Here is a 57,671-nt window from a genome sequence, read left to right as displayed (position 1 = left end):
TATGCTAAAAGCGATGCAGATAAAACTAACATTTGGGCTATAAATGGCTTTGGCAATGCCGATGCTGATGTAGAAAGTTTAGAAAAGGTTTACGAATATAATCCGAAGAGTTTATTAAATGGTTCGCTTTTAGTGCGTGAGGTAAATAAACTAGAAAAAAATTTAATTGAAAATAGTGATATCGCTAAAATCGGTTATAACTACTATTTTTCGGGTTACGGAAACGGTGGCAAATATAAAGACAGCATTCGTAATGTTAATTTGAAGCACCTAAATCAAATTAAAAATTTTTCGGTAAAAATGGCAACCGAAAAGAAATACCCTCAACCAGCTTTAGGCACTTTAACCGCTGCTTATTTATCGTGGATGGAAAACCAAGACGCTCATGCTTTAAATTACTTAGGTACGCTAAATGCAGATAAATTACCAGAAAGATTACGTGATCAGTATAGGATTATCGACCTTTTAATTAAATCTAAGGGAATTAAAAAAGGAAATCCATTTAATGAAAATGATTTATTACCAGCCTTAAAATGGTTAGATGAGAAAAGATTTGAAGAAAATAGGGAGCAAGAAAAAAATCAAAATTATTCATACGATCGGACTGGTAATGGTGGCAGTCGTTTTACCCTAACCACACGAAATTTTTATCAACAAATTTTAGCACCTGCTTATTTAAAAATGGGTGATACAGCGAAGGCTGCATTGGCGATGGTTAAAGGTGACTTAATATATAAAACGGTAAGTGATAACTCCCTTTTTAAAAATATGAGCTATCAAACCACTTCGTTTTGGCAAAAATACTTGAGTCCTAAAAGTATGCAGAACTTAGCCAATCTAAAAAATGCACCAGCTTCAAACAATGTTATAAGTTTGCTTTCAAAAGCTTTAAATCAACTTAAAAATGATGATTTCTACGAACTTTACGGAACTACCTATTTACGCACTCATAATTATGCAAAAGCGATAGAAATGTTCAATAAAGTATCGCCAAATTATAATTACTTCGCTCCCGAAAACTGGTATGCCAGTGAAAGTGAAACTAAACTTTACGCCAATCCATTTATTGAAACTGTAAATGATTATCCAAAACAATATGTAGCTGCAAAAGCATCAATTACCAAAAAAGCATTTGCAGCAGAGATGCTTCGTTTGCAAAAATTAACTGTAAGTGATAAGAAAAATGCTGCTTTGTATTACTACAAAATGGCGAATGCGGTATATCAAACAGGTTATTTTGGCAACAGTTGGTTTTTAATCAGCTACGATTGGTCGTCGGATGATAATTATAATCCAGCCAAATACGTTTACGATGCCGATTACAAGAAAGCGCAAACTGCAAAAAACTGGTATTTAAAAGCAAGAGCTTTAAGTACTAATGCCGATTTTAAAGCAAAATGCACTTTTATGTTAGCGAAATGCGCTCAAAAACAAATCATAATGAATTACAATAATGTTTCGTTAAGTTATTACGATACAAAAGATGTAAAGTATAAGGATTTTTTAAAGGCGAACTACAATAACCCTTATTTTAAAGAGCTGAAGTTAAAATATGCTAAAACTCAATTTTATGCGGTTGCCGAAAGTGAATGCAGCTATATGAAAGATTTTATTTCGCCTCGTATTAACAAAGGTGAATAGATTTTAAATCAAAATTGGGCAGGAATTTTGCCCAATTTTGATTCGAGTGTTTTGAAGATTATCTTTTAGCTTTCGCGTTAATGCCTTGTATCGTTACCGTGATAAATGCTTAAATAACTTTCATATCTTGAGATCGCAATTTCATCGTTATTTACGGCTTCAATTACTGCACAACCAGGCTCATTAACGTGCTTGCAGTTATTAAAGCGGCAATTGTGCGAAGTTTTAAAAATCTCTCGGAAGAAATGCCCCAATTCTTCTTTTTCGATATCGATAACACCAAGCTCTCTAATTCCAGGCGTATCTACAATAAAACCACCCTGTGGCAACTCGAACATTTCGGCAAAAGTTGTGGTATGTTGTCCTTTATCACTCCAGTCAGAAACCTCGCCTGTACGCAAATCCCTATCGGGTAAAAGTGCATTAATTAAACTCGATTTACCTACACCCGAGTGACCAGAAATCAAAGTTATTTTATCAGTAATTAGCTCTTGAATAACTGGAATATTAATACCCTTTGTTGCCGAAACCTGATAACATGGATAGCCAATATTTTCGTAAATATTTTTAAACTCTTGTAGAATTTCCAAGCCCTCTTTACTAAACAAATCAAGTTTATTAAATACCAAAACAGCAGGAACATCGTATGCCTCGGCAGTAACTAAAAACCTATCGATAAAGCCTAAGGAAGTTCTTGGCGATGCAAGTGTAACCACTAAAATAGCCATATCTAAGTTAGCTGCAAGAATTTGAGCCTGTTTACTTAAATTAATCGACTTACGAATAATATAGTTTTTTCTCGGTAGCAATTCATTAATTAATCCCTGATTACTATCTTTTTCGAGGTCGAACTTAACCCGATCGCCAACCGCAATCGGATTGGTTGTTTTAATTCCTTTAATTCTGAATTTACCTACAATACGGCAATTGTAGCGTTCGCCATCATCGGCTAAAACACTATACCAACTTCCAGTAGATTTAATAACTAAGCCATGCATATTTGCAGTAAAGGTAATAATAAGCGATGGTAAAATGGAGGATGTAAAATGTAAAGTCGTTTTTTGATTAGAAAATAGATCGACGGCAAAAGCCTTATTCGGAAAGTTTTTAAATGAATTCTGAAAGCTAAAATAAAACATTTCCCTTTTTAGTAGCTTTACAAAATATTAATTATACGTCTTATCAGTTTTATGTCGAAATCGAAAAATAATGTTGCCCTTTTAGTTCATGCCTGCGACCGTTATGAATTTCTCTATAAAGGTTTCGATTTTTTCTTTTCCAGAAACTGGGATTTCAATATTCCATGTCATTATTACTTCGCTACCGAGATTAAAAATGCGAAGGTTAACGGTTTCACAAATATTAAATCGGGAAAAGGCGAATGGGCTGATCGACTTGCGACTTTACTGAGGAGTATTGATGAAGAATACGTTCTCTATTTTCAAGAAGATATGTGGTTGAGTAAACCTGTTGATAAAAGTTTTTTTAACCAATTATTCGACTTTGCAGATCAAAATGCTTGCAACCAGATAAAACTTCATAGTTCTGATGTTTACACAACTAAACAAACTGAAAATTTTATCGATGGATTTAATATTACAGAAATTGACAACAAGGCATCACATTTTTTAATGTCGCACCAGGTTACACTTTGGAAAAAAGATTTTTTACTAGCTCAGCTTTATAAAAAAGAACATCCCTGGCGAAATGAGCGAAAAGGTACTAAACGATTAAAAACACTAAATCCTTTAATCCAGCATGTAGATTACTTCTCAGAAAACGGTTCGTTAGAAATTAATCAAAATAAAAAGCCAATTAAACGAAGTGAATATTTTGCAGTTTCATTTAACAGCACATTGAATCATAATGCACTTCGCTTTATAGAAATACTAAAATCTGGCACTAAAGCCGAAAAAGATTACGCTAAAGACTTACAAAACCATTTCGAAAACGGATTAACGCATGATGGAAAGCCAAAACCAAAAAAGGTAGATTTATTTAAGAAATTTAAAACCTGGTTTCTGCAAAGAAAGGGTTAATTACTGGTTCTATAATTCAGGTTACTTTTGAACTTTCCAGCCTTCGTCTTTACTTAATTTAAGTTTGTAAGTTTTGGTAATGAAGTTGCTGTTTTCGCTTCCATCTTTATCAAACGGAGCAAAATCGGTATTTACCTTTTTAAGCGAAACGGTAACCTTAGCTGTGCTTGAATTTACCTGAGAAAAATCAACGGGCTTTTCATCGCTAAGCACATACTCAACAACTTTTACAGTTGCTTTATCGTTGTCTTGCTTTAAAACTAAAGGACTAGCCTGTTCGGTTAAAGTAATTTGATAAACAAAGCTACTATCGCTAGATAAGAATTTTTTGTTTGACTCTTTTAATGTTAATGCAACAAGCCCTTTTGCAGCTAAAGCTTTATACTTCACTAAATCAACTTTATCATTTTTGCTGCTGAATTTTATTTCACCGAACCTAAAATGGGTTGTTTTATACTCAGGATTGGCTTTCAGATAATCTGTAATTACCGAACCGGCTTCATCTTGATTAATGGTGGTTTTTGTTTTACATCCAGCAAAGCTGATTACAATAACAGACAAAATATAGATAGTAAGTTTTTTCATAGTAAATGCTTTATGCGTTTTAAAGATATTTATTTTTAGGCTAACCGCAAAGAACGTAAAGTGTTTCACAAATAAAGTTTAGAAATTTGGTTAGACGCGAGGAACACAATTTCTTCAACAACCTCCTTAATTAAATTATGTTTAAAATACCTAAGATACTCTTCGGTGTATTGGGTGGTAAATTAAGATTTTTTCAAAAACTTTAAGTTTGGTAACACCATCGCTGATAAAATTACGGCTACACCAACCCAACGTAAAAACGAAACCTGCTCTTGCAAAACAAAACCAGCCATCATTACTGCCACGGGCAATTCTGCTGCGCTTAAAATAGAGCTTAATGCTGTGCCGATTTTAGGTACACCTTCAGCGTAAAATAAAGGCGGAATTACTGTCCCGAAAATGGCAATTATTAATCCCCACTTTAATAAACTACCACTTAAAGCACCGTTAAATAAAAATACTGGTGGAAAAATAATGAAGATTAAAATACATGCTCCTGTAATCATCAAGGCACTTTTTTTAAGCGGTGGATATTCATTACCGATTTTTCCGCTAAGCATTAAAAATCCTGCATAAGAAATTGCAGCCAGTAAGCCGAAACCAATTCCTGTCAGATTTAAGCTGCCAATGTTTGTTTCAATCATTCCACTTGCCAAAACAGTTCCACCCAAAACTAGTAAAATGGCTAAAAATTGTAATGTAGATGGTTTCTTTTTGAAAATGATAAATTCAAGTAAAATGCTCATCCAAATAAATTGCATCAGCAAAATTATAGCAACCGAATTTGGAACCAGTTTTACGCATTGATAATAAAAAACACTGACAAGTCCTGTACAGGTTCCTGCTAAAACCATTTTCCACCAAGGTGTTATAATTGTAATTTCTTTAGCTTTATATTGCGAAGTTCTGCTTTGAAAGAAGAACAAAATCCATAAAATTACAGCACCAAAAAATGCCTGTGCCCCTGTTACATCGCCTAAAGTGTAACCTTCGTGATAAGCAAGTTTTACAAAAGTAGACAAGATGCCGAAACTACAGGCACCAAAAAAAACAAGGAGAATTCCTTTTAACATTAAAATTATTAATTATAGAGTATCAAGACATAATCATTAGAACTGTAAGGTAAAAAGTTCAATGAGAAAAAGCTTTTGTCTTTTAGCTTTGAACTTATATAAGTTGTTGTAAATATTTTTGAACGGTTGTTTCTAAGCCTAAATAAAGTGCATCGCTAATTAGCGCATGACCAATAGAAACCTCTAATAAGCCAGGAATACTCTGAGCAAAGTAATGCAGATTGTGTAAATCTAAATCATGGCCTGCATTAATTCCTAAACCTAATTTATTGGCATGGTGCGCCGCAGCAATATAATTTACAATCGCCTTTTCGCGATCGGCAAAGTAATTTTGTGCGTAAGCTTCGGTATATAATTCTATTCTATCGGTTCCAGTTTCTACTGCACCTTCAACCATCTCAACAACTGGATCTACAAAAATTGATACACGAATGCTTTCCTTTTGGAAAACGGCAACCATTTCTTTTAAATAATCTTTGTATTTAACAGTATCCCATCCATGGTTCGAAGTAATCTGACCTTCAGCATCTGGCACTAAAGTAACTTGAGCAGGTTTATTTGCTAAAACTAAATCTACAAATTTATCTTCACGGCAATTTCCTTCGATATTAAGTTCTGTTGCAATAACAGCCTTTAAATCGTAAACATCCTGATAACGAATATGGCGTTCATCGGGACGAGGATGCACTGTAATTCCTTGCGCACCGAAACGCTCGCAATCCAATGCAACTTTAACCAAATCAGGATTATTACCTCCACGACTGTTACGAAGTGTTGCAATTTTATTGATGTTAACCGATAACTTTGTCATGCATCAAAGATAATGCTTTGGCTTTGTTAATCGGAAATCTTCAAGAAATTTGACTTTTTTTTGCTCATATTTGTTCAAATCAAGATGAATTTAAAGGATACAACATTATATAAATTCCTAATCGTTTTACTTGTTTTGGCAAGTATCCCCGCATTATTTAGTGGCGTAATGGAACCTGATGGAGCGTTATACGCTTCTATGTCGAAAAACATAATTTTATTTAAAGATTGGTTTAATCTTTATGGCCGTGGAGCAGATTGGCTAGACAAGCCACATTTAACTTTCTGGCTGGCTGCAACATCTTTTAAAATATTCGGAATATCTGCTTTTGCTTATAAATTGCCCTCGTTTCTTTTTGGGTTGCTTGGCACCTGGTATTTATATAAACTAGCCAAAGATATTTACGATGCAAAAACAGGCTTAATATCTGCTGTAATTTTTTTAAGCGCACTCCATATTATCACATCTACGTTTGATGTACGTGCAGAAATTTATATCACCACTTTTACATTAGCTTCAATTTACCATTACTATAAAGCGCACAAAGGCTCGTTTTGGCATGTGGTTGCGGGTTCGTTTTTTGCCGCCTGCGCCATTATGATTAAAGGCATTTTCGTTCTTATACCTGTATTTGCAGGCTTTATTATTTACTGGTTATTTACTAAACAGTATAAACAATTATGGCAACCTAAATGGTGGATAGCAATTCTAGCAATTTTCGTTTTTATTACCCCAGAGCTTTATTCGCTTTACACCCAATTCGATTTACACCCTGAAAAGATTGTATTAGAGAGAACGGGGGTTTCGGGATTAAAATTTTTCTTCTGGGATAGCCAATTTGGTCGTTTCTTTAACAGCGGCCCAATAAAAGGGAAAGGCGATATTTCTTTCTTTTTGCACACCACACTTTGGGCTTTTTTACCATGGTCGATATTATTTTATACGGCAGTTGTAAATTTATTTAAAAGGAAAAACAGGGTTAATTTAGCGCCCGAAAGCATTATGATTTGGGCAAGTGCAGCAGTTACTTTCTTAATTTTCTCCCTTTCGAAATTTCAGTTACCCCATTATATTTTAATTATTTTCCCTCAATTTTCGATTATCACGGCTTTGTATTTAAAGAAATTAGAAGAAAGAGGATTAAAGATTTTCTTTACTGTGCAAAGCATTCTTTTTGTATTGATTATTGCACTACTATCCGCTTTAAGTTTTTTCTATGATTTTGAAAACCCTTATTTAATTGTTGGAATTTTAGTGATCGTTTTAGCAGCTGCATTTTTATTGTTTAAAGGCGTTAAATTAGAAACCATTATTGCCAGAAGCGCATTTGCATCTGTTGGTTTGATGCTTTTCTTATTTATTTTCTTTTACCCTGCCTTAATGAAATATCAATCGGGAAGTGAGGCTGGAGAATGGCTAAAGAAAAATTATCCGACAGCAAAACCTGCGGTTTTAAATTATATTGATGCATTTTCTTTTGATTTTTATGCGCCTGGTGAAGTGAAATATCTTCATAATTATGGCGATTTGGATAAAATTAAAAGCACGCAAGATTTGGTAATCTATGTACCAGAAACTGAATTATTAAAATTAAAAACCGAATACAATGCCGAAGTTTTAAAATCGTTTGAATATTTTCACATTACAAAATTGACTGGAAAATTTTTAAATGCTCAAACTCGTAATCAAGTTTTAGAGCACTTTTATTTGGTTAAACTAAATTAGTATGGATTTAATTTTTCGCATTATAAAATTTGGATTGACTGGCCTTTTAGGCATGGCAATAGATTTTGGTGCGACATGGCTTTGTAAAGAGAAATTAAAAATTAATAAATACATTTCCAATGCAATTGGTTTTACATTAGCTGTAACTAATAATTACTTAATAAATCGCGTTTGGACTTTCCAAAGTACCAACGCTCATTGGGGAACTGAGTTTAGTAAATTTTTAATAGTAAGTTTAATTGGCTTAGGCTTAAATACATTTATAATTTACCTTTTTCATCAACGTAAAAACGGAACAAATTTTTATGTAGCTAAATGTTTTGCAATTTTAATTGTATTTGTATGGAATTTTTTGGCGAATATGTTATTTACGTTTAAGTAACGTTTTTGCCAATAAAGTAGAATACAACAAGCCAAACCAAGCCCTTAATTAGGAAGAATAGGAAACCAATTAATCCTACACGTTTAAACCATAATTTTACTTTTTCTTTATTCATTACCTTAATGGTAAAGATAAAGGATTTAAGATAAATTAGAAAGATTTTAAATAAGGAATATGGAATTATCTAAAACGCTGCTCAGCGCAATTTCTTTGATATGCTTATGCTCAGGTAATCTTTTTGCACAGAATTTCGATGCTATTAAACGTTATAAAGTAAACTACTCATTAGCGGCCAAAGGAGATGAAAAGCTATTAGCCATTCGAAGTTTTATAAATAATAATCAGAAATATTTATTATTGGTTAATACACAAACTTTAAATACTAAGGTTGATTTGGCGGATAACTATTCACTAAACAATTTAGAGTATGGTAACGTGTTAGCGATTTTTAAAAACACAGTATATATAAAATCTTTAGAAGAAGCTGCTGAAAAAGATATTCAACTACAAAATGCAGGGATAGATCATTCTATTCCTAACGAAAAAGGAATTGCTTTAACAATTGATCTCTGTCCCTCTCATAAAGATTTAGATCGGATTATTTTTCAATCGGTTTTTGATGAATTTAAAAAGATAGAGCAGCCAGCTCCACTCGCTGTTTCAGTTTCTGGTAAGTGGATTTTAAAACACCAAAATGATTTAAGCTGGTTGAAAAATTTGGTGGAGAAGAAAGAATTGAACATTACTTGGGTAAATCACTCTTATAATCATGAAGTAAATAATCTGCCGTTAGCAGAGAACTTTCTTTTAGCATCTGGAACGAATTTAGATATTGAAGTTTTAGAAAACGAGAAGCTGATGCTTAAGAATGGTTTAGTTCCTTCGGTTTTTTTTCGTTTCCCTGGTTTGGTATCGGATAAAACAATAGTTCAGAAAATAGAACAGTATGGATTAATTCCTATTGGAAGTGATGCATGGTTAGCTAAAGGTCAGCAACCAAATGCTGGCAGCATTGTACTTATTCATGGCAATGGTAACGAAGAAATTGGTGTAAAAGATTTTATTCAATTATTAAAAAATAAGCAGGCTGATGTTCAAAACAAACAATGGCTTTTGTTTGATTTAAGACAGGGTTTAGAAAAGGAGTTTTAGCTTATCTATTATAAGAATATATAAAACTCATGCTGGGTTTATCCTTCAAAATAAAAAATTTATTTCTTAACAGGTAGCAAAGTAATTGCACTTGCTTTAAAGCGGTTATTTACAATTTCGCCAGTCACTTCTGCTTTGCTTACTGCATTACAAAAACCATGTTCGCCATGTGCATCGCCGAAATCATCGATATTTTTACCATCAACAAAATAAGGTTTACCATCGATTTTGATGGCCAGTTCGCAGTCTTTGCCTTTCATTTTAAATTGGCACTCTCCACAAGCAATATCTACCACCTGTTTCGTTATTACTTTATTTGTTGATGCTTTTTTTTGTGCAGTTTGAGCATTTGCAGCAAAAGCAAATACACTAATAAACATTGCAAAGAATAAGTTTTTCATGAATTTTATTTTTTTATAAATGTAGGTTTTTAGCCAGCAAAATAATTACTGTATTTTGTAAAATAAACTTAGAAATGAAAGCCTTAGCATTCAATGCTGATAATTTAATCATCTTCTAAATCAGCAAATGCTGGGCGATTATTTACAGCGTTTTTAAAAAAAATTTAAACTCGGTGTGGAATTTGCTTTGGATTTACATCATTACAACACACACAAAGAAAAACAGAATTATGAAAAAGTTAATAGCAATTGCACTCGTTGCATTTTTAGGTTTATCAACCGCCATGGCACAACAAGTAGATTTACGCAAGAAAATTAATGTTAGCGGTTCGGCAGAAACCGAAGTTACGCCCGATATTATTTACATTGGAATTTCGCTTAAAGAGTATTTAAATGGAAAGAAAAAAACAGAAATTACCGAGTTAGAAAAACAATTGTATGCAGCTGTTCAAAAAGCAGGAATTGCAAAAGAAAACTTAACAGTAAGTAACCTAAGCAGTTGGAATTATGCTACAGAGAAAAAGAAAAACCCTGATTTTTTAGCAAGCAAACAATACCGTTTGAAAGTTAGTGATCTTAACAAGTTTAATACAATTTTAGAGGCAATCGATGCTAAAGGAATTGCCAGTACAAACATTGAAAGTTATGATTATTCGAAAATTGAAAGCTTAAAAAAAGACTTAAAAATTAAAGCGCTTTTAGCTGCAAAAGAAAAAGCTGTTTATATGGTAGAAGCGCTAGGCGAAAAATTAGGTGGTGTAATTGATATACAAGATGGTGGAGACAATGTAATACAACCTGTTTACAGAAACTATATGATGAAATCGGCAATGGCCGAATCTGCTGATACAGCTCCTGAAATTGATTTTAAAAAAATAAAGTTAAACTTCACTGTTAATGCGGTTTTCGAGATTAAGTAATATTTAACATTTTAATTAACGCTTTTTACAACCTACCAGAACATTTTGGTAGGTTTTTTGTTAAGTTACCATCGAACACTAAAAATTTAAATATTATGAAAAAATTCATTTACACTTTAGCCCTTATTTTCACTTTAGGCATTAGTTTTAATTCTGCTCAAGCAGCAAACAAACCAGCTAAAAACCCAACAGAATTAACAGCAGAAGAAACTGTAAAATTAGAGAAAATAAAAACGCGTGTTGAGGAAATTAGAGAGATGGATAAATCTAACTTAACTAAGGCTGAGCGTAAAGCTTTGCGTAGCGAGTTAAAAGAATTAAAAAACCAAGCTCGTGCAGTTTCTGGAGGCGTTTACCTTTCAGTAGGTGCTATCATCATCATCATTTTATTATTGATTTTGATTTTATAATCAAGAACACATCACATCTATCTATATATAAACGAAAAAGCTTTGCATTGCTGCAAAGCTTTTTTTTTGGGGTTATAATTTTTTCTATGAGGACACACATTAAGGCTAAATTTCCGTCATTGCGAGGTACGAAGCAATCCTAAAGCAAAAAAAAGCTACTTTTTTAAGATTGCTTCGTACCTCGCAATGACGAGATCGATAAATGTTCTTAATCAATAATATCGAAACCCGTATATTTCACTAAAGCTTCAGGAATTTTAATTCCGTTTTCTGTTTGATAGTTTTCTAAAATAGAAGCAACTATTCGAGGTAATGCTAAAGCACTTCCATTTAATGAATGCGCCAATTGGGCCTTTCCTTCTTTTCCTTTAAAACGAAGCTTTAAACGGTTTGCCTGATAGGTTTCGAAGTTTGAAACCGAAGACACTTCCAACCAACGTTCTTGTGCTCCGCTCCAAACTTCCATATCGTATGTCATTGCCGAAGTGAAACCCATATCGCCACCACACAAGCGTAAAACACGATAGTGCAAACCTAATTCTTTCAATAGAGATTGAACATATTTGCTCATCTCTTCCAATGTTTCGTAAGATTTATCTGGATGCGTAATTTGTACAACTTCAACTTTATCGAATTGGTGCAGGCGATTTAAACCGCGAACATGAGCGCCATAAGAACCTGCCTCCCTACGGAAACAAGGCGTATAAGCTGTATTCTTAATTGGCAAATCTTCTTCTTTAACGATAACATCGCGGTATAAATTCGTAACTGGAACTTCAGCCGTTGGAATCAAGTATAAATCATCAACAGTTGAATGATACATTTGCCCTTCTTTATCTGGTAACTGACCAGTACCAAAACCCGATGCAGCATTTACTAAATGTGGAACTTGCATTTCTTTATAACCTGCCTCAATAGCATGATCTAAAAAGAAATTAATTAGAGCACGTTGCAACCTCGCTCCTTTTCCCTTGTATACAGGAAAACCTGCTCCAGTTATTTTAACACCGAGTTCGAAATCGATAATATCATATTTAGCAGCCAATTCCCAATGTGGTAAAGCTTTTACAGGCAATTCTGCAGGTGTACCATGTAGGTAAACCACTTCATTTTCTTCAGCAGTAGAGCCTTTTTGTACTAAATCGTATGGTAAATTTGGTAACTGAACAACTAAATTAAACTGAGCAGTTTCGAGCTCATTTAATTTCTCGGTAAGATTTTTAATACTCTCCTTATGAGATGCTGTTTGTAACTTAATTGCTTCAGCTTCTTCCTTTTTCCCTGTACGCATTAAGTCGCCAATTTGTTTAGCGGCTGCATTTGCTTCAGCAGAAAGATTATCCAACGAAGTTTGAGTGGAGCGGCGTTCTTCATCAATTTTAATGATCTCATCAACCAACTCAGGTTGTTTAAAGTTACGAATACTTAATCGTTCTAAAACTTTCTCTCTATTTTCGCGGATATAGTTAACTTGCAGCATTATTTAATTTTTTCACAAAGATAATAATTAAGTCGTCATTGCGAACGTAGTGCGGCAATCTCTCTCCAAAAAGATTGCTTCGTCGTTCCTCCTCGCAATAATGAGTATATAAAAAATATGGATGGAAAACTGTTTCTGGTACCAACCCCGATTGGTAATTTAGAGGATATGACCTTTAGGGCGATCCGTATTTTGAAGGAATGTGATTTAATTCTGGCGGAAGATACCCGAACAAGCGCTCCGATGCTTAAACATTTTGGCATCGATAAAAAGGTATTTTCGCATCATCAGCATAACGAACATAAGGCAACTTCAGAGATTATTAAATTTTTAAATGAAGGTCAAAAAATTGCCTTAATTTCCGATGCAGGAACACCTGCCATTTCTGATCCTGGTTTTTTCCTTGTCCGCGAAGCGATAAAAAATGATATTGCAGTAGAATGTTTACCTGGTGCAACAGCTTTTGTACCTGCTTTGGTAAATTCTGGCTTACCTGCCGATGCTTTTTGTTTTGAAGGATTTTTACCTGTAAAAAAAGGCAGACAGACCAAATTTAAGAAACTTGCAGAAGAAGAACGTACAATTATACTTTACGAAAGTCCGCATCGTTTATTAAAAACTTTAGAAGAGTTTGCACAATATTTAGGCGCAGATAGGCAAGCATCAGTAAGTAGAGAACTAACCAAAATGTTTGAGGAAACCGTTCGTGGCACTTTGGTAGAAATAAAATCACATTTCGAAAACAATACTTTAAAAGGAGAATTTGTAATTTGCATTGCAGGTAAGATTGCAACAAAGAACAAAAATAAATATAATGATGTTGATGAAGATTAGCATTTTAAATTAACAATATTCAATTTTAAAAATATTATGATTAGCATAGATAGATTTTTAAGTGACGAACAAGACCCAAAAGCGGTTGAAAAAGTTATTGGAAAATTAAACGACCTTTTAACCACTGGCGAAGAAATTTTGTACTTAGCAGTGCAGAAAAAACCTGCAGTAAACTTGTTACCAGACAGCATTGCCATTTCTAATAAAAGGATTTTTTATTGCGAGCCAGGTAACTTAGGCTTAACCATGAATTTCAAAGATATTTCTTGGAAAAGCATTAAGGAAGTTTCTTTTAAAGAAGAGTTTTTCGGTTCGAAATTTATATGTGTTCCGCAGCATGGCGAAAATATTGTAACAGAATTTATTCCAAAAGTGCAAGCTAGAAAACTACATCAAGCTGCTAACGAACAGTTAGAAGCTTATAAAGAATTATTGCACCAGCAGAAACTAGAAGAAAACCGTGCAATGGCGTCTCCATCTGTTCCTACACCGCAGCCGTTTGTTAATGTTGCCCCAATAGAAATTATTGAACCAGAACCCATTCAAATTGCCGAAGTTGTAGAAGAACCAGAAGATGAAACAACTTTGAAATTACGTAAGTTAAAAACTCTATACGATAAACATTTAATCACTCAAGAAGAGTACGAAGCTAAAAAAGCAAACATTTTAGATAGTTTGTAAAACTAGCTGTCTTTGCTGTCACTTTGAACTTGTTGAAACGCATTATAATCCTTCGACAAGTTCAATATGACATTTTGCCTAATCAGGCTAAATTATGAATAAAACACAAACCTACCTCCTTGCCTTACTCAGCGCATTTTTACTTTGGCTAGCCTGGCCACCAATGCCCTTTACAACACCTTTGCTATTAATTGCGCTGGTTCCATTATTTATTGCGTTAGAAAATATCTCAACAGAAAAGATAAAAAAACAAGGTAAAAGGATTTTCTTAACCGCAGGCTTAACCTTTTTGATCTGGAATACAGCATCAATTTATTGGGTTTATAATGCAATAAGTGCATACAATGGAACCGTAGTTGCTATACCTGTTTCGTTAATCCCTTACGGTTTGGGGGCATTATTAATGACTTTTTCATTTTGGTTGTATTACCGATTATCAAAATATACAAGTAAGAATATTGCTTATTTGGGCTTGGTTTCCTTTTATATTGGTTTAGAATATTTGCAACAAACCTGGGATTTGGCCTTTCCCTGGATGACTTTAGGCAACGGACTTGCAGGAATGCACCAATTGGCACAATGGTACGATTACACAGGTGTTTATGGCGGTTCACTTTGGATTTTAGTAAGCAATATTTTAGCCTTCGAAGCTTATAAAAAACTTAAAACACAAACTGGCTATTTGCGGTTTAGAACCTTCGGCTTTTGGGCTTTAATTGTTATTATTCCAATTGGAATATCAGTAATAAAATATCTCAACTTCGAAGAAAAAGGCACGCCAAGTAATGTTGTTGTTGTTCAACCCAACATAGATCCTTACCAGAAATTAGAAAATATTCCTGCTGCTGAACAAATTCAAATTTTAACACATTTATCCGATTCTATCGGGCAAATCAATACAGAATATTTTATCTGGCCAGAAACAGCAATTCCAAATTATTCGGATGAAGATCGAATTCGAAGTAATCCTGATTTTTTAACGTTACAAAATTTTTTAAGCAGATATAAAAATGGAACGTTAATTACGGGTATTGAAAGCATTAAAATTTATCCTGATAAGAGAACCATTTCTGCAAAATATGCACCGGATAGAGGTTTTTATTACGACAATTTTAATTCTGCAATGCAGGTAGAAAACTCAGCAAATGTTCAGTTCTACCATAAATCGAAACTAGTGCCAGGTGCAGAAAAAATGCCTTTTCCTAAAGTATTTTCTTTTATGGATGGTGTGTTTTCTCAACTTGGCGGAAGTGTAAGTGGTTGGGGCTGGCAAGAAAAACCAAGCGTATTATATGCACAAAGTGGAATTGGTGCCGCACCTGTTGTATGTTACGAAAGTTTGTGGGGCGATTGGATTGGGCAGCAAGTTAAAGATGGAGCACAGTTTATTGCAATTATTACAAATGATGGCTGGTGGGGAAATACATCAGGCAAAGATCAGCATGAAATGTATGCAAAATTAAGGGCGATAGAAACCCATCGAGATGTTGCTCGTTCTGCAAATACTGGAATTTCTTGTTTTATTAATCAACGTGGCGATGTTACACAGAAAACCAAATGGTGGACAAGAACCGCGATTAAGGCTGATATCAGCCTTAATGACGAAATAACGTTTTACGTAAAAAGTGGCGATGTTATTGCAAAATTATTAAGCGCTTTAGCCGTTATATTAGCACTTATTATTCCATATAAAAAATGGATAAAAAAACCTAAACATGCTACAGTTTAAAAATCTTCGCTGGTCTGTATTAGTATTATTGCTAACCATAAACTTTGGTTGCGATCAAATCACTAAAAATATTGTTCGCGAAAGAATAAGTGAATACGAACATATCAGCATAATAAAAGATAGATTTACGCTTACAAAAGTAGAAAACAGTGGAGCCTTTTTAAGCCTGGGCGACCAAATGCCTTATATTTTTAGGTTAATTATTTTAACAGGTCTTCCCTTACTTTTTTTGGGTTATGGTTTATACTTTCTATTTAGCAAACCAAATTTGCCTATAACTTTCCAAATTGCGGTATGTTGCCTGGTTGGTGGTGGAATTGGCAATTTGTACGATAGAATTGTACACGGTTCGGTAACCGATTTTATGCACATGGATTTTCATATTTTTCAAACAGGTGTTTTCAATTTTGCCGATGTTTCTATTATGATTGGTGTTATTATTTTGCTTATCCAATCGATAAAAGGGAAAATTAACAAACCAGAGCCTTTGCAAACTGAAGTTGAATAGTGCCAACAAATTCTTAATATTTTAATTGCATTTTATAAACAAACATATAATTATCTTTATGTGTTAAGAATCTAAAATCAACCAAAAATAAAATCCAATGAAAAGAAATGCAACAGCCGTATGGCAAGGATCTGGTAAAGAAGGTAAAGGTAATTTAACTACCCAAAGTACAACATTAAACAACACCCAATACTCATTTGGTTCTCGCTTCGAAGAAGGTGTAGGCACAAATCCTGAAGAGTTAGTTGCAGCAGCACACGCTGGCTGTTTCACAATGGCATTATCATTTAAAATTGATGAGGCTGGATTTACCGCTGAGAACTTAGAAACTAAATGTGTAATTAATTTAGACCCTGCACAAGGTAAAATAACTGAATCTCATTTAACATTAACGGCTACTGTTCCAGGTTTATCAAAAGAAAAATTTGATGAGCTAGTTGCAGATGCTGAAAAAAATTGCCCGATTTCTAAATTATTAGATACCACAATTTCTGTGGATGCTACTTTAGTATAATTTTTTTATATAATAATCGAATTGAGCTTGCTGGATAATAAAAATTTCAACAAGTTCAATTCGATAATTTAATTTGCACAACTAAATCAAATCGAACGCTCTAGCGTATTGCGAAATCTCGAAAGACGATTTCGTTCTTAATTTATCTCTAACATTTCTTCGATGAGTATCTACCGTAGTTGGAGAAATATGTAATTCTTCTGCTATCTCGATAGAACTTTTACCTAAAGCAATTTCTTTTAATATGGTTTTTTCGCGTTTACTTAATTTCGAAAAATTGGTGTAATTTTTCCGCAGAAAATCATTTTCTTTCAAAAGCCGATCTGCTTTTGCAGCCATGTGGTGCATTGCATCTATCGGTATAGAAATTGTAATCGACAAAAGAGGTTTATCGTTCTCATCGCGTAAAAATATTTTTGTACTTGATAAGTGCCACTGCCAATTATCTTTTCCAGGAAACTTTAATTGCTGGTAATAACTTAACGTATCTTCCAGATTATTACCGTGCATAAAAGCACCGATTTTTGGAACATAATCTTTGGCATCCTCTGCATTAAAAAATCTGCTGTAATATTCTGTACTTGTCAATGAGCAAACTTCTTCTAAAGAAAGTCCGATCTGTTTTAAACCCCGCTCACTCATGTATGCAACAGTCCAATTTACTGTTTCATGTATAATTACAACCCCTGGCATTTGATCGAATGCCTTTACATTTAGATCTATTAAATTACGCATTACGGGCGTAAGCTGGGGTTTGTAGTTTTTAGGCATGAGGCGCATTTAGAAAATGATCCATGCAAAATACTCAAAATTAAGTAGATAGCAAATAGCCCTTAAGTTTTTAATCTAGCTTAAATATTTTCCAACAATTGGCATTCTTCTACCCATGCCGAATGCTTTTGGCGAAACACGTAATATTGGTGGTGTTTGGTAACGTTTAAATTCAGCTACATTTACCATTTTTAAAATTCTTCTAACTAACGCTTCCTCGAAACCTTTAGCAATTAATGCTGCAGAACCTTGTTTTAATTCGATGTGCTGATATAAAATTCGATCCAAGATATCGTATTCTGGTAACGAGTCAGAATCTTTTTGGTCGGGCCTTAATTCTGCTGAAGGTGGTTTAACAATTGTATTGATTGGAATTAATTCTCTCTCCTTGTTAATGTATTTCGCCAACTGAAAAACCTGTGTTTTATAAACATCGCCAATTACACCAATTGCACCACACATATCGCCATACAAAGTTCCATAACCAACAGCACATTCACTTTTGTTAGAAGTGTTAAGCAAAATGTAGCCAAACTTATTACTCATTGCCATAACAACAGTACCACGAATTCTGGCCTGTATATTTTCTTCCGTTAAATTAAATGGCATACCTTTAAATGCTGGAGCCAACATACTATCGAATGCTACAGCAGCATCTTTAATAGGCACAATTTCGTGTAAGCAGCCAATGTTATTCACTAAGTCAAGTGCATCTTGTACAGAGTGATCAGAAGAGAACTTAGAAGGCATCAATACAGCCATAACATTCTCAGCGCCTAACGCTCGGCAAGCCAAAGCACAAACAACTGCTGAGTCTATTCCTCCCGATAATCCTAAAACAGCTTTACTAAATCCTGATTTTTGAAAATAATCTCGAATTCCTAATATTAATGCATCGTGAATTTGTTCTATATCGGTTAACCGTTCTGCTTGAGGATATTTATTGCGAACATTCTCTACTTCTGTCAAATCGAAAACCTGTAAATCTTCTTCGAAATACTTCATTTCAGCTTTCATTTCTCCATCTGCATCGAAAACTAAAGAACCGCCATCAAAAATAATTTCAGTTTGGGCACCTACTTGGTTTACATAAAAAACTGGTAAATGATATTTTTTCGCGTTATCTGAAAGCACTTTTATGCGTTCATCATCATGCGTATAAGAAAATGGTGAAGCCGCAATGTTAATCATCACATCAGGCTGTTCTTTAATCAACTCATCCATCGGATTTGAAACATACAATGGATTATCATTAATATTCCAAAGGTCTTCGCAAATGGTTAAAGCAATTTTCTTTCCCTTAAAATCGATACACTTAAACGAAGTTGAAGGTTCGAAATAACGGTATTCATCAAAAACATCATACGTAGGTAGTAAAGCTTTTTTGGTAATGGCTTTAACTTTCCCATCTTCAATAAAATAGGCTGCATTAAACAAATCTTTACCTTGCAAAACATCGTTTCTAATTGGTAAACCAATAATACAGGCAATATCCGTACAATATTTAGCAATATCTTGAGCAGCATTTTCGCAAAGCGAGATAAAATCGTCAAATTCAAGAAAATCCCTTGGTGGATAACCACAAACGGCAAGTTCTGCAAAAACAACCAAATCTGCTCCTTTATCTTTTGCAGATTGAATGTTGCTGATTATTTTTTCTGTATTTGCTTCGAAATTACCGATGTGATAATTGAGCTGCGCTAATGCTATTTTCATTGATGAGTACCTGTTAAAATTATAAATGTTGCGGCTTAAAAGAAAAATCCAAAGTTAAGAGCTAAGTAATGATTCTTAACATTTCTGCTGTTATCCTTTACAATATTAGTGAAACCGTTGTTAAAAGTTAAACCTGCCATAATACTGGTATTTCCAGACACATCGAATTCTCCACCACCGCCAATAATAAGACCAGCACGGTAAAACCTCGAATAATCAGAAATATTTTGATTATCGCCAACCTGAGCTCCATTTCTTACCGCATTTTGCTTGGCACTTATATTAAAGCCATTTGATAAACCAAATTGACCATAAAACCTTCTTCCATCAGTTTTCAAAGTTTTCAATTTTATAGTTAATGGCAGTTCGATGTATTGCATTCTATATTTCAAATCGTAGCCCACAGGATTTGTATTGCTGCTAGACATGTGATAAGGATTTACATTTATCTCCGTGCTTTTACCATTAATGGTTGTTATAGTTAAAGCGGTAGAAAAACTATAGTTAGGCGCAAAATTAAAGTCGCCGATTAATCCATATGAAAAACCTAAACCTATGCCTTCGGTTTTACCTTGTTCTGGTTTTATCCACCCAACAGTAGGCGTTGCAGTTAAACCTAACCTAAAACCAAAACCTGGTCCGTTAAAATTTTGGGCCCAAACGCTGGCGCTTAAAAAAGATAAAATAAAAATCGTTGTTATTCTTTTCATACCTTATGTATTTTATATTTGTTGTATAATGAAGTATAACGTAAAACGCAGGCAAATTTATCTAATTTTTCTTTTTGCACTTGCATTTATTTCCTGCAAGCAAAATAAGCGACCAGATATTAGTAATATAAAACTTGATATAAAAATCGAAAGATTTGATAAAGAGCTTTCTACGGGCAAAAACAAAAACTTGCAACAACTTTCATCTCAACTATCGAACAAATACGGTTTTTTCTATGATGACTATATTCACAAAATGGTAGGTTCGCCCGATTTTACTGGCGATTATGTAATTTCAGGATTATTTAAAGACCCGGCTTATATCGATTTAACGAAAGAAGTTGACAGCGTTTTTCCCAACCTTAATACACAAGAAACTGGCTTAACTGAAACTTTTAAATACATTAAATATTACTATCCAAAAGCCAAAGTACCAAAGTTTATTTCTTTCGTTTCAGGTTTTTCTTATCAGGTACCTCTTGGAGATAATTATATAGGAATAGGCTTAGATATGTTTCTGGGCAAAAACAGTAAATTTTATAAAGGCATTATAGAAAGTGTACCTATGTACATGTCGCGAAGATTTTCGCCCGAAAACATGGTAACCAGAGTTGCTGAAACTTTTGCACATGAAGAACTTTTTCCAGAGCCAGATGCTAATCGAACACTTTTATCTAAAATGATATTTCAAGGGAAAATACTTTATTTTCTAGATCAGGTTTTGCCCGAAAATATTGCCGATACAGCTAAAATTGGCTACTCATCAAATCAATTAGATTGGACACAAAATTTTGAATCGGATATTTGGGCTTATTTTTTAGAGAATAATTTACTTTACGAAACCGATTATCACAAAATTCAGGTTTATTTATCTGATGGACCTTTTACGCCAGGTTTAGGCGAAAATCGAGATTCTGCACCTAAATTAGGCGTTTGGACAGGCTGGCAAATTGTAAGAAAGTATATGGCTGAAAACCCAAAAATAACCTTACAACAACTAATGGCAGAAAATGATGCCCAAAAAATTTTAAATAAATCGAAATATAAACCTAAGAGAAAATAATTTAACGTTTTAAGTGGACGGTTCAAAAATTGATGTAACAATTTATGGATTAAAGAGTTTAATCATACAAAGAAGATCCTAAATCTATATAAATGAAAGTTGGTATTGTATTATCTGGCGGAGGAATAAGAGGAATTGCGCATTTGGGTGTTTTAAAGGCATTCAGCAATTTGGGTATTACTTTTAACCAGATTAGTGGTACTAGTGCAGGTGCAATTGCTGGCGCTTTTTTCGCAGCAGGTATCGACCCAGAAGAAGGTTTAAATATATTCCTTAAAACTAAATTATGGCGTTTTGTTCGGCCTGCCGTTGGCTCTTTAGGCTTAATTAACATCGAAAATACATCCTTAATTTTAAAAGAATATTTTCCAGAAGATTCTATAGAGAAATTAAAAATTCCATTAACAATAGCAGCGGTAAATTTCAGTGAAGGTCGTTTGGTTTACTTCACCAAAGGTCCGTTAATCCGTTCTATACATGCTTCGAGCTGTATTCCAGGTATATTTAAACCTATAATGATTGATGGGCAAATGTATGTTGACGGTGGAATTTTAAATAATTTCCCTGTTGAACCTTTAATGGAAGATTGCGATTTTATAATCGGCTCATCTTGTAATCATTTAAAACCAGTTGATAAAATTACAGGAATAACCAATTTAATGGGAAGAGCTGGCGTAATGTCGATCAATCACGATATGGAACGTAAGGCCAAGTTCTGTAACGTAATGATTGAGCCAAAAGGCTTAGGCGCTATTAGCACCTTTGATATGAAACGTGCAGAAGATATTTACTGGTTGGCACACGAAGAAGCTTTAAAAGTAATTAAAAATACGCCAGAGATCAGAGCATTAATACCACCCAATACCTTGAAAGGGACTTTGCCTTTTAAGCAGTAATTCAATATTCAAATTTAGCTTTGTTAGCTTTGTTTTAAAGCGTAGTTTATGGCTTTGGGTTAAGTTTCACCAATCGCTCGCCTTCTAAAACAGGAATCGCTTTACAAACATTTAATTGAAGGCAGAAAACAACATCTTCCTCAATATTTAGTTGCGCCAAACGATGGCTGTGCGATGACTTATGCAGATATTTCCTTAAATCATCCTTCGCAAGCATATATAAATCTTCAGCAGCAACGCTAGAATCATCAAAGTGTTCGAAGTTTTTGCGTAGTTTGTTTACCACAGCACCAGCAAATAAAGTATCCTCTAAATTAAACTGATCTTTCCAGCCCGCACATAAAAGCAAAACATTTTTATCCTGGCTTGCTAGGTAATCGCTAAGCGAATCTAAATTTAAGAACGAACCAATAACCACCTGATACGCTCTTTTATTGGCAAGATGTAAAGCTTTTGTTCCGTTAGTAGTTGTTAAAACAATTGTTTTACCAGCAACCTTTTCTTTAGTGTACGAGAAAGGAGAATTACCAAAATCATAGCCTTCTACAACTTCTCCATTCCGTTCTGCAGCCAGCAAATAACCTTTTTCTTGGTAGGCTAAACATTCTTCCACTAATGAAACTGGGATGATGGCTTCAGCACCGTTTTCGATACCGAAAGTAATAGATGAGGTTGCCCTTAATATGTCAATAACAACAACAATGCTCTGCTCGATATCATATAAATCAATCAGTGCAGGCGTTAAACAAACTTCAATTTTTTTCGACATGTTCTGCGTATCGGGTATAAAGATCAGGTATCAAGATGATTTGTTTTGATACCTGATAGTAAATACTTAAATCTATTTATAAAAAGGGAACTTAACTACTTTGGCTTTAATTGGCGTATTACGGATATTAATAAAAACCTCTGTACCTTCTTTCGAGAAATCTTTAGCCACATATCCCATACCAATTGCTTTTTGTAATGATGGCGCTTGTGTACCCGAAGTTACCTTACCAATAATATTTCCGTCAGCGTCAGCAATTTCATAATCATGACGAGGAATACCTCTATCAATCATTTCAAAACCAACCAATTTCCGCTGAATACCTGCTTCTTTTTGTGCCTGTAAAGCTTCAGAATTTGTAAATGGTTTAGAGAATTTAGTAATCCAACCTAAACCAGCCTCAATTGGCGATGTCGTATCATCAATATCATTTCCATATAAACAGAAACCCATTTCTAAACGTAAAGTATCGCGGGCAGCTAAACCAATTGGTTTAATGTTATAAGATTTTCCAGCTTCAAAAACTAAATCCCAAATCTTCTCAGCATACTCGTTTTCAAAATAAATTTCGAAACCACCTGCACCAGTATAGCCAGTAGCAGAAATAATAACATTTTCTACGCCAGCAAAAGTACCTTTAACAAAACTGTAATACTCCATCGATGCTAAATCTACATCAGTTAAACTTTGCAAAGCATCAGCAGCTTTTGGTCCTTGAATAGCTAATAAAGAAGTTTTATCAGAAATATTATGCATTTCTATACCTTTATCGTTAAAGCTCTGAATCCAATTCCAATCCTTTTCAATGTTCGATGCGTTTACAACCAACATATAAGTTTTATCATCAATACGATAAACCAAAAGATCATCAACAATACCACCATCTTTATTTGGCAGGCAAGAATATTGCACTTTACCATCGTAAAGTTTCGATGCATCGTTACTGGTAACGCGTTGAATTAAATCTAAAGCATTTTCGCCTTTCAAAATAAATTCGCCCATGTGGCTCACATCAAAAACACCAACACCATTACGTACAGTTGCATGTTCTGCATTAATACCTTCGTAGGTTACAGGCATATTATAGCCTGCAAAAGGAACCATTTTAGCGCCTAAAGCGATATGTTTTTCTGTTAAAGCTGTATTTTTCATGCTTAATATATAGTTGGCGGCAAAACTACTAAGAAAAAGGCAATGTTTTGGGCAAAATGTTAAAGCATTTAGAAAAAGAAAGCTCGTATTTCATCGGCTTTGCAGTCCCGCCATTTATTACAATCTTTTGTAATTGGTACCGTAAACTTGTCGGGCTGCAGCAACAAAAAGTATTTCCATTATTGTCGGGTTTATAAAACAAAAGCTTGTTCCAAGAAACTAAATTTTACGTTATAATGCAGGAAAAATTTATATTCGTCTCATTCCTAAATTTCTTGGCTATAAATTAGAAATCTACCCACCAATCTTAAAAATGAAAACTCTCGAAAAAATACAAAATCTACTTCCAATTGGATATCTCTATTTAGTACTAATGGGCATATTAAAAGAAAGTTTATTGTATTACCAGCTTGGTATAAATATTTTAAAGTATTCTACCATAATGGATATTTTAATTAGCCCCATCGCCGATTTAACTGCAAATCCTGTTCTGTTAGGTCCTGCTGTAATTCTGTTTTTTATACTGCCATTTTTAATAATTCGCTTTCTATCTGCAAAAAGCAATAAAAAATGGGTTCAAAAAATTTCAGGTTTAAAAAATGGTGCTGAAGCATTAACTGTAGAACATGTTAAAAATCATTTTTCAAGATTGCTTTTCTTATTTATCACCGTCAGTTTGCTATCGTTTTTTCTTGGTATTGGAATTGGTAAAGGTCATTCCATTTCAGAAAAGATAAAAAACAACAGATTGGAATTTCATGATAAAATAAATTTCAATACTGGAGAATCGGAAAATGTTTACATCATTGGTTCGAATAGTGTTTACTATTTTTACTTAACAAAAGGCACTAAAACTATAAAAATTGCACCAGTCGGCACCATTAAAAATATTGAGTTAATAGATAATAAAATGTTTAGATGAGCAATAAACGATACGCTGAGATGAGCAATGAAGAATTGCTAAAAAGTCAAAAATCAATAAAAACAGTTACTGCTATACTTGCTGGAATGCTACTATTTCTTTTTGCAGTAAACATTTTTTTAGCCTTTAAGAAAGGCTTTAGTGCATTAAATGCTGTGCCTATTGCTTTGCTTCCAATTGTAATTATTAACGTAAATACATTGAAAGAAATTAAGAAAGAGTTAAATTCAAGAAATATTTCCGAATAGGAAAAACGTTAACAAATAATCAAGCAAAAGTATGAAACAAGAATGGCTTGAAAGATGGGATGCCAGGTATAGCAGTGAAGAATTTGCTTATGGCGAACAGCCTAATAACTATTTAAAAGAGCAACTAGAAAAACTTAAACCAGGTAAAATCCTTTTTGCTGCAGAAGGTGAGGGAAGAAACGCGGTCTTTGCTGCTAGACAAGGCTGGACAGTTTCGGCTTTTGATATCAGTGCCGAAGGTAAAAACAAGGCCATTCAACTGGCTAACAAAAATAATGTACCAATTGACTATCAGGTTGGAGAACTTCAAAATCTAAACTTCCAAACCAATCAGTTTGATGTTATTGCCTTAATTTATGCGCACTTTCCTGCAAATATCAAATCTTCTATTCATCAAATGCTCGACAAATATTTGAGCAAAGATGGTATTATAATTTTCGAAGCTTTTAGCAAAAATCATCTCGATTACTTAGCTAAAAATGAAAAAGTTGGCGGGCCAAAAGATATAGAATCGCTCTTCTCTATAGATGAAATAAAATTAGACTTTCCTAATTATGAAGTTATAGAACTGGAAGAAAAGGAAATCGAATTAAGCGAAGGAAAGTTTCATAATGGAACAGGCTCAGTAATTAGATTTGTAGGACGCAAAAAATAATCCTTAATAAATGATAACAAAGATTACATCAACAACGCCCGATTCTGAAATTGTAACTTCGAGAGTTGTTAATGCTCCAATTAAAATGGCTTTTGAAGCTTGGGCCAATCCAAATCATTTAAAAAATTGGTGGGGACCTAATGGTTTTACCAATACTTTTAACGAGTTCGATTTTAGAGTCGGCGGCACATGGAGTTTTATTATGCATGGGCCCGACAAAGGCAATTACAACAATGAATGCGAATTTATTAAAATAGAAGTGCCTAATTTAATAGCTTGGAAACGTCATTCTCAACCGCTTTTTCAGGTATTAGCTACCTTCGAAGAGGTTGCCAATGGCAAAACCAATGTTGTGTTTAAAATGCTTTTCGAAACTGCAGAAGAATGTGCCAAAATAAAAAAGTTTGTTGTAGATAAAAACGAAGAAAATTTCGACAGACTTGAAGTTGAACTAAGTAAAATGATTTAATAAAATGAACCCAAAAGTTGATTTTTATTTTAACAAAGCTGGAAAATGGCAGCAGGAAGTTGAAAAATTAAGGAATATAGTTCTCGATTGTGGACTTACTGAAGAGCTAAAATGGGGATGTCCTTGCTATACTTTCCAAGGGAACAATGTTGTTTTAATCCACGATTTTAAGGACTACTGTGCCCTCCTTTTTAATAAAGGAGCGTTACTAAAAAACACAAACAATATTTTAATTCAACAAACGGAAAATGTACAAGCTGCCCGTCAAATTCGTTTCACAAATATTCGCGAAATAATCGATTTAGAACCTATACTTAAATCTCATATTTACGAAGCGATCGAGATCGAAAAAGCAGGTTTAAAAGTTATTTTAAAGGATACTAAAGAATTTAAAACCGCTGAAGAATTTCAACAAAAATTAGAAACAATACCAGAATTAAAAACAGCATTTGAGGCTTTAACACCAGGAAGGCAAAGAGCTTATAAGTTATATTTTGCTGCTCCGAAACAATCTAAAACCCGCGAATCGAGAGTTCTGAAATCTATACCGCAAATTCTCAATGGTAAAGGGCTTAATGATTAATTTCAATATAAGTAGATTATGAGTAATAAGAAGGTTTTACAACCAGAACAAATTGAAACGCTCATCAAAACGTTAAAAACACGATTTGAGAAGAATACAAATCGCCATAAGAACATGGAATGGGCTAAAGTAGAATCAAAGCTACAAACAAATTCAGAAAAATTATGGTCGCTGAAGGAAATGGAAGCTACGGGAGGCGAACCTGATGTTATTGATTATGATACAAAAACGGAGGAATACATTTTTTGTGACTGTTCTCCAGAAAGCCCTAAAGGAAGAAGAAGTTTTTGCTACGACCGTGAAGCGCTTGATGCCAGAAAAGAAAACAAACCAGAAAATAATGTTATTGATGCAGCTGCAGTAATGGGTATCGAGCTTTTAAATGAAGAGCAGTATCGTAACTTACAAAAACTTGGAAAATTTGACGAGAAAACATCGAGTTGGGTTGCTACCCCAACAGCTATAAGAAAACTTGGCGGTGCTCTTTTTTGCGATTATAGATATGATACCGTATTCGTTTATCATAATGGAGCGCAATCTTATTACGCAGCAAGAGCCTTCCGTGGCTTACTAAGAGTTTAAAAAATATGCTATAAATTTTGCAGCAAATACATCCGAATTCAAGAAATTTACGCCAAACTAAAAGAAAAATAAATCGGAGTTTATTGCTAGATTAATTGAAGCCTATTTGTATAGAAAATAAATTAATCTGCTTTTACACTGATTAGATCTTCATAAATATTTAGCATTTGAGATGATATTAAGTGCACACCATGTTCGTTCTCTACAGTTTTACGAGCGTTCTCGCCTATTTCGAGCCAACGTTTTGGATTAATTACGCACTGTAATATAGAACGATAAAATTCATCAGCAGAATCTGCAATTAAAATATCGTGTCCATGTCTGCAATTTATACCTTCGGCAGCTGTAGTGGTTGCAATAATGCATTTCTTCATAGCCATACCTTCAATAATTTTTACCCGCATTCCTGTACCAGAAATCAAAGGAACAATCATTATTGCTTTCGAATTCATAAATTCTACAGCATCAAAAACTTCACCTTCTACAATCAAATTATCCGAATCGTACTCGAAGAAATGCTTCTGCATGTTTTTTCCTGCAATGTAGAAACGGAGATCTTTGTTTAGTTTTTCGATATCAGGCCAGATATCATCTAAAAACCACTCTAAACCTTCTTGATTGGGCCGCCAATCCATAGCCCCTAAATGAAAAAGTGTTGGAAAACTAGTTTTCGTTTTATCAACTTTATACCTTTCTAAATCAATAGCAACGGGAAAAACTGTCATTGGCACTTCACAGCCAAACATTAAAATACTTTGTCGATCAGGCTCACTAATTGCAAAAATTTGGTGAAAACGATTAATCTGTTCGGTTTCATAAGCTTTCAGTCGTTGTGCCAAAAATGCCAAATATTTCCTTCTGATTAAAAAACTTTCCGAATGCGAAAGTCGTTCCCACATTGTAAACTCAATATTATGTGCTCTGTAAATCAATTTGGCGTTGCTATTGGCCTTAACAACATCAAGGTAAGGAACTACAAAAAGTCCTTCGAACTGAATAATGTCAAATGTATTTTCACGTAACACGTTTTCGAGCTGTCTTGCCGCATCTTCATTGTAATACCTGGAAACATTGTAAGATTCGTTTGTGAAAATATTAAAAAATGCCGCCCATACATTTACTTCTGTATCTAAATCGTGTGTATGAGTTTTTATTTTTTCAAAAATTGGATCAGAGATATCTTCCAAATCCAATCTGGAATTTGCAGGGTTGAGGCTAAACAAAGTAATATCGGCACCAAGTTGTAGTAAACCTTTCATGGTGTTGTAAACCACAATAGGATAACCACTATTTGGCGGAAAGGGAATCCGCTTAGTAATTAACAGAATTTTCACGATGTTGTGAAAATACGAAATTTAGATGTTTTTTGAAAACAAATCGAGTTGAGGCGCACTAACATTAAAAGTTTTTCGGTGAAACGGCGATAAACCGATTTCTATTACCGCTCTACGATGTGCAATTGTTGGATAACCTTTATTTTTCTGCCAGTTATACTCAGGAAAATCTATATGTAGATTAGTCATATATTCATCGCGATGCGTTTTTGCCAGAATGGAAGCTGCTGCAATATTTAAATATTTTCCATCGCCTTTAATAATACAACTATGTGGAATTTGAGGATAGGCTTTAAAGCGATTACCATCGATAACTAAATATTTTGGTTGAGTTTTTAATTGTTCTATAGCACGATGCATCGCCAGAAAAGAAGCATTTAAAATATTTATCTTATCAATTTCTTCATGATCGCAAGAGGCAACAGCCCATGCCAAAGCTTCTTTTTCAATTATAGGTCGAAGTAAATCGCGTTGAGTATGTGTTAACTGTTTAGAATCATTTAAACCTTCTAAAACAAAGCCTTTTGGAAGAATTACAGCAGCAGCAAAAACTGGCCCTGCAAGGCAGCCCCTACCAGCTTCATCGCAACCAGCTTCTAAAAATTCATATTGATAACAGTTTAACAGCATTGTGCAAATTTAAAGAATAACGGTTATATTTCTTCAGGCTATTACAGATTAAGTAAATTTGATTAAAACAAGTATGAGGAAATACAACGAAATTTTAGCAAACCGAATTGCGGAAAAATTAATGGATTTGCCAGATGTGGAGGAAAAAATAATGTTTGGTGGTATTGTTTTTATGGTTAATGGCAAAATGTGCATTGGTGTATCGAAAGAAGATATGATGCTACGGATAAATCCCAAGGCTTTGGAAAATTTAGACAACAAAAACGGCTGGAAGCAAATGACTATGGGAAGCAAACTAATGAAAGGCTATATTTTAGTTTCAGAAGATGTACTTAACCGAAATGGCGAACTGGATTTCTGGATCAACTTGGCATTGGAGTTTAATCCAATAGCAAAGGCATCAAAACCTAAACGCTAATATTTTGTCCCTTTACATCAAAAGCATCGCGTAAGCCAATGGCTAAAACATTAAATGCATAAACCGTAAACATTATTGCCAAACCTGGTAAAACGGCTAGATAAGCGGCATCCATGATAATGTAACCAAAATGTTCCTTAATCATGCTTCCCCAACTTGGCATAGGCGGCTGAGCGCCAAAGCCCAGGAAACTCAACCCTGTTTCCAGTAAAATTGCGGATGCAAAATTTGCAGATGCTACAACTAGAATAGGCCCTGCAATATTTGGTAAAATGTGCTTTACAATTGTTCTAGATGTACTAAAACCCAAAGCTCTTGCGGCCTCTACAAATTCAACTTCTTTTAAAGCCATTACCTGTCCACGAACAAGTCTTGCTACATCAACCCAGGTTGATAAACCAACGGCTATAAAGATTTGCCAGAAACCTTTTCCTAATGCGAAGGAAATTGCAATAACCAATAATAGCGAAGGCAGCGACCAAACTACATTCATAAACCAACTTATTGCGGCATCTACTTTGCCACCAAAATATCCTGCAATTGCACCCAAGCTTACCCCAATAAATAAGGAAATAAGCACAGCCATTAATCCTACCGAAAGTGAAACCCGAATGCCTAATACTAATCTACTTAATAAATCTCGACCATAAATATCAGTACCCAAAAGGAAAGTTTTTGAATAAATATTATTTAACTCTAATAGTTTCTTTTCGTTGCCGAGTTTGGAGGGTAATGTGCAATTATTACATAAATCTTTAAGTTTATAACTAGATTCTTCTGCCCGTTCATCATCTCCAATATATTCGCGAATAAAAACTTGATTATTTGAAATTCTGTAAGAAGTTATAGGAATACTTTTAAAATTTGGTTCCTGGCCATAAAGCATGCGTTCGAAAAAGTTAACTTTTTTAACTTTTGGATTTTTGCTAATGATTAAAAACTGAAAACTCCGACCTGGTTTTTTATTGGTAAGCTGCAAATGCATGGTATTTGCATTTGGCGAATTATCGGGCATAATCAGATAGCCTAAAACTCCAATCAACATCAAAAGTAAAATAAAAATCAAGCCGCTTAGCGCAAGCTTGTTTCTACGAAATTTTAACCAGACTTTTCTTGATGGGCTATTATCCATTATCTAACCATTCTGCCTTTCCAATTGTATTTTCCGCTATTTCCTGCAATGCCGATATAGATAATGTACAGAATATGTAAAACATTTAAAAGAGGAATTAAAACCATCAGGCTTCTGCGTTTTGCAAAACCTGTTACATTCCATAAAAATAAGCTTTCTAAAATCATTTTAGCTAAAATCTGATAAAATGTAATCATGAAAAAACCTGGAATAAAAAATCCTGCTATAAAATTAGCCAAAATGCTAACATTAAAGCTCCAAACGAATACACCTAAAACAATTATTGATTTATTTTTATAACGCGTACTTTTCGAAGCCCAACGTTTACGCTGCTGAATAAAAGAAGCCAAAGTTGCTTTTGCATGCGTGTAAACAATGGCATCCTGGTTTTTTAAAAACCCAATTTTATCGGGATACTTTGCTGCGATTTTATGTAGCAGCAGTTCATCATCACCAGATGCTAAATCATCAATCCCCTGAAAACCCCCAACCTCATAAAAAGTCTTTTTCTCGTAAGCCAAATTTGCTCCATTACAGGTCGATGGTTTTCTATTGCCTATCGTTGATGCCCCCAAACCTATCAAGTATAAAAACTCTAAAGACTGCAATCGTTCAAATAAATTGTGCTCCTGAAAATAAGCCACGGGCGATGAAATCATTTTATACCCTTTTATCTGATAAAAATCTACAATACTCGAAAGCCATTTTTCACCCATTCTACAGTCAGCGTCTGTAGTAATAATTAAATCGCCAGAACAGCTTCCAATTGCAGTTTGAATCGCCTTTTTTTTATAAGAATTCAGGGCCTTATCTTCATTAAGCTTAATCAGTTTTACATTTTGATTAACATAACTCAAAACTATTTCGGCAGTCCGATCCGTAGAATGATCATCAATAATAATAATCTCTGTTAAATTTTTTGGGTATTGTTGCGCAAGTAAATCGTCGATGGTTTTACTAATATTCAATTCTTCATCTCGTGCGGCAACAATAATCGAAACCTTGGTTTTGGATTCAGAATTATGTGCTTTAAAAAAGATAAGCTTATGCCAGCCTGTAATAAACGTGACCACTAAAAAACCGTAAATTAACGTTAGAGCAGTTGATATTAGACTAATTAGATTTAGAATTTCCAAAAAAATTGAGTTTAAAAACGAAATAAGTGCCTAAGATAGCAGGAATAATAATATTTATTAGCCATATACTTGCCGTACATGCAATAACGGCAACATCTTGCTTGGTTATATAGCTAAAAAAGTACGAGGCTGTTACACTTCTAATACCAACATCAAACAAATCGAGCGACGGCAAAGTAGATTGAACAAAAAATAAAATGCAGATCATCATTACAATATCTGCATAATGCAAACCTGGAACCAGCCAAATAAAAAGTATAAAATATTGGGAGCTAAAAACCAGGTAGCGGGCTAAACAAAACATCAAAATTCTGAACAGTTCTCCCTTTCGGTAACGGCCCAAAATACTGTAAAATTTCTTGTATTTACGAGTAAATTTAAATGATAATAAAATGCCATTAAGCCATTGTATATTAAAATAAAATACGATAAAGAAAAGACAAAAAGCTACAGCTAAAATCTGAATGGCGAAGAATAAACGATAATCTAAATCGATAAAACGATAAATAAATAAGCTTAAGGCAATTGCACCAAAAATATTAGTTAAAACCAACTGACCAATATTTCCGACCGCCATTGCAACTACGCCTACAATTCTTCTTTTGGGTGATAAGAAGAAAACTCTTCCTCCGTATTCACCTAATCGGTTGGGCGTAAAAATGGCTAATGTTAGTCCGCAGAAAACAGATTCAATAGCCCTGTAAAAGCTGAAACTTTCTATTTTCAACATTAACCTCTTCCACTTTGCAGCTTCTAAAAACCAGTTTACAAACATTAATAAGAAAACCAATCCGATAATGCTTATAATTTCTACTTTTGGAATATTGCTTAAAAGCAATTCGAAATTTTGCAGATTTTTATTGGCTACAACCTTGTGATAGATGAACCAAAAAGCAAATACAATAATTGCAGCTTTAATTATAATCGTTAATATTTTTTTGCTCCTTGCTGTCAACTTTATCTTTTTAGTTTGCAAATATGCTTAATATTGCTGTAATGTTGAACGAAAAAAAGGAACGCATAATTTTGGGAATTGACCCAGGTACAGCGGTGATGGGTTATGGGATTATTTTAGAGAAAGGGAATAAAACCGAATTGCTGAGTATGGGTGTGGTTAAAATGACTCACCTTGATGATCCTTTCTTAAAACTTCAACGAATTTTCGAAAAAACAGTTGTACTTATCGATCAATATAAACCAGACGTTTTAGCTATTGAAGCTCCATTTTATGGAAAAAATATTCAGGTTTTATTAAAACTAGGGCGGGCACAGGGAACGGCAATTGCAGCGGCTCTTTCGAGAAACATATCTGTAACCGAATATTCTCCAAGAAAGATAAAGCAATCGATTACAGGTAACGGAAATGCCACTAAAGAACAGGTAGCTGCTATGCTGCAACGTTTGCTAAATTTTAAAGAAACACCCGAGTTTTTAGATGCTACTGATGGTTTGGCCGTTGCAGTTTGCCATTCGTTTCAAAAAATCACTACTGGAGGCAAATCTAAAACTTATTCTGGTTGGGAATCTTTTGTAACTGATAATAAGACTAAAGTTAAGGGCTTAGCTGTTAAAGCTAAGAAATAGAATTAGTTTCGGTCGGCGTTTCACCGACCGAAATACTATATAATCAATGTATAAAATTAAAGAACGAATTAACTTAGACTTTTTTTATTTCTATAGTATTTGAAAGCAAGGTATCCTGCAATTACAAGTAAAAATAACATCCACAGATTAGAAAGCGCTAAAATTAACTCCATAAATATTGTCCAACCGTTTACAATATTAAGCCATAAACGATTAGCAAAAGCAGGGCGGTAATCAGATAAATTGTCATTTGCAACAACCATTGTTTTTACGGTATTATCCTGATAAAAATTAAGTGTAATGGTACTGTATTTCACACGAGCATCGATACTCATGTTGTCAATTTTCCGATCAACATAATCATCCTTTAAGGCCAAAGAGGTTTCTATATTATCGGTTTTTTTTGATGGAATTTGAGCAATCTGATTAGAAGCAACTACCCTATTCTGAGCTTTCATTTTATTTGCCAGATAAATAATACTCTGATCGTCCATTTTCATGGATGAACTATTTACAAATACCGCAATTTTAGCAATAGTATTCGTAAACTCATCAAGTTTTTCTGATGGAACTTTAGCTACCAGATAACCTTCCGTACGATAAGAAGTAATTTCTTTTAATGAATCGGTAGATAATCTTACCTTATCTGTTTCTTGAATTGCACTTTCGATAGAAAATTCGGCAATTGCTCCGCCTTGGGCTTTGATGGTTTGACTTAATTGTTCTTTGGTTTTCTGAACATCTTTTACGCGAAACCGCATATCGGCGGTTTTAATAATCTTCGAAGCGGCAGTATCAATAGCTTCTTTATTTAATTCATTTACACTGATGGCATCAGCGCTTTCTGATTTTCTATTAGCATTTTGGCAACCAAATAATCCTACGATTATGGCTATAGCAATAATATTCCTTTTCATGATTTAGTGGTTCTAAAAAATTAATCATTTTAAATATTTGCTTCAAATGGCCATTAGAAGTTCAACGTATTTTTTATTGTAACGTTGTATTTTCCCTTTATACAAAAAAGTGATTTAGGTAACCCTTAGTAGCTCGAGGCTTTAAGTTTTGGCGAGTTATTAGGAGGATTTAAAGCCTAAAATTTTAGCTTTGAGATTGCATTTAGCACTCGAATAGTTAGGTTTTCGTATGTAAATTAAACCTGACAGTAGTGTGCATGAAGCCAATTCTTTCAATTGGGCGAGTAAAGCGAATGGCAGGGCTAATGGAACCCAAAAGCACAGAAACTTGCTTTTCTAAATAATATTAAAACAAAAAAGCCTGTCGTGATTTTTAACATGACAGGCTTTAATATTTAGAGAGAAATACTATGCGTCTAAAATTTTGAACACACCTTTAATACTAATAATTGCACCGATGAATAAAATAATCCATGAAACTAAAGATAACATAGATGAATCGAAGGCGAAACGTAAATAAGTACCAACCATGCAAACCAGTACACCAAAAATTATTAATTTGTAGATTCCAGCCTGGTTAGCTGTTTTCATGCTTTCTGTATTGTGCTTTATTTCGTTGTTCTCCATAATGTTTATTTTTATGATGCTGCAAAAGTAATACTTATTGCTGAATAATTACATAAACTTAGTAACTTTTTAATCGTTCTAAGCGCTGTTTTGCTTTGTCTTTATCATTTAGGTTTTCGCCTTGATATAAAGGCTTTTCCCAGTCGCCATACATTGGGTTGGGCAGTACAATATATTTCACGCCAAAGAGTGTTTGATTCGTACTAACCTGCTCTGTTGTATTCTTATTTTCACGGTAAAACACATTGGAGAAATCGCTTAAATTATCGCCACATAACATCAAAATATTGTGGGTTTCGGCTATTTTTTGTCTTCTAGGTTCTTTATTAGAAGTTCCTTTTGAAACGAGCAAATGTGCATCATCTGCATATGGAAAACCAAATTTTTGCAAGTTCTTAAGCGTTGGTGTATAATCTTTTTCATCACGGTTGCTGAGGTAGAAAGTTTCGATATTTTTAGAAGCCGCAAATTTTAAAAAATCTAAAGCACCTGGTACGGTATCTGCCTGTGATAAATTTGTCCACGCTGTCCAATCGGCAGGGTTATAGCTTAAACCTTTTTTAATTTCATGACCTTGGAAGGGAGAATTATCTAAAACAGTTTCATCTATATCTACAATAACACAATTTGGTTTTTTACTGGTATCGGCCCATAAAGCTTCTTTAAGTGATAAGCGGGCAAAATTATAAGCTTGAAAACATAGTGCTTTATATTCGCCCGAAGTTTGTTGCCAAAGCACTGCGTTAGTGTAATCTCTTGCTGGCGATTGCGCCTTAACAAAAAATGGAGCGAGTGTTAAGATGATTAAAATGTATTTTTTCATGATGGAATATTAATGAACAAAGATATTAACTCCTAATTATGCACAATACATTTATTCTAAATTAATTAAGGTAACCATCAATCAATTACGGTTAAACCACAAATAATTTACGCCATTTGTTATCCCATTAATTTTTTAGTTACAAGATTTCATTATTTTTAAGCACACACAAATAAAATCAATTATATGAAAACTAAAAAATTAATAGGGCTCGCAATAGCCTTATTGTGTCTTGCTGCCTGCAAGAAGGAAAACCCAATAATCGAGCCTCCAGTCATTGAAAAAACTGATCCATTGGAACTGTTAAAAGATTCTGTTTCGTACATTATTGATGGAAAGCAAATGGTACAAAAAAAATCACAAACAAGGAGTAACTCGTTAAGAAATGCCGTGGCTAATGTGAATCTCGATTCGTTAGTAAAGCAGAAAGAGTATACCTCGGGGGATAAAGATTCAGTGATGTTTGGAGTCGGGTTCCTTTTCGAAGATGGGAACAGAAACGGAATTGAGATCTCTTTCCTAAAAAAATACAACAAAAATCAAGCTCAGCCAGAAACCAACCAAACCAATTTTTTTGTACCCAAAAACAAATTAGATTTATTTTCTGTAGGCGAACGTAAATTCGCTATGGACTTTAGTAGAAATAATTCTCAAAACGGTGTTCTTTTTGAATTATCTGGAGATAATTATGGCCTGCAAACAAATGGATATTCGAGTCTTGCTTATCATGCGCCGTTAAAGCCTGAATTGCAAAGTCAATCTAAATTTGAAATCACAAACTTGCAAAAACTAAAATCAGGAAAGTACTTGTTAGAAGCAAAATTCAATGCATCAGTTTACCGGGCCGATGGCACGAATATTAAAAAAATTGAGAATGGATATTTACGGTTAATAATCAATCCAGAGAACCTTTATTTTTAACTAAAAAGCCCATTTCAATTAAGAATGGGCTTTTTAGTTAAATCCTTAGGCAAGCTTAGGATGACAAATCGGGTTTATCCGTTCAATGCTGCTGCACCACTTACAATCTCTGTTAACTCTGTTGTAATTGCTGCCTGACGAGCCTGGTTATACGAAAGTTTTAAAGCTTTCAATAATTCACCAGCATTTTCAGTTGCCTTATCCATCGATGTCATACGTGCGCCATGCTCAGATGCGTGAGAATCTAACACCGCTTTGTATAACTGAATTTTAATTGATTTAGGAATTAATTGTTCTACAATTTCTTCTTTCGAAGGCTCCAAGATGTAATCTACATTTCCAGCTTTTGCATCAGTTTTAACTTCTTCCTCTTTAACTAAAGGCAATAATTGTTCAGTAGTAATAAATTGGACCGCTGCGTTTCTGAAACGGTTGTAAATCACTTCCACTCTATCATATTCACCTTTAACAAAACCATCCATAATGGTATCGGTAATTTTGGTTACGTTTTCGAAGGTTAAAGCAGCATACAGTTCATTATTGTTACCAACAACGTTGTATTTACGCTTTTCGTAGAAATCCTGAGTTTTCTTACCAATAGAAATCATGCTAACATTACCGTTTTTAAACTGCTCGCTATATTTCTCAGCAATTAAATTGTTGGCCGCTTTAATTACGTTCATGTTAAAGGCACCAGCCAAACCACGGTTTGATGATACAGTAACAATTAAAACCTTATTGGGCTCACGCTCTTCGATAAAAGGCGATGAAGAACCCTCTAAACTTGCTGAAAGATTTTCTAAAATTTCTTTAAGTTTAGTTGCATAAGGACGTAAAGCGATAATTGCATTAGTAGCACGTTTCAACTTAGCAGCCGAAACCATTTTCATAGCTTTGGTAATCTGTTGGGTTGATTGTACCGACGCAATTCGGTTTCTTACTTCTTTTAAATTAGCCATTCTTTAAGTATCGAGTATTAAGTATCAAATATCAAGATTGGATTCGTTACCTGTCTTGATACCTGATACTCGCTACTTGTATCTAATTAATATTTACTTGAAATCTCTTTTGCAACTGTATCTAAAACACCGGTAATAGTATCATCAAATTTACCAGCTTTTAATGCTGCTAAAGTGTCTGGATGACGCATTTCCAATTGAGTTAAATATTCAGTTTCGAATTCTTTTACTTTATCAACTGGTACACTACGCATTAAGTTTTTAGTACCCGCATAAACGATAGCAACTTGTTTCTCTACAGTAAAAGGAGTAAACTGTGCTTGTTTTAACATTTGTACATTACGTGCACCTTTATCTAAAACCGATTTCGTTGCAGCATCTAAATCAGAACCGAATTTAGAGAAAGCCTCTAATTCACGGTATTGAGCCTGATCTAACTTTAAAGTACCAGCTACTTTTTTCATCGATTTAATTTGCGCATTACCACCTACACGTGATACCGAAATACCTACGTTAATAGCTGGACGAATACCTGAGTTGAACAAGTTCGACTCCAAGAAAATCTGACCATCAGTAATCGAAATTACGTTAGTTGGAATGTATGCAGAAACATCACCAGCTTGAGTTTCAATAATTGGTAAAGCTGTTAATGAACCACCACCTTTAACAATATGTCTAATCGATTCTGGTAAATCGTTCATTGCTTTTGCGATATCATCATTTGCATTGATTTTCGCAGCTCTTTCTAACAAACGACTGTGTAAGTAGAAAACATCACCTGGATAAGCCTCACGACCTGGTGGACGACGTAGTAATAATGACACCTCACGGTAAGCAACAGCTTGTTTAGATAAATCATCATAAACAATTAAAGCTGGTCTTCCAGTATCACGGAAAAACTCGCCAATTGCAGCACCTGCAAACGGAGCATAAAACTGCATTGGAGCAGGATCTGCAGCCGAAGCAGCAACAACAACCGTATATGGTAAAGCGCCGTTTTCCTCTAGTGTACGTACAATGTTTGCAACGGTAGAGTTTTTCTGACCAATAGCAACATAAATACAGAACACAGGCTGGCCTGCTTCATAAAATTCTTTTTGGTTAATAATGGTATCAATACAAACCGCTGTTTTACCAATCTGACGATCGCCAATAACCAACTCACGTTGACCACGACCAATTGGAATCATTGCATCGATTGCTTTAATACCAGTTTGTAAAGGCTCATTTACTGGCTGACGATAAATTACACCAGGTGCTTTACGCTCTAAAGGCATTTCGTAAGTTTCACCTTGAATTGGGCCTTTACCATCTAAAGGCTCACCTAAAGTGTTAACTACACGGCCAAGCATACCTTCACCAACTTTAATAGAGGCAATTTTTTTAGTACGTTTAATTGTATCACCTTCTTTAATCCCGTCAGAAGCACCTAAAAGTACCACACCAACGTTATCTTCTTCAAGGTTTAATACAATGCCTTGCAGGCCGTTTGCAAATTCAACCAACTCACCCGATTGAACTTTAGTTAAACCGTAAACACGGGCAATACCGTCGCCCACTTGCAACACGGTACCAACTTCTTCCAGTTCGGTTTCTGATTTGAAGCCCGCCAATTGCTGTCTGATAATTGCCGATACTTCGTCTGGTCTTACCTCTACCATAATTTTAATTTATATCTTTTTGTAAATGTAAATCTTGTACTTTTTTGTTATTCCAGTCCCGCTTTCTGCTTAATTTTTGTCCTTCGACTACGCTCAGGATGACAAAAATACCGCTGCCAATCGGGTTTATATTATTTATTGCAGTAGTTCTTTTGTTATTTCAGTACCACTCAAAGTTTCTAAAAAACCCCATCTTGATACTTAATACTAACTACTTTATACTTCTAAGCAGCAAATTCTTTCTTAAGTTTATTTAATCCGCTGGCAATGCTTGCATCAAACTGCTTGTCGCCAACCTTTAAAATAAAACCACCAATAAGTTTTTCGTCAATTTTTTCGTTAACAATAACCTCATTAGCGCCTAATTCTCTTTTTACAATAGCAACAATCTGTTCTTTAGCAGCTCCGCTTAAAACAGTTGCAGTTGTAACATCAGCAGTAACAATACCTTTTATTTTATTGTATTGCTCTATAAATTGTTTTGCAGTAGCAAATAAAATAGCTGAACGTCCTTTAGAAACCACAATTTTAAAGAAAGTAAGCGTTAACGCACCTACTTTATCAGTGAAAATCCCGTTTAAAATACCAGTTTTTTTATCTAAAGGTACAATTGGGTTTTTCAATATCGCTTCTAACTCCGGGGTTTTATCAACCACATTTTCAAACAATACCATATCGTTATAAGCATCAGCCAATGTATTATTTTCAACGGCTAAGTCTATTAATGATTTTGCGTATCTGCCTGCAACTTTAATTTCTGACATATATTTTGAGTCGTAAGTTGTAAGTGATAAGTGATACGTTTTAGTTGTTGATTAATAACCCGACAACTCTACCCAATACTTAAAACTTAAAACGTAATACTTATAACTTAATTTAATTCAACGTCTTTTAACAAATTAGCTACTAAAGCTTCTTGTTTAGTTTTATCATCTAACTGTGTACGTAAAACACGTTCAGCAATTTCTAATGATAATGTAGAAACCTGATCTTTAACTTCTGCTAAAGCTGCTTTCTTTTGGTTTTCGATTTCGATTTTAGCTTTCTCAATCAATTTAGCACCTTCTACCTGAGCTTGTTTTTTAGCTTCGTTTAAGATACCATCTTTTAAAGTTTTAGCTTCTTTCAAAATTTCATCGCGTTCAGCACGTGCTTGCTGCATTAAATCTTGATTTTGAGCAGTTAATCTAGCCATTTCTTGTTTAGCTAAATCCGCTTTGTTTAATGCATCATCAATACTTTGCTCACGCTCATGTATTGCTTTCATAATTGGTTTCCAGGCAAATTTACCTAGTAAAAACAACAACAGTAAAAAAGCAATGGTATTCCATACCAACAAGCCAATTTCAGGAACTAATAAATCCATCTTATATATTTAATATTCTTATTACACGATACAATTTAAACAAGAACCTAAACGGCAATCCCGAATAGGTTCTTGTATTGATTTTTTCTTTGATTATTTTGCAATCAAAGAAACTACTACTGCGAATAAAGCAACCGCCTCGATAAAGGCTGCAGCGATAAGCATAGCAGTTTGAATTTTTGAAGCGGCTTCTGGTTGACGAGCAATAGATTCCATTGCAGATCCACCAATTTTACCGATACCTAATCCTGCGCCAATTGCAGCTAGGCCTGCACCGATTGCAGCTAAAGATGTAATTCCCATTTTTATTTATTTATTTATTTAACAATTATTGTTCTAATTAATGGTGTTCCTCTACGGCCATACCTATAAATAAGGCCGATAGAATTGTAAATATAAACGCTTGAATAAATGCTACCAAAAACTCAATTAAGCCGATAAATACAGCAAAGAAAATTGAAGCAGGTGCTATCCAAAGTGAGTTAAAGATAAAAATTAAGCAAAGTAACGACATTACTAAGATGTGACCAGCAGTAATGTTCGCGAATAACCTGATGGCTAAAGCGATAGGCTTAGTGAAAACACCAAAAATCTCTACTGGAATCATTAATGGTTTTAACCACCATGGCACAGGCGGGTTAAGAATGTGTCCCCAGTAGTTTTTATTACCTTTAAAAGTGATAATTAAGAAAGTACATGCTGCTAAAACTATAGTTAAAGCAATGTTACCCGTTACGTTAGCACCACCTGGAAAGAATGGAACCAAACCTAACATATTGTTCAACCAGATAAAAAAGAATACCGACAATAGATAAGGCATAAAAGCCGCATATTTATGACCAAGATTTGGTCTGGCGATATCATCACGAACAAAAATAATAATTGGCTCTAAGAAAGATTGTAAACCTTTAGGCGCTTTACCTTCTCTTTTCTTATATGAAGAAGCAACTACAGTAAAAACAATTACTAACAGCACAACTGAAAGCAACATACTAAAAACGTTTTTTGTAATCGAGAAATCGATTGGGCGGGCGTTTGTTACTTTCTCTTCTCCACCTACGATTTCGTGAGAAACGAAAGAACCATGTTCATTTGCGGTAGTATTAGCGTAATAAATTTTATTGTGGGCAATTGCAAAACGTTGACCGTCTTTTTCTACAACCTGCGTACCATCATCATTAAACTTAAAAGCAGAGGAGTTAAAAGTTACCAAACCATTATTTGTCCATAAAATGATTGGCAAATGCAAATGAAAACCATGCTCTCCATGACCAAAAAGCGTAAAATAATGACTATCACTAATGTGATGAAAGATGAAAGTGGTAATATCAAAACCTTTCTCTTTTTCTCCGTGAGCTTCATTTTGGGCTACAGCCGAACCTACTTCACTTGTGTTTGCAACAGCACTATCTACAGGCAACGAAGCAACGCTATCAACTTGAGCGAAAGTATCATTTTTGATAGATAAAAACGCTGTTAAAAGCGCAAAAACAACAATTACCTTCTTAACTTTCGACATGAAAACTTGGTTAAAATCCATTTATTGGCAGTTTTTTACTTTAAATTTTGGTGGCGCAAGTTACACAACAAACAATACATTTCAAAGGCCGTAAACAATAAATAAAGAGAAAAAAAATTTACGATAAAAAGAACCGCATTTTCCTTAGTATTTATACTGTAAATCAGCACAAAAGCCATACAAAAAATCATCTTCACAATAACAGAGCCTAATATGGCCATAACACCCATCTCTGGATTTCGATTTATACCAATATAAGCAAGTGCGTAAGCGATATAAGTTATGCCAGCTAAAAAGCCAAAAATTACCCAAAAACTAGCCACAAAAAGCTGAGCTGTTGAAAAAATTAACGGCACGACAAAAATTAGGCTGATTAGCAATCCGACGAAAATCAAATAAAAACTGGTGAATTTGGCTAGAGTCAAGGGAATAATTTCTTTGCTATTTAAAAACTTTGCCAAAGATAAGGTTTTTAAAATCAAACATCTAGTAGAGTTTCACTAAATTGAATCGGTACTTAAAACGAGAATATTTTATTAATTACTTTTAAGCAGATTTTATAATACATCAAAATATAATTATCGAAATCACTTCATTACCTGCCTAATTACCTGAAATAAGGCTATCCCTACTCCTAATAAAGCAAAAGCCGCGGTAATGATATTCGTTTCGCTTTGTCTGTGCTGGTCTATTTTATAGCCTATAAAAGTTAGTAAACCTATTGTTGCAATCATTTGAAAACCAATAGCCGAATATTTTGCAGCTGCATTCACCTTTTTTTCACTATTCTCTTCTTTAGGCTTTTCCATTTTTTAATGCAATAATTATTTAACTTTGAATAATTAAAATTTGTTTCAAGATGAAATAATTTTAACTAAATTTTGTTTACTATATATCACTAACGCGATTATTTATACTTGAAAAAACATACAAACAAAACCTTTTCTCCCTTCCTTTTTCTTTTCAGCCTACTTTTTATCTACGGCTGTGTAGCTAATAAAGATACTGCCATAAGCCGTAAGATGCAAAACTTAACGGCAAGGTATAACTATATCTATAATTCTAATGTCTTACTTACCGAATATAATGAGGGTTTAATACAAACTTATTCCGATAATTACGATAAAATTTTGCCCGTCTATTTAGATCCAGAACCTCAGATAAATTTAACACTAACACCTGGTGTAGCCAATAAATCTTTAGATGATGTTATTTTTAAAGGACAAACCATCATCAACGATAAAAGTTTCAGCAATTACATCGATGATTCTTACATGCTTTTGGGTAAAGCCAACTATTTAAAAGGCAACTATTTTATCTCGTCAGAATACTTTGATTACACGGCAAAAACCTTTGGTAATAATTTAAAAACTTTCATTTTAGCCCTAAACTGGAAAGCAAAAAGCCAAATGCAGCTAAATAATATGATTTTTGCCGATAAGATTTTGGATACCATGTTACGTGCCTCCGATCAGCTGAAAAAAGATTTGGCAGAGCCATTGGCTACAACGGCGCAAATGCGTATTTATCAAAAACGCTATAAAGAGGCAATATTATTATTAGAAGCTGCCATTAGAAATGCTGACGAGAAACAGCTAAGAATTCGCTGGCAATATATACTTGCTCAATTACAGGAAAAGGAAAATGATTTACAAAATGCTTTCATCAATTTTACTAAGGTTGAAAACAGTAATGCTCCTTTTGAAATGTATTTTCATGCCAATTTAGAGCGTATAAAGTTAAAAGCTTTAATAAGTGGCTACAAAGTAAATGAAGATAAAGCTTTACTGGCTTTGTTAAAGGATGATAAGAATTTCGATTACAAAGATCAGATTTATTATAAAGTTGGCGAACTTTATAACACAGAGGGCAAATTTGATCAAGCAGAAGAAAGTTATAAAAAATCAATTCAGCAAAGTACCCGTAATCAAAACCAAAAGGCACTTTCTTATCTAAGAATTGCAGATTTAAATTTTAAAGAATTTAAAAATTACATCAAAGCAAAACTCTATTACGATAGTACAGTTACCATTTTACCTAAAAATTTCCCTGATTATGAAAGTATTGTTAAAAAGGCCGAAAACCTGCAATACCTTTCTGATAGGTATACAATCATAGCTAAAGAAGATACCTTACAGGCAATTGCTAAACTACCTCAAGATCAAAGAGTAGATAAAATTAAAAATCTCTTAAAATCAAAGGTCGAAGTTTCAAATCCTGCTTCAACAGGAAATCAATCTCTTGACAACGCTACGTTTTTAAATCCAACGTTAAATGCAAACCCCACAAATAACACTGGAAATGTTTTTTATTTTAATAATAATGCAGCGATAAGTAACGGCTTTAACGATTTTAAAAAACGCTGGGGCAACAGGCAGTTGGAAGATAACTGGCGTCAAAGTGTTCGTTCATCGGCACAAGAAAATAATCAAATTTTAGCTGGAAAAACATCCCCTGGACTTTCATCTACTACAGATCCAAATGCACAAACTACAGCAGATCAATCATTACTAGAAAAACAATATGCTGATGCTTTGCCTGTTACAGCTGAATTAGTTACCTTATCAAACCAAAAAATTATTGATGCCTACTTCGAAATAGCAAGTTTTTATCAGCAAGAACTAAACGATAAAGCGGAGGCAAATAAAGTTTATTTAGAACTTCTTAAGCGTTTTCCAGAGAACAATCATCTGGTAGCGATTTATTACAGCCTGTATTTAAATTATAAAGGTATCGAAGAGGGAAAGGCTAACGAATACAGGCAACTGGTATTAACTAAATTCCCAGAATCTAATTTTGCAAAAACGATTATCGATCCTTCTTATTCTGCAAAGCAGGATGAACTGGAAAACATTATAAATCAGAACTATAATAAAGTTTTCGAGGCTTATGCAAAAAAAGATTATGGAATGGTTGTTAAGCAATCGAATGAAAATATTGCTGCCTATCCAAACAATGATTTGGCAGCACAGTATGCTTACCTGAAAGCGATTGCTATCGGAAGGACTTCAAAGGTTGATCCCTTGCTAATCGAATTGAATAGTATTACAACACTTTATCCAAACGATTTAATTATCACACCTCTGGTTAAAGATCATTTAAAATATATCGAGGCTAACTTAGAAGAATTTAAACAACGTCGTGTGGCTTTAATAGATTTCGATTCTACTGAACCTCGGTTTGCTAATCAGGCTATACCTGCTGATGTTAAGCCAAAACCAATTGAAAATATTAATGCAGCAACGGTAACCAAACCAGCCGAAAATATGGCAAAACCTATTGAGAAGCCTGCTGAAAAACCAGTTGAGATTAAAACAGAAACGGGTAAACCAGCAAGCATTTTCAGTAATGCAACATCAAATACTTACTATTACGTTGTAGATGTTGAAGATGCTTCCTTAACTTTGAGCTCTTCCAGATTCGGTATCGGTCAGTTTAATAGAGGAAACTATCCTGATAACGATTTGGCCCATAAATTGGTAGAGTTAGATAACGACCAACTAATTTATGTAACCAGTTTCGTTGATATGGAAGATGCAAAAATATACGAAGAAAGTATTAAAGGGCAGCTTAAAAACATTATGAAAGTGCCTGCAAACAAATATAAAAGCTTCATAATCAGTAAAGAAAATTTCGAAAAAATAACAGATAGAACTCGTATTAACGAATATCTGGAGTTTTACAAAAACAATTATTAAAATGAATAAATCCCTTACAGCGGCAGATATTAAAAGATATAACTTTAGAATTTGGAAAATTGTAATTGGCGGTATTGCGTTATTTGCAATTTTTATTTCTATGATGGGATTTGGCCTTTTTGGCAGTTTACCCTCCTTCAGAGATATTGAACACCCTAAAAGTAATCAGGCTTCAGAAATTATTGCTGAAGATGGCCGCACATTAGGAACCTATTTTGTTCAAAATCGTTCGAATGTTACCTATAAGGATATTTCGCCTAATGTAATTAATGGATTAATTGCAACCGAAGATACCCGTTTTAAAGAGCACTCTGGAATTGATTTCCAACGTACTTTTACCATTATTGGCTACAATTTAATTGGTAAAAAACAAGGTGGCAGTACCATCACCCAACAATTGGCATTAAACCTGTTTTCAGAAGAAGGCAGACAAAGAAATTTCTTTAAGCGTGTAATGCAAAAGTTTAAAGAATGGGTTGTTGCCGTTAAACTGGAAAGAAATTATACCAAAGAAGAAATTATCACCATGTATTTAAATACGGTAGATTTTGGTAACCAGGCTTACGGAATTAAATCGGCAGCAAGAGTTTATTTTAACACAAGCCCTGATAAATTAACCGTACCACAGGCGGCAACATTGGTTGGTATGCAAAAAGGAATTACCATGTATTCGCCAACCCGTAACCCAGAGCGTTCGAGAAGTAGAAGAAATACTGTGATGGCCATGATGGTAAAATCTAATTTTTTAACTCCACAGCAATTTGAAGAAGAACAAGCCACCCCGCTTAATCTACATTTCAATGCCGCAACCGTCAACGATGGAATTGCACCATATTTCAGATCTGTTTTAAAAAATGATATCAAAAGTATTTTTGAAGATCAAGGTATTACAAAACCTGATGGAACCGCTTATGATTTAGATCGAGACGGGTTAAAGGTTTACACCACCATTAATTACGAAATGCAGGAATATGCCGAAGCAGCCCAAAAAGAATATATGAAAGTGCTTCAGGCTCAGTTTATAAACAGCTGGAAAGGCAGAAATCCTTTCAAGGATAAAGCTTTACAAGTTGATCAGGGTGTTAAGCGCTCTGACCGTTACAAAGCCGCAAAATTAGATGGCAAAACGGATGAAGAGATAAAAAAAGAATTTAATACCCCAACAGATCTAACCATTTTTACGTGGAAAGGAAATGTTGATACAACAATGAAACCAATTGATTCGGTTCGATATTACAAAATGCTTTTACGTAATGCCATGATGACTATGGACCCAACAAATGGTTATGTTAAAGCCTGGGTCGGAGGCATTAATTACGAACATTTCAAATATGACCAAGTTAAAATGGGAACTCGTCAGGTTGGTTCGACAGCAAAACCATTTACCTATGCGGTTGGTATCGAAAATGGTTTTTCTCCATGCCTAACCGTGCCAAACGTACCTGTTACAATAGAAGGCTACGGCGATCCTTACACACCAAGATCTTCTGGTACCCCACTTGCTGGTTCAATAACATTGCAAAAAGCTTTAGCTTACTCTCAAAATTACGTTACTGCGTACCTTATGAAACAAGTTGGTCCTGTGGCTGTAGCTAATTTGGCTACTAAAATGGGTATTCCAAACGTTCCACCATATCCATCTATTTGTTTAGGATCGTTTGATGCTTCGGTTTACAATATGGTTGGTGCTTACGGTGCTTTTGCTAACAAAGGAATTTACACACAACCAGTATATTTATTAAGAATTGAAGATAAAAATGGAGTTGTTTTATTCTCGCAAAAACCAATCCCTAAACCTGTAATGAGTGAAGAAGTAGCTTATGTGATGACTCGTATGCTTAAAGGTGTAGTTACAGGCGGAACAGGTGCAAGACTAAATTATAAATATGGTGTTAATGCACCAATAGGTGGAAAAACAGGTACAACACAAAACAACTCTGATGGTTGGTTTATGGCGATAACACCTCAATTGGTTACTGGAATTTGGACGGGTTGTGAAGACCGAGCGTTTCATTTTATTAGTACCAGAGATGGTGAGGGTGCAAATACAGCTTTACCCATTTTTGCTGGTTTTATCAAAAAAGTTTATGCAAATCCAGGATTAAAAATTAGTCGTGCAGACTTTGAAGCACCTAAATCTGGTGTTTCAATTGTGTACGATTGTAATCAATATCAAAAACAAGAAGAAGGCACAACCGAACTAGACGAAAAGTTGGGCTTTTAGTTTTTGCGTGAGGGATAGAAGTGGAAAGCCCGCAAACCTGATTTTTCATCAGGTGCGGACTTGTAACGGATAGCCTGACCCTTTCCCGTTTTTCTCGGGATTGGGGCACGCCCAAATTATCTTAATCAAAATAAATACATCTTTTTGTAAAGGCAAATTTCCTTACTAATCTTATTTTTGTAATAATGAGCAGTTTCGACCATAAAACAGCCTTAACGGCAATTCCGCATAAACCAGGTGTTTACCAATATTGGGATGCTGATGGTAAGCTGATGTATATTGGTAAGGCGAAAGATTTACGCAATCGGGTTGGTTCTTATTTTAATAGCGATAGGAGCCAGTTTAACGGCAAAACAAGGGTTTTAGTTTCTAGAATTAGAAAGATTACTTTTACAATTGTTGATACCGAAATTGATGCCTGGTTACTGGAAAACAGTTTAATTAAAAAGCACCAACCAAAGTTTAATATTAACTTAAAGGATGATAAAACATATCCTTGGATTATTGTTAAAAATGAAAACTTTCCGCGTATTTACTGGACAAGGAAAGTTATAAAAGATGGTTCGACTTATTTTGGGCCTTATGGTTCGATTGGGATGATGCATACCATTTTAGATTTAATTAAGGAAACTTACACTTTACGAACCTGCAGTTTGCCTCTAAACGATAAAAACATCGCTGAAGGGAAATTTAAAGTTTGCTTGGAGTATCAAATAGGTAATTGCAAAGGTCCTTGTCAGGCTTATCAAACAGAAGGCGACTACGATAAAAATATTGGCGAAATAAAGGAGATTTTAAATGGCAAAATCGGCAATGTTATCCGTGAGGTCAAAAACGTAATTAAATCGGCTTCAGAAGAACTGAATTTCGAACTTGCTCATCAATATTCGAGAAGGTTGCAGGTTCTGGAAAAGTACCAGAGCAAATCGACGGTTGTTAACAGTGCAATAACGAATGTAGACGTGGTTAGCATTGCTTCTGACGAGCGTTACGCTTTTGTAAATTACCTGAAGGTAATGAACGGAACAATTATTCAAACCCAAACCATTGAAGTTAAAAAACAACTTGATGAAAGTGATGATGAGATTTTAACTTCGGCAATGCTGGATTTTAGAACAAAATTCAGCAGCACTTCTAAAGAAATTATTGTTCCTTTTGAGCCATCGTTAGAAGATGAGAGTTTGCGTTTTACTGTTCCAAAACTTGGTGAGAAGAAAAAGCTTTTAGAACTTTCGCAAAAAAACGTTCTGTTCTTCAAAAAAGAAAAGTTAAACCAGTACGAAAAATTAAATCCCGATTTACGTACTGATCGAATTTTAACTACTATGCAAAAGGATTTGCGGTTAACGCAATTACCTCAACATATTGAATGTTTTGATAACTCGAATTTTCAAGGAAAATATCCAGTTTCGGCAATTGTAGTTTTTAAAGATGCAAAACCATCTAAAAAGGATTATCGGCACTTTAATGTTAAAACGGTTGAAGGTCCCAACGATTTCGCCACAATGGAAGAGGCTGTTTTCCGACGATACAGACGTATGTTGGACGAAAACACCCCACTACCTCAACTCATCATAATTGATGGCGGAAAAGGCCAGTTATCGTCGGCTGTGAAGAGTTTAAAACTTTTGGGTATTGAGAATAAGGTAACTGTTATTGGTATTGCCAAAAGATTGGAAGAGTTGTTTTACCCTGGAGATTCTTATCCACTTTATTTAGATAAGAAATCAGAAACACTGAAAGTGATTCAGCAGTTACGTGATGAGGCCCACCGTTTCGGGATTACTTTTCACAGAAAAAAACGCGATCAAGGAACTTTGAAAACCGAACTGGAACAAATTCCAGGTATCGGAAAAACAACAGCTGATAAATTACTTACTCAGTTTAAATCGGTTAAAAAAATTAGAGAAGCAACAGAAAAAGAACTTGCTGATGTTTTAAATAAAAAACAGGTTATTACTTTACTAGAGTATTTTAAAAGCCTAGATTGAAACTAACCCCAATTCATTCGAAAAGTAATTTTTTAGATAAAACAAAAAGGCTTCGATAATATCGAAGCCTTTTTGTTTTAGTATTCCCAAAGCCCTTGTTCGTAATCAAGAACAGATTTTTTAATTCTTTCAGATTCCATTAATCTTTCTCTTGGATCAGAAATAATGTCTCGTAATTTATTATCCCCAGGATTAGACTCTTTAACGATATAACTACTAAATAACCTTCTGATAAAGAAATCATCGAAGCTTAAGGTAGATGCATCATTATTTACATTAATTAACCTCTTGTGAGCAATAATTGGTCTTAATTCGTCATAGCTAATCCAAAATACTGGTTGCCAGTTTTTTGATACCTCATTGTACTTTAAAGGGGCAATACCTACAATACGAGGTTCGAAAATACTACGTTTAGTATCAAAAATCCAATCTTCTTTAATTCTGAATTTTAAAAACGACTCAGGATTGAAATCATTTACAACTGTAGTTACCGTACCTGTTTTGTTGTTAGAAACCTCTGATGTTCCTAAAGCGCCTCTTGCAGCCGAATCGGCACTTAGTGGTGTATGAAAAGCATCATCCTCGTTTAAAACACTATCAATAGGTGCGTAAGCCGTTAATTCTTCACTTTTTATAGATGCAATCATAACATCAATAAGGCGTGATTTTGGCGATTTTAAAACAGAGTTAACCGTATCACGTAAATCAATTTCACGCCAAATACGTTTTGCAAAAAAAACATCTTCTTCACGTACATCAGCAAAGGGAACCATTTCTGTACTGTCTATATCCTTACGGGCATAAAAACCATCCTTAGGTGGTACCTTTAGTTTTTTTTTAGGTGTTAATTTTGCAGCAACAGGCTCAGTATTTGGAGCAGCTGAAACTGGCTGTGTTTTTACTGGCGTTGTTGTAGTTTTTTTCTTTATTGGTGTTTGTGCAAATACAAACCCACTTGATAAAACTAAAACAGCAATGCTTAAAATCCTTTTCATCTTTCTTTTATTTAACATTGAACGAAACCGAAGGCAAAATTCTTTGACGTCCATCGGGTCCTTGAGATACAATATCATCAAAAAACACTTTCGATCCTGGTGTTATTGCATTCATTGCACCTCTTACAGCACCAGTAAAGCTACCACCGCTACCTGAGATGGTTACCGCTTCAGAACGTGGTTTAATTACCGTTATTTTATATCTTAATATTTTAAAGCTTACATCAAAAGGAAAATCATCTAAATCTGCTTCAATTTCTGTTTCGCTTTTTAATTGTACAGAAGAGACATCGCCGCCAATTCTGCCACCAACTTTAGCAATTGGAGCGGGAATTGCTTTTACTCTGAATTTCTGTGCACCCAAACTAACTGATTTACCAGCATTGCTTGCAGTTACACTTACAGTAACTTCTTGGCCGACCTGCGAACCACTAGCAACAACACTATATTTACCAGCACCAACCTTACTCATCGATGCTCCTGATGCACTTGCATTTACACTTTCTAAAGGAAAACCTGCCGCAGAAACCGAGAATGGATTAGGAATACCTGCATAAATTACATTCATTTTATCTGACGAAACACTAGCAGAAGGTTTTGCTACCTGATAGGTTTGTTCTGGAGTTCTGTACTCTTTAACTTGTCCGTCGGTTTGACGAATGCGAATTGTACCAACCCATTTGAATACACCCACGCTACCTGTGCCACCAGTATAAGTTCCTTTGCCTTCTTTAACTGATAATTTACCTCCACCAACAGAAATATCAGGGTTTGAGCGAGAATCACTTGCGGTTAAAAATACTTCGGCTGTATATGGCTGACCTTGTATAACATAAGATGTAGGTGCAACTGCTACGGCAGCAAACTTATCGATGTTAACAACGGCTTTATCCATGTTTCCAAATATTTTTTTAACAACTTCAGCTTCTGCATTTTTTGTATCAGCCTGAATTTTAGTTAAATTAGTCATCGCAGCCGTTAAAGGCGTACCCTCACCAAAGTTAACCTCAACCCAATTTCCTTTTCCTTTTTTAGGATTATTTGCCTCTAAAGAAAAAGCAGCACTTGATCGATCAGCAGGATCAAGTAATGAAATTAGTTTTTCGCGAGTTGCTTGTATTTTAGCTCTTAACTTATCTCCTTGTCCTTGATTAATCATGATACCTTGTGCGATATCCATGTTTTCTCTGCGTCTTAAATCTCCAGTTACAGTATCAACACCATCTCCAGCTTCAGTAAATTGTTTTTTAATACCTTCTATAAAATTGTTAAGCTCATCCGCAGCTGCTTTTGCTTGTTTAGCTCTATCGTAAATAGGCTGAGCACGTGCTGGTTCTTCTTTTAACTTAGAATTTTCAAAAGAAGAGAAAAGTTGCTCTATACTTCCATTTACATTATCTCTGGATGTAGCCAAACTATCGTTAATGTTTTTAAAAGCATTTAATACTGTATCTGATACGTTTAAAGCCAGCATGGCTAATAATACCAAATACATGATATTAATCATCCGCTGTCTTGTTGTTTCTTTTCCGCCTGCCATGTTTTATGTAGCTTTCTTTTTTAGATTAAAAACTAAATAAATTATACACGTGGGCTATTCATAGCCGACAACATATTACCGTAAATTGCATTAAGTGACGATAAGTTTTTAGCTAACTTATTCACTTCTTCCTTAAACTGTTTAGAATCTTCCATCGATTCGTTAAAGTTTTGCATGGTAAGTGATAAGTTTGAATAGAACTTATTCATCGATTTTAAATGTGCAGAAGAATCTTGCAATTCTAATTCGTACACAGCGTTTAATGCAGATAGGTTTTTAGCTAAGTTATTTACCTGATCGTGATAAGCCTGAGAATCTACATTACTATCGCCCATTGCTTTTAAATTAGCTGTTGCTTTTTCGAATGAAGAGCTCAAACTATCAAATCCAGCCGAAGCTGTTTTAACTTTTCCTGTAAATTCATTTGTTGCTGTAGCTGCATCTGCAACATTAGAAATTGTTGCAACTTTATCGCCAAAAGTACGTAAACCAGCGCCTAAGCTTTCAATTAATTCAGGTCCTACTTTTGCATCAGATAACATTTTATCTAGAGCTGCTGTATTTCCAGATGATACTGCTCCAGATGATCTAACTGTAGCCGTTGGTAATTCACCTTTAAAATCTTGTCTTAACTCAGGATACACTCTTTCCCATGCTGGTTCAGGTTCAGGCGGAAAAAACCCTGTTAAAGCAAATAAAATAGCTTCAACACCTAATCCAATTCCAATTGCATAGTTTCCCAGAATTCCACCTATGTGTAGAATTTTGCATAACGCTCCAATAATTACAATACTAGCTCCAAATGAAATTGCTGGGTTCAACCAGCTTGGTGATTTTTTAGCTGCCATAAAAATTTAATAATTTTTTCTTAGTTCTTAGTTTTTTTTGGGTTGTTTTTAGTTCCTTAAGTCAGTACCAGGATATGCTGAAACACATCTGAAACCGATGTAAGATCTTTGTTGGTCTTGATATTCGTAGGTAGATACTGCATTTTGAAGGAAATAGCCTGTATCTTTCCATGAACCACCTTTAACCACTTTACGTTTTAAATACTTGCTATCGTCTTTACCAGCCACATAGGTAAAATTCGGATTTAAATCATGTAACAACGGATTAGCAGATTTGTTGTAAGCTGTTTTAGTCCACTCGGCAACGTTGCCAGACATGTTATATAATCCATAATCATTAGGGAAATAAGATCTAACACCTACAGTGTAGATACCACCATCGCTAGAATAATCTCCACGCCCAGGCTTAAAGTTAGCTTGTAAACAACCTTTAGTGTTTCTAATATACGGCCCACCCCAAGGATATTTGGTTTTAGTATTTCCACCTCTGGCAGCATATTCGAACTGTGTTTCAGAAGGTAAATCATAATCCATTCTAGCATTTAAAGGCATTTTTCTTGCTGAAGCCACGCCTTGATAAAGCTGTGTACGCCAGTGTGAGAAAGCCTGAGTTTGCTCCCAGCTTACGCCAACTACAGGGTAATCATCATAAGAAGGGTGGTTGAAATAACCACGAACCATTGGATCGTTTTGAGAATAAGAATAATCTGTTTTCCAAACCATTGTATCTGGATATACAGCAATAGTATACCTGTCTATATAATCCTGGCGTTTGCTATTTGGATCTTTATGTCCAAGAGCAGCTTTATCTAAGTTTAAAATTCCATAGGTGTATTCCAACTTACGAACATCAATTTCTTTTTTACCTGGTAAAGCATCTAAACCAGAATAATACATATTATCCAATTGACTGGCATTTGCCGCATTTGCTCCTTTTCCCTTACCATTCCAAATTGCAGAGCCATTACCTACTTTACGCCAATCGATATATTTTTCGCCTCCAACGGCATTTGCAGCAGCGCCTTTTTGAGTCATCATGAATTGTTGAGGATTTCCCATCATAACAATTGCAATCGAATCGCGAACCCATTTTGTAAATTGACGATATTCTGCATTTGAAATCTCTGTTTGATCCATAAAGAATGCACTTATTGTTGTCATTCTACTTGGTCCAGATTGCGAAAATGTGATATCCTCATCAGAACCTCCAATAGGTGTATGACCTGGCGGAATGTAAACCATACCTAGTGGAATTCGATGGTTTTTAAACTTACGGTTGTAAGAGCCAACAAGTTCGCCCTGACCACCATGGCCACAGCTTGCAAGTAATACAGTTACAGCCATTATAGCTAGAAAGTAGATTTTCTTCATATATCCTTTATAGTGTACAAAACACAATTAGCAATTGTATCAAAATTCAATTAAATAAACAACAAAAGCAAAAATTTTACACGAAAGCACCTTTATTAGGGTGTAAGAATGTTTTCTTAGCAACTTAAACCTAATATTTTCGTTACAAAACGCTGAGTTATTCTGCTATAACTCAAAATGTTGCAGTTTATTGTTAAATCAGGAAAAAAAATTTAGAGGGAATCTTTATTTATTAGAAACTTTAATGTAATTCTCTATAGCCATGGTCATTGATGGCACACCTGGAGTTGGTGCAGCAATATCAACAATCAAACCCGTATCGGTTACAGCCTTGCTGGTATTAACACCAAACGCCGCAATTCGAGTATTATTTTGTTTAAAGTCAGGAAAATTTTTAAATAATGATTGAATACTTGATGGACTGAAGAAAGCAATTACATCGTAAAATACTTCTGCAAGGTCAGATAGATCACTTACTACCGTTCTAAACAAAACTGCAGGTGTAAAATCATAGCCGCTTTTTTCTAAGAATTTCATGGTATCTTCTGTAGCTACATCAGAGCAAGGATATAAAAATTTCTCGTTAGCATGTTTTTTTAATACCTCAGCCAAATCAGCAGCGGTTTGTTTTCCAAAGAAAATTTTACGCTTACGATATTGGATGTATTTTTGAAGATATAAAGCTATAGTTTCAGAAAGACAGAAATATTTTAATTCAGCAGGTACATCATAACGCATTTCTTCACATATTCTGAAGAAGTGATCAGCCGCATTTCTACTCGTAAAAATAACCGCCGTAAAATCAGCTAAATTAATTTTATCCTTTCTGAAATCTCTTGCAGGCACACCTTCAACGTGAATAAATGATCTAAAATCAACTTTAAGGTTATGCTTTTTAGCTAAATCGTAGTATGGAGATTTTTCTGTTTCAGGTTTCGGTAAAGTAACTAAAATACTTTTTACTTTACGGATTCTAGAGTCGTTCTTTTCTTGCATTTTCCTTTTTCTGCTACAATCCTATCGTTTTAATTAGTATTAAAATAGGACATATTTCGAGGGCGCAAAAGTACAAAAATAAATGCATTCTAGAAAACTTATTATTAGAAAGAATTGTAATACCAGCCCTAAGCAGCTGAAACGCAAAAATGATACCTAAAAGCAAAACAGCAATTGCAATATAAATTACCCCATACTTTAATGGAGACAAGGCAAATGCAACAACTAATGGAATAAATAAGAGCGAAGCATTGAAGTAACTTAAATACAATATTGAAATATACTCATTAACAGGCCTTTGCACATTAAAAAGAAATCCTAAAAACCTTAAAATGATAAGTTTAAGCGCATAAAATATTATAATAATTATCGATATGCTAAAGAAAAATTTAAAGCCATCTTTGGCTTGATACATATCGTAATACTGCGCAACAAGGAAAAAAAACATTCCTAAAATGAATCCGAATTGGATAAATAAAAGCAAGAATGGCCAGGAACTAAAAAGGTTATCTTCTTTATTGATATTATTTAAAATACGATTGCTAAAAAACGATTGAACAATAGCAGAAAGTTGCTTTGAAAAGGCATTTCTCAAAATTGCAAAAACAACAAGCATAATAAATATAAAACCTAGCAACCATACATTACCTTTAGGTATTGAACGGCCTAACTGATAGGGGTTTTCTTTCTTTTTATAATTCTGATATTTTTTCTGCCAAGCCAACAAATCTAGTGTAGGAGATAGATATTCTTTTTGAACACTATCTAACAGCGCACTTTTATTAATCAAACTATCTGGCAATACCCAGGTATGCCGAATAATAGAGTCGGTTACAAATTGTTGCCGAATTAATGTTGCCGAATCAACTCGATATCTTCTGTATTGAAATTTACTTACAACAGCGCTATCTCTTTGTACTGGAATTTGTTGTGCGGCAACAAAATTTGCAGACAATAAAAAAGCTAAAAGAATAAAAATTAATCTCGGCATGCTGTAAATCAAAACTTAAGGTTGCAAAAGTAATTGAATAATCATTGTTTACCTAAAGAAAATAAATGGATTTAGAATATCATGTATCTTTGCAGCAATGTCCGGTATTTACATCCACGTTCCATTCTGCAAAAAGGCTTGCCATTATTGCGATTTCCATTTCAGCACCTCATTAAAATATGCGGATGAAATGGTAGAAAGTATTTGCAAGGAAATAAGCATGAAAAAAGATAGGGTCACGGGTCAGGTTGGAAGTATTTACCTTGGCGGTGGTACACCATCTATCCTATCGCAAGCTGCGTTGCAAAAAATTTTCGACACGATAAATCATACTTTTTCTGTTGATTCAAATGCTGAAATCACTATTGAAACCAATCCTGATGATTTAACTGCTCAAAAATTAAAAGAGTTAAAACAATTGCCAGTTAACAGGTTTAGCGTGGGCATTCAATCTTTTTTTAACGAAGATTTGACTTGGATGAACAGAGCACACAATGCAAGCGAAGCCGAAGATTGCATTAGAAGAAGTCAGGATGCTGGTTTCGAAAATTTAACGCTTGATTTAATTT

At 34.4% G+C, this 57,671-nt stretch carries 60 protein-coding genes (2 of these 60 running past the window's edge); 27 read left to right on the top strand and 33 right to left on the bottom strand.

Going from position 1 to position 57,671, the window contains the following annotated elements; genetic code table 11:
* On the top strand, nucleotides 1-1,641 hold the 3' portion of the coding sequence (locus ABD692_RS10300) for a hypothetical protein (RefSeq protein ID WP_344766732.1). Its footprint begins 828 nt before the window's first position; only the last 1,641 of its 2,469 coding nucleotides appear in the window; its start codon lies beyond the left edge, outside the window; the stop codon is at nucleotides 1,639-1,641.
* Nucleotides 1,642-1,718: 77 nt separating this feature from the next.
* On the opposite strand, the gene rsgA is transcribed toward ABD692_RS10300, so the two are convergent.
* Entirely contained in the window at nucleotides 1,719-2,639 is a 921-nt protein-coding gene (rsgA, locus tag ABD692_RS10295) for a ribosome small subunit-dependent GTPase A (RefSeq protein ID WP_316756831.1), read from the bottom strand.
* A gap of 192 nt (nucleotides 2,640-2,831) precedes the next feature.
* Between rsgA and ABD692_RS10290 the strand changes: the two genes are divergently transcribed.
* Nucleotides 2,832-3,680 (top strand): hypothetical protein, encoded by an 849-nt coding sequence (locus ABD692_RS10290; protein ID WP_316755995.1) that lies wholly within the window; start codon nucleotides 2,832-2,834, stop codon nucleotides 3,678-3,680.
* A 21-nt stretch (nucleotides 3,681-3,701) separates the two neighbouring features.
* Here the strand turns inward: ABD692_RS10290 and ABD692_RS10285 are convergent, their stop codons facing one another.
* From ABD692_RS10285 to ABD692_RS10275, 3 genes are all read right to left on the bottom strand, one after another.
* Nucleotides 3,702-4,265, bottom strand: a complete 564-nt coding sequence (locus tag ABD692_RS10285) for a hypothetical protein (protein WP_316755993.1) — start codon at nucleotides 4,263-4,265, stop codon at nucleotides 3,702-3,704.
* Nucleotides 4,266-4,447: 182 nt separating this feature from the next.
* Nucleotides 4,448-5,338, bottom strand: coding sequence for an EamA family transporter (locus ABD692_RS10280; protein ID WP_316755991.1), 891 nt, complete (start codon nucleotides 5,336-5,338; stop codon nucleotides 4,448-4,450).
* A 94-nt stretch (nucleotides 5,339-5,432) separates the two neighbouring features.
* Nucleotides 5,433-6,149 (bottom strand): pyridoxine 5'-phosphate synthase, encoded by a 717-nt coding sequence (locus ABD692_RS10275; RefSeq protein WP_316755989.1) that lies wholly within the window; start codon nucleotides 6,147-6,149, stop codon nucleotides 5,433-5,435.
* Nucleotides 6,150-6,233: 84 nt separating this feature from the next.
* Here ABD692_RS10275 and ABD692_RS10270 point away from each other — a divergent pair, with 84 nt between their 5' ends.
* The 3 genes from ABD692_RS10270 (at nucleotide 6,234) to ABD692_RS10260 (ending at nucleotide 9,408) form a co-directional block, all read left to right on the top strand.
* A complete protein-coding gene (locus ABD692_RS10270; protein WP_316755987.1) occupies nucleotides 6,234-7,874 on the top strand; it encodes an ArnT family glycosyltransferase in 1,641 nt (546 codons plus the stop codon).
* A 1-nt stretch (nucleotide 7,875) separates the two neighbouring features.
* A complete protein-coding gene (locus ABD692_RS10265; RefSeq protein WP_316755985.1) occupies nucleotides 7,876-8,256 on the top strand; it encodes a GtrA family protein in 381 nt (126 codons plus the stop codon).
* A gap of 174 nt (nucleotides 8,257-8,430) precedes the next feature.
* The gene (locus ABD692_RS10260; protein WP_316755983.1) at nucleotides 8,431-9,408 is read left to right on the top strand and encodes a polysaccharide deacetylase family protein; all 978 of its coding nucleotides are present in this window, start codon (nucleotides 8,431-8,433) and stop codon (nucleotides 9,406-9,408) included.
* A 59-nt stretch (nucleotides 9,409-9,467) separates the two neighbouring features.
* Here ABD692_RS10260 and ABD692_RS10255 read toward each other — a convergent pair whose 3' ends face one another.
* A complete protein-coding gene (locus ABD692_RS10255; protein WP_316755981.1) occupies nucleotides 9,468-9,809 on the bottom strand; it encodes a DUF6370 family protein in 342 nt (113 codons plus the stop codon).
* Between the two features lie 230 nt (nucleotides 9,810-10,039).
* Here ABD692_RS10255 and ABD692_RS10250 point away from each other — a divergent pair, with 230 nt between their 5' ends.
* Nucleotides 10,040-10,729 (top strand): SIMPL domain-containing protein, encoded by a 690-nt coding sequence (locus ABD692_RS10250; protein WP_316755979.1) that lies wholly within the window; start codon nucleotides 10,040-10,042, stop codon nucleotides 10,727-10,729.
* A gap of 95 nt (nucleotides 10,730-10,824) precedes the next feature.
* Complete coding sequence (locus ABD692_RS10245) at nucleotides 10,825-11,139, top strand: hypothetical protein (protein ID WP_344766725.1); 315 nt, start codon at nucleotides 10,825-10,827, stop codon at nucleotides 11,137-11,139.
* A 208-nt stretch (nucleotides 11,140-11,347) separates the two neighbouring features.
* Here the strand turns inward: ABD692_RS10245 and serS are convergent, their stop codons facing one another.
* A complete protein-coding gene (gene serS / locus ABD692_RS10240; protein ID WP_316755975.1) occupies nucleotides 11,348-12,619 on the bottom strand; it encodes a serine--tRNA ligase in 1,272 nt (423 codons plus the stop codon).
* Between the two features lie 117 nt (nucleotides 12,620-12,736).
* Here serS and rsmI point away from each other — a divergent pair, with 117 nt between their 5' ends.
* The 5 genes from rsmI to ABD692_RS10215 all read left to right on the top strand — a co-directional run bounded on the left by rsmI (nucleotide 12,737) and on the right by ABD692_RS10215 (nucleotide 16,885).
* The gene (rsmI, locus tag ABD692_RS10235) at nucleotides 12,737-13,453 is read left to right on the top strand and encodes a 16S rRNA (cytidine(1402)-2'-O)-methyltransferase (RefSeq protein ID WP_316755973.1); all 717 of its coding nucleotides are present in this window, start codon (nucleotides 12,737-12,739) and stop codon (nucleotides 13,451-13,453) included.
* Nucleotides 13,454-13,489: 36 nt separating this feature from the next.
* A complete protein-coding gene (locus ABD692_RS10230; RefSeq protein ID WP_316755971.1) occupies nucleotides 13,490-14,134 on the top strand; it encodes a PH domain-containing protein in 645 nt (214 codons plus the stop codon).
* Between the two features lie 94 nt (nucleotides 14,135-14,228).
* Entirely contained in the window at nucleotides 14,229-15,863 is a 1,635-nt protein-coding gene (gene lnt / locus ABD692_RS10225; RefSeq protein ID WP_316755968.1) for an apolipoprotein N-acyltransferase, read from the top strand.
* Complete coding sequence (gene lspA, locus ABD692_RS10220) at nucleotides 15,850-16,371, top strand: signal peptidase II (RefSeq protein WP_316755966.1); 522 nt, start codon at nucleotides 15,850-15,852, stop codon at nucleotides 16,369-16,371. The genes lnt and lspA overlap by 14 nt, the downstream gene beginning before the upstream one ends.
* 97 nt (nucleotides 16,372-16,468) lie before the next feature.
* Nucleotides 16,469-16,885: an OsmC family protein gene (locus tag ABD692_RS10215; RefSeq protein ID WP_316755964.1), complete on the top strand. Its 417-nt coding sequence runs from the start codon at nucleotides 16,469-16,471 to the stop codon at nucleotides 16,883-16,885.
* A gap of 81 nt (nucleotides 16,886-16,966) precedes the next feature.
* On the opposite strand, the gene ABD692_RS10210 is transcribed toward ABD692_RS10215, so the two are convergent.
* The 3 genes from ABD692_RS10210 to ABD692_RS10200 all read right to left on the bottom strand — a co-directional run bounded on the left by ABD692_RS10210 (nucleotide 16,967) and on the right by ABD692_RS10200 (nucleotide 20,082).
* Entirely contained in the window at nucleotides 16,967-17,656 is a 690-nt protein-coding gene (locus ABD692_RS10210; protein ID WP_316755962.1) for a response regulator transcription factor, read from the bottom strand.
* 75 nt (nucleotides 17,657-17,731) lie between these two features.
* Nucleotides 17,732-19,372: an NAD+ synthase gene (locus tag ABD692_RS10205; RefSeq protein ID WP_344766720.1), complete on the bottom strand. Its 1,641-nt coding sequence runs from the start codon at nucleotides 19,370-19,372 to the stop codon at nucleotides 17,732-17,734.
* Nucleotides 19,373-19,407: 35 nt separating this feature from the next.
* A complete protein-coding gene (locus ABD692_RS10200) occupies nucleotides 19,408-20,082 on the bottom strand; it encodes a porin family protein (RefSeq protein ID WP_316755958.1) in 675 nt (224 codons plus the stop codon).
* 28 nt (nucleotides 20,083-20,110) lie between these two features.
* On the opposite strand from ABD692_RS10200, the gene gldB reads away from it, so the two are divergent.
* Both gldB and ABD692_RS10190 read left to right on the top strand, forming a co-directional pair.
* Nucleotides 20,111-21,145, top strand: a complete 1,035-nt coding sequence (gene gldB, locus ABD692_RS10195) for a gliding motility lipoprotein GldB (RefSeq protein ID WP_316755956.1) — start codon at nucleotides 20,111-20,113, stop codon at nucleotides 21,143-21,145.
* Between the two features lie 92 nt (nucleotides 21,146-21,237).
* Complete coding sequence (locus ABD692_RS10190) at nucleotides 21,238-22,041, top strand: patatin-like phospholipase family protein (RefSeq protein WP_316755954.1); 804 nt, start codon at nucleotides 21,238-21,240, stop codon at nucleotides 22,039-22,041.
* A 46-nt stretch (nucleotides 22,042-22,087) separates the two neighbouring features.
* On the opposite strand, the gene ABD692_RS10185 is transcribed toward ABD692_RS10190, so the two are convergent.
* A complete protein-coding gene (locus tag ABD692_RS10185) occupies nucleotides 22,088-22,810 on the bottom strand; it encodes a 2-phosphosulfolactate phosphatase (protein WP_316755952.1) in 723 nt (240 codons plus the stop codon).
* Nucleotides 22,811-22,882: 72 nt separating this feature from the next.
* Nucleotides 22,883-23,962: a glycine cleavage system aminomethyltransferase GcvT gene (gene gcvT / locus ABD692_RS10180; protein ID WP_316755950.1), complete on the bottom strand. Its 1,080-nt coding sequence runs from the start codon at nucleotides 23,960-23,962 to the stop codon at nucleotides 22,883-22,885.
* 313 nt (nucleotides 23,963-24,275) lie between these two features.
* Between gcvT and ABD692_RS10175 the strand changes: the two genes are divergently transcribed.
* Genes ABD692_RS10175 through ABD692_RS10150 form a run of 6 tightly spaced genes read left to right on the top strand, consistent with a single transcriptional unit; the run spans nucleotide 24,276 to nucleotide 27,421 of the window.
* Nucleotides 24,276-24,884, top strand: a complete 609-nt coding sequence (locus ABD692_RS10175) for a hypothetical protein (protein WP_316755948.1) — start codon at nucleotides 24,276-24,278, stop codon at nucleotides 24,882-24,884.
* 20 nt (nucleotides 24,885-24,904) lie between these two features.
* Nucleotides 24,905-25,132 carry a redox-active disulfide protein 2 gene (locus ABD692_RS10170; protein ID WP_316755946.1) on the top strand — a complete coding sequence of 76 codons (228 nt, stop codon included), beginning with the start codon at nucleotides 24,905-24,907 and terminating at the stop codon, nucleotides 25,130-25,132.
* A gap of 31 nt (nucleotides 25,133-25,163) precedes the next feature.
* Nucleotides 25,164-25,787, top strand: coding sequence for a class I SAM-dependent methyltransferase (locus ABD692_RS10165; protein WP_316755942.1), 624 nt, complete (start codon nucleotides 25,164-25,166; stop codon nucleotides 25,785-25,787).
* A 10-nt stretch (nucleotides 25,788-25,797) separates the two neighbouring features.
* Entirely contained in the window at nucleotides 25,798-26,256 is a 459-nt protein-coding gene (locus tag ABD692_RS10160; RefSeq protein ID WP_316755940.1) for an SRPBCC family protein, read from the top strand.
* 4 nt (nucleotides 26,257-26,260) lie between these two features.
* Nucleotides 26,261-26,839, top strand: coding sequence for a YdeI/OmpD-associated family protein (locus ABD692_RS10155; protein ID WP_316755938.1), 579 nt, complete (start codon nucleotides 26,261-26,263; stop codon nucleotides 26,837-26,839).
* A gap of 18 nt (nucleotides 26,840-26,857) precedes the next feature.
* Nucleotides 26,858-27,421: a DUF4256 domain-containing protein gene (locus ABD692_RS10150; RefSeq protein WP_344766713.1), complete on the top strand. Its 564-nt coding sequence runs from the start codon at nucleotides 26,858-26,860 to the stop codon at nucleotides 27,419-27,421.
* A gap of 122 nt (nucleotides 27,422-27,543) precedes the next feature.
* On the opposite strand, the gene ABD692_RS10145 is transcribed toward ABD692_RS10150, so the two are convergent.
* Nucleotides 27,544-28,755: a glycosyltransferase gene (locus tag ABD692_RS10145; RefSeq protein ID WP_316755934.1), complete on the bottom strand. Its 1,212-nt coding sequence runs from the start codon at nucleotides 28,753-28,755 to the stop codon at nucleotides 27,544-27,546.
* Between the two features lie 21 nt (nucleotides 28,756-28,776).
* Entirely contained in the window at nucleotides 28,777-29,385 is a 609-nt protein-coding gene (locus ABD692_RS10140) for a ribonuclease HII (RefSeq protein ID WP_316755932.1), read from the bottom strand.
* Nucleotides 29,386-29,458: 73 nt separating this feature from the next.
* Between ABD692_RS10140 and ABD692_RS10135 the strand changes: the two genes are divergently transcribed.
* Nucleotides 29,459-29,803, top strand: coding sequence for a TfoX/Sxy family protein (locus tag ABD692_RS10135; protein ID WP_344766711.1), 345 nt, complete (start codon nucleotides 29,459-29,461; stop codon nucleotides 29,801-29,803).
* Here the strand turns inward: ABD692_RS10135 and ABD692_RS10130 are convergent.
* From ABD692_RS10130 to ABD692_RS10120, 3 genes are read right to left on the bottom strand one after another with little or no spacing between them, the layout of a single operon-like run.
* Nucleotides 29,793-30,935 (bottom strand): ABC transporter permease, encoded by a 1,143-nt coding sequence (locus ABD692_RS10130; RefSeq protein WP_344766709.1) that lies wholly within the window; start codon nucleotides 30,933-30,935, stop codon nucleotides 29,793-29,795. The genes ABD692_RS10135 and ABD692_RS10130 overlap by 11 nt on opposite strands.
* Nucleotides 30,935-32,071, bottom strand: coding sequence for a glycosyltransferase family 2 protein (locus ABD692_RS10125; protein WP_344766707.1), 1,137 nt, complete (start codon nucleotides 32,069-32,071; stop codon nucleotides 30,935-30,937). Before ABD692_RS10125 ends, ABD692_RS10130 begins: the two co-directional genes overlap by 1 nt.
* The gene (locus ABD692_RS10120) at nucleotides 32,049-33,026 is read right to left on the bottom strand and encodes a hypothetical protein (RefSeq protein WP_344766705.1); all 978 of its coding nucleotides are present in this window, start codon (nucleotides 33,024-33,026) and stop codon (nucleotides 32,049-32,051) included. The genes ABD692_RS10125 and ABD692_RS10120 overlap by 23 nt, the downstream gene beginning before the upstream one ends.
* 41 nt (nucleotides 33,027-33,067) lie before the next feature.
* Here ABD692_RS10120 and ruvC point away from each other — a divergent pair, with 41 nt between their 5' ends.
* A complete protein-coding gene (ruvC, locus tag ABD692_RS10115) occupies nucleotides 33,068-33,655 on the top strand; it encodes a crossover junction endodeoxyribonuclease RuvC (protein ID WP_316755922.1) in 588 nt (195 codons plus the stop codon).
* A gap of 68 nt (nucleotides 33,656-33,723) precedes the next feature.
* On the opposite strand, the gene ABD692_RS10110 is transcribed toward ruvC, so the two are convergent.
* The 3 genes from ABD692_RS10110 to ABD692_RS10100 form a co-directional block, all read right to left on the bottom strand.
* The gene (locus ABD692_RS10110) at nucleotides 33,724-34,572 is read right to left on the bottom strand and encodes a DUF4349 domain-containing protein (RefSeq protein ID WP_316755921.1); all 849 of its coding nucleotides are present in this window, start codon (nucleotides 34,570-34,572) and stop codon (nucleotides 33,724-33,726) included.
* Nucleotides 34,573-34,980: 408 nt separating this feature from the next.
* Nucleotides 34,981-35,199, bottom strand: coding sequence for a hypothetical protein (locus ABD692_RS10105; RefSeq protein WP_316755918.1), 219 nt, complete (start codon nucleotides 35,197-35,199; stop codon nucleotides 34,981-34,983).
* A 58-nt stretch (nucleotides 35,200-35,257) separates the two neighbouring features.
* Nucleotides 35,258-36,022: a 5'-nucleotidase, lipoprotein e(P4) family gene (locus ABD692_RS10100; RefSeq protein ID WP_316755917.1), complete on the bottom strand. Its 765-nt coding sequence runs from the start codon at nucleotides 36,020-36,022 to the stop codon at nucleotides 35,258-35,260.
* 186 nt (nucleotides 36,023-36,208) lie between these two features.
* On the opposite strand from ABD692_RS10100, the gene ABD692_RS10095 reads away from it, so the two are divergent.
* On the top strand, nucleotides 36,209-36,943 hold the full coding sequence (locus tag ABD692_RS10095; RefSeq protein ID WP_316755914.1) for a hypothetical protein: 735 nt from the start codon (nucleotides 36,209-36,211) through the stop codon (nucleotides 36,941-36,943).
* A 74-nt stretch (nucleotides 36,944-37,017) separates the two neighbouring features.
* On the opposite strand, the gene atpG is transcribed toward ABD692_RS10095, so the two are convergent.
* The 8 genes from atpG to ABD692_RS10055 all read right to left on the bottom strand — a co-directional run bounded on the left by atpG (nucleotide 37,018) and on the right by ABD692_RS10055 (nucleotide 43,257).
* A complete protein-coding gene (gene atpG, locus ABD692_RS10090; protein ID WP_344766701.1) occupies nucleotides 37,018-37,902 on the bottom strand; it encodes an ATP synthase F1 subunit gamma in 885 nt (294 codons plus the stop codon).
* An 86-nt stretch (nucleotides 37,903-37,988) separates the two neighbouring features.
* A complete protein-coding gene (atpA, locus tag ABD692_RS10085; protein ID WP_316755910.1) occupies nucleotides 37,989-39,563 on the bottom strand; it encodes a F0F1 ATP synthase subunit alpha in 1,575 nt (524 codons plus the stop codon).
* A gap of 224 nt (nucleotides 39,564-39,787) precedes the next feature.
* Nucleotides 39,788-40,327 carry an ATP synthase F1 subunit delta gene (gene atpH, locus ABD692_RS10080; protein WP_316755908.1) on the bottom strand — a complete coding sequence of 180 codons (540 nt, stop codon included), beginning with the start codon at nucleotides 40,325-40,327 and terminating at the stop codon, nucleotides 39,788-39,790.
* A 107-nt stretch (nucleotides 40,328-40,434) separates the two neighbouring features.
* Nucleotides 40,435-40,929 (bottom strand): F0F1 ATP synthase subunit B, encoded by a 495-nt coding sequence (locus ABD692_RS10075; RefSeq protein ID WP_316755905.1) that lies wholly within the window; start codon nucleotides 40,927-40,929, stop codon nucleotides 40,435-40,437.
* Nucleotides 40,930-41,022: 93 nt separating this feature from the next.
* Nucleotides 41,023-41,232 carry an ATP synthase F0 subunit C gene (gene atpE, locus ABD692_RS10070; protein ID WP_316755903.1) on the bottom strand — a complete coding sequence of 70 codons (210 nt, stop codon included), beginning with the start codon at nucleotides 41,230-41,232 and terminating at the stop codon, nucleotides 41,023-41,025.
* 37 nt (nucleotides 41,233-41,269) lie between these two features.
* On the bottom strand, nucleotides 41,270-42,448 hold the full coding sequence (atpB, locus tag ABD692_RS10065; protein WP_344766698.1) for a F0F1 ATP synthase subunit A: 1,179 nt from the start codon (nucleotides 42,446-42,448) through the stop codon (nucleotides 41,270-41,272).
* A 35-nt stretch (nucleotides 42,449-42,483) separates the two neighbouring features.
* Nucleotides 42,484-42,909, bottom strand: coding sequence for a hypothetical protein (locus ABD692_RS10060; protein WP_316755899.1), 426 nt, complete (start codon nucleotides 42,907-42,909; stop codon nucleotides 42,484-42,486).
* A gap of 126 nt (nucleotides 42,910-43,035) precedes the next feature.
* Nucleotides 43,036-43,257, bottom strand: coding sequence for an AtpZ/AtpI family protein (locus ABD692_RS10055; RefSeq protein WP_344766695.1), 222 nt, complete (start codon nucleotides 43,255-43,257; stop codon nucleotides 43,036-43,038).
* A 213-nt stretch (nucleotides 43,258-43,470) separates the two neighbouring features.
* Between ABD692_RS10055 and porW the strand changes: the two genes are divergently transcribed.
* The 3 genes from porW to uvrC all read left to right on the top strand — a co-directional run bounded on the left by porW (nucleotide 43,471) and on the right by uvrC (nucleotide 50,361).
* Nucleotides 43,471-46,146, top strand: a complete 2,676-nt coding sequence (porW, locus tag ABD692_RS10050; protein ID WP_344766693.1) for a type IX secretion system periplasmic lipoprotein PorW/SprE — start codon at nucleotides 43,471-43,473, stop codon at nucleotides 46,144-46,146.
* A 1-nt stretch (nucleotide 46,147) separates the two neighbouring features.
* Entirely contained in the window at nucleotides 46,148-48,370 is a 2,223-nt protein-coding gene (locus ABD692_RS10045) for a transglycosylase domain-containing protein (RefSeq protein ID WP_316755893.1), read from the top strand.
* 185 nt (nucleotides 48,371-48,555) lie between these two features.
* The gene (gene uvrC, locus ABD692_RS10040; RefSeq protein ID WP_344766691.1) at nucleotides 48,556-50,361 is read left to right on the top strand and encodes an excinuclease ABC subunit UvrC; all 1,806 of its coding nucleotides are present in this window, start codon (nucleotides 48,556-48,558) and stop codon (nucleotides 50,359-50,361) included.
* A 77-nt stretch (nucleotides 50,362-50,438) separates the two neighbouring features.
* On the opposite strand, the gene porN is transcribed toward uvrC, so the two are convergent.
* The 6 genes from porN to ABD692_RS10010 all read right to left on the bottom strand — a co-directional run bounded on the left by porN (nucleotide 50,439) and on the right by ABD692_RS10010 (nucleotide 56,913).
* Nucleotides 50,439-51,356 carry a type IX secretion system ring subunit PorN/GldN gene (gene porN / locus ABD692_RS10035; RefSeq protein WP_344766689.1) on the bottom strand — a complete coding sequence of 306 codons (918 nt, stop codon included), beginning with the start codon at nucleotides 51,354-51,356 and terminating at the stop codon, nucleotides 50,439-50,441.
* 7 nt (nucleotides 51,357-51,363) lie between these two features.
* A complete protein-coding gene (gene porM, locus ABD692_RS10030; protein ID WP_344766687.1) occupies nucleotides 51,364-52,896 on the bottom strand; it encodes a type IX secretion system motor protein PorM/GldM in 1,533 nt (510 codons plus the stop codon).
* 41 nt (nucleotides 52,897-52,937) lie between these two features.
* The gene (gene porL / locus ABD692_RS10025) at nucleotides 52,938-53,744 is read right to left on the bottom strand and encodes a type IX secretion system motor protein PorL/GldL (RefSeq protein ID WP_316755885.1); all 807 of its coding nucleotides are present in this window, start codon (nucleotides 53,742-53,744) and stop codon (nucleotides 52,938-52,940) included.
* A gap of 48 nt (nucleotides 53,745-53,792) precedes the next feature.
* Nucleotides 53,793-55,115, bottom strand: a complete 1,323-nt coding sequence (porK, locus tag ABD692_RS10020; protein ID WP_316755883.1) for a T9SS ring complex lipoprotein PorK/GldK — start codon at nucleotides 55,113-55,115, stop codon at nucleotides 53,793-53,795.
* A gap of 225 nt (nucleotides 55,116-55,340) precedes the next feature.
* Nucleotides 55,341-56,111, bottom strand: a complete 771-nt coding sequence (locus tag ABD692_RS10015; protein WP_316755882.1) for a uroporphyrinogen-III synthase — start codon at nucleotides 56,109-56,111, stop codon at nucleotides 55,341-55,343.
* 13 nt (nucleotides 56,112-56,124) lie between these two features.
* Entirely contained in the window at nucleotides 56,125-56,913 is a 789-nt protein-coding gene (locus tag ABD692_RS10010; RefSeq protein WP_344766683.1) for a DUF4271 domain-containing protein, read from the bottom strand.
* Between the two features lie 286 nt (nucleotides 56,914-57,199).
* On the opposite strand from ABD692_RS10010, the gene hemW reads away from it, so the two are divergent.
* On the top strand, nucleotides 57,200-57,671 hold the start of the coding sequence (gene hemW / locus ABD692_RS10005) for a radical SAM family heme chaperone HemW (RefSeq protein WP_344766681.1). 656 nt of this gene lie beyond the right edge of the window; the window shows 472 of its 1,128 coding nt (coding positions 1-472); the start codon lies at nucleotides 57,200-57,202; its stop codon lies beyond the right edge, outside the window.

Source organism: Pedobacter ginsengiterrae, from assembly GCF_039537385.1.
GTDB classification, from domain to species: Bacteria; Bacteroidota; Bacteroidia; order Sphingobacteriales; family Sphingobacteriaceae; genus Pedobacter; species Pedobacter ginsengiterrae.
This window is presented reverse-complemented; position numbering and strand designations above follow the sequence as displayed.

Coding starts and splice junctions, on each gene's coding strand:
- ABD692_RS10055 (WP_344766695.1), bottom strand. CDS start 43,257: ATGGAAAAGCCTAAAGAAGAGAATAGTGAAAAAAAGGTGAATGCAGCT.
- rsmI (WP_316755973.1), top strand. CDS start 12,737: ATGGATGGAAAACTGTTTCTGGTACCAACCCCGATTGGTAATTTAGAG.
- ABD692_RS10275 (WP_316755989.1), bottom strand. CDS start 6,149: ATGACAAAGTTATCGGTTAACATCAATAAAATTGCAACACTTCGTAAC.
- ABD692_RS10130 (WP_344766709.1), bottom strand. CDS start 30,935: ATGGATAATAGCCCATCAAGAAAAGTCTGGTTAAAATTTCGTAGAAAC.
- lnt (WP_316755968.1), top strand. CDS start 14,229: ATGAATAAAACACAAACCTACCTCCTTGCCTTACTCAGCGCATTTTTA.
- ABD692_RS10250 (WP_316755979.1), top strand. CDS start 10,040: ATGAAAAAGTTAATAGCAATTGCACTCGTTGCATTTTTAGGTTTATCA.
- atpH (WP_316755908.1), bottom strand. CDS start 40,327: ATGTCAGAAATTAAAGTTGCAGGCAGATACGCAAAATCATTAATAGAC.
- atpE (WP_316755903.1), bottom strand. CDS start 41,232: ATGGGAATTACATCTTTAGCTGCAATCGGTGCAGGCCTAGCTGCAATT.
- ABD692_RS10210 (WP_316755962.1), bottom strand. CDS start 17,656: ATGCCTAAAAACTACAAACCCCAGCTTACGCCCGTAATGCGTAATTTA.
- ABD692_RS10245 (WP_344766725.1), top strand. CDS start 10,825: ATGAAAAAATTCATTTACACTTTAGCCCTTATTTTCACTTTAGGCATT.
- atpA (WP_316755910.1), bottom strand. CDS start 39,563: ATGGTAGAGGTAAGACCAGACGAAGTATCGGCAATTATCAGACAGCAA.
- ABD692_RS10155 (WP_316755938.1), top strand. CDS start 26,261: ATGAACCCAAAAGTTGATTTTTATTTTAACAAAGCTGGAAAATGGCAG.
- ABD692_RS10140 (WP_316755932.1), bottom strand. CDS start 29,385: ATGCTGTTAAACTGTTATCAATATGAATTTTTAGAAGCTGGTTGCGAT.
- porW (WP_344766693.1), top strand. CDS start 43,471: ATGCAAAACTTAACGGCAAGGTATAACTATATCTATAATTCTAATGTC.
- ABD692_RS10200 (WP_316755958.1), bottom strand. CDS start 20,082: ATGAAAAGAATAACAACGATTTTTATTTTATCTTTTTTAAGCGCCAGC.
- porK (WP_316755883.1), bottom strand. CDS start 55,115: ATGAAGAAAATCTACTTTCTAGCTATAATGGCTGTAACTGTATTACTT.
- porM (WP_344766687.1), bottom strand. CDS start 52,896: ATGGCAGGCGGAAAAGAAACAACAAGACAGCGGATGATTAATATCATG.
- ABD692_RS10205 (WP_344766720.1), bottom strand. CDS start 19,372: ATGAAAATAGCATTAGCGCAGCTCAATTATCACATCGGTAATTTCGAA.
- ABD692_RS10255 (WP_316755981.1), bottom strand. CDS start 9,809: ATGAAAAACTTATTCTTTGCAATGTTTATTAGTGTATTTGCTTTTGCT.
- uvrC (WP_344766691.1), top strand. CDS start 48,556: ATGAGCAGTTTCGACCATAAAACAGCCTTAACGGCAATTCCGCATAAA.
- ABD692_RS10150 (WP_344766713.1), top strand. CDS start 26,858: ATGAGTAATAAGAAGGTTTTACAACCAGAACAAATTGAAACGCTCATC.
- ABD692_RS10190 (WP_316755954.1), top strand. CDS start 21,238: ATGAAAGTTGGTATTGTATTATCTGGCGGAGGAATAAGAGGAATTGCG.
- ABD692_RS10105 (WP_316755918.1), bottom strand. CDS start 35,199: ATGGAGAACAACGAAATAAAGCACAATACAGAAAGCATGAAAACAGCT.
- ABD692_RS10260 (WP_316755983.1), top strand. CDS start 8,431: ATGGAATTATCTAAAACGCTGCTCAGCGCAATTTCTTTGATATGCTTA.
- ABD692_RS10265 (WP_316755985.1), top strand. CDS start 7,876: ATGGATTTAATTTTTCGCATTATAAAATTTGGATTGACTGGCCTTTTA.
- ABD692_RS10285 (WP_316755993.1), bottom strand. CDS start 4,265: ATGAAAAAACTTACTATCTATATTTTGTCTGTTATTGTAATCAGCTTT.
- ABD692_RS10290 (WP_316755995.1), top strand. CDS start 2,832: ATGTCGAAATCGAAAAATAATGTTGCCCTTTTAGTTCATGCCTGCGAC.
- porL (WP_316755885.1), bottom strand. CDS start 53,744: ATGGCAGCTAAAAAATCACCAAGCTGGTTGAACCCAGCAATTTCATTT.
- lspA (WP_316755966.1), top strand. CDS start 15,850: ATGCTACAGTTTAAAAATCTTCGCTGGTCTGTATTAGTATTATTGCTA.
- gcvT (WP_316755950.1), bottom strand. CDS start 23,962: ATGAAAAATACAGCTTTAACAGAAAAACATATCGCTTTAGGCGCTAAA.
- porN (WP_344766689.1), bottom strand. CDS start 51,356: ATGAAAAGGATTTTAAGCATTGCTGTTTTAGTTTTATCAAGTGGGTTT.
- ABD692_RS10170 (WP_316755946.1), top strand. CDS start 24,905: ATGAGCAATGAAGAATTGCTAAAAAGTCAAAAATCAATAAAAACAGTT.
- ABD692_RS10110 (WP_316755921.1), bottom strand. CDS start 34,572: ATGAAAAGGAATATTATTGCTATAGCCATAATCGTAGGATTATTTGGT.
- serS (WP_316755975.1), bottom strand. CDS start 12,619: ATGCTGCAAGTTAACTATATCCGCGAAAATAGAGAGAAAGTTTTAGAA.
- ABD692_RS10100 (WP_316755917.1), bottom strand. CDS start 36,022: ATGAAAAAATACATTTTAATCATCTTAACACTCGCTCCATTTTTTGTT.
- ABD692_RS10095 (WP_316755914.1), top strand. CDS start 36,209: ATGAAAACTAAAAAATTAATAGGGCTCGCAATAGCCTTATTGTGTCTT.
- ABD692_RS10015 (WP_316755882.1), bottom strand. CDS start 56,111: ATGCAAGAAAAGAACGACTCTAGAATCCGTAAAGTAAAAAGTATTTTA.
- ABD692_RS10045 (WP_316755893.1), top strand. CDS start 46,148: ATGAATAAATCCCTTACAGCGGCAGATATTAAAAGATATAACTTTAGA.
- gldB (WP_316755956.1), top strand. CDS start 20,111: ATGAAGTATAACGTAAAACGCAGGCAAATTTATCTAATTTTTCTTTTT.
- ABD692_RS10230 (WP_316755971.1), top strand. CDS start 13,490: ATGATTAGCATAGATAGATTTTTAAGTGACGAACAAGACCCAAAAGCG.
- rsgA (WP_316756831.1), bottom strand. CDS start 2,639: ATGCATGGCTTAGTTATTAAATCTACTGGAAGTTGGTATAGTGTTTTA.
- ABD692_RS10185 (WP_316755952.1), bottom strand. CDS start 22,810: ATGTCGAAAAAAATTGAAGTTTGTTTAACGCCTGCACTGATTGATTTA.
- ABD692_RS10280 (WP_316755991.1), bottom strand. CDS start 5,338: ATGTTAAAAGGAATTCTCCTTGTTTTTTTTGGTGCCTGTAGTTTCGGC.
- ABD692_RS10175 (WP_316755948.1), top strand. CDS start 24,276: ATGAAAACTCTCGAAAAAATACAAAATCTACTTCCAATTGGATATCTC.
- ruvC (WP_316755922.1), top strand. CDS start 33,068: ATGTTGAACGAAAAAAAGGAACGCATAATTTTGGGAATTGACCCAGGT.
- ABD692_RS10075 (WP_316755905.1), bottom strand. CDS start 40,929: ATGGATTTATTAGTTCCTGAAATTGGCTTGTTGGTATGGAATACCATT.
- ABD692_RS10160 (WP_316755940.1), top strand. CDS start 25,798: ATGATAACAAAGATTACATCAACAACGCCCGATTCTGAAATTGTAACT.
- ABD692_RS10270 (WP_316755987.1), top strand. CDS start 6,234: ATGAATTTAAAGGATACAACATTATATAAATTCCTAATCGTTTTACTT.
- ABD692_RS10135 (WP_344766711.1), top strand. CDS start 29,459: ATGAGGAAATACAACGAAATTTTAGCAAACCGAATTGCGGAAAAATTA.
- ABD692_RS10215 (WP_316755964.1), top strand. CDS start 16,469: ATGAAAAGAAATGCAACAGCCGTATGGCAAGGATCTGGTAAAGAAGGT.
- ABD692_RS10165 (WP_316755942.1), top strand. CDS start 25,164: ATGAAACAAGAATGGCTTGAAAGATGGGATGCCAGGTATAGCAGTGAA.
- atpB (WP_344766698.1), bottom strand. CDS start 42,448: ATGTCGAAAGTTAAGAAGGTAATTGTTGTTTTTGCGCTTTTAACAGCG.
- atpG (WP_344766701.1), bottom strand. CDS start 37,902: ATGGCTAATTTAAAAGAAGTAAGAAACCGAATTGCGTCGGTACAATCA.